The 57671-nt window shown below is 70.8% G+C and carries 44 protein-coding genes and 3 pseudogenes (1 of these 47 only partly in view); 16 read left to right on the top strand and 31 right to left on the bottom strand.

What is annotated here, in order from left to right; all coding sequences use genetic code 11:
- Positions 1 to 731: pseudogene (gene mgt / locus ACFY0U_RS06980) on the top strand (macrolide-inactivating glycosyltransferase); it begins 509 nt to the left of the window's first position.
- A gap of 79 nt (positions 732 to 810) precedes the next feature.
- Here the strand turns inward: mgt and ACFY0U_RS06975 are convergent.
- On the bottom strand, positions 811 to 3075 hold the full coding sequence (locus ACFY0U_RS06975; RefSeq protein ID WP_388631389.1) for an MMPL family transporter: 2265 nt from the start codon (positions 3073 to 3075) through the stop codon (positions 811 to 813).
- Positions 3076 to 3293: 218 nt separating this feature from the next.
- On the opposite strand from ACFY0U_RS06975, the gene ACFY0U_RS06970 reads away from it, so the two are divergent.
- Positions 3294 to 3845, top strand: a complete 552-nt coding sequence (locus ACFY0U_RS06970; protein ID WP_388631386.1) for a DUF1697 domain-containing protein — start codon at positions 3294 to 3296, stop codon at positions 3843 to 3845.
- Here ACFY0U_RS06970 and ACFY0U_RS06965 read toward each other — a convergent pair.
- Entirely contained in the window at positions 3814 to 4659 is an 846-nt protein-coding gene (locus ACFY0U_RS06965; protein WP_388631384.1) for a transglutaminase-like domain-containing protein, read from the bottom strand. The two genes, ACFY0U_RS06970 and ACFY0U_RS06965, sit on opposite strands and share 32 nt — an antisense overlap.
- Positions 4660 to 4716: 57 nt before the next feature.
- On the opposite strand from ACFY0U_RS06965, the gene ACFY0U_RS06960 reads away from it, so the two are divergent.
- Positions 4717 to 5724: a ketopantoate reductase family protein gene (locus ACFY0U_RS06960; RefSeq protein ID WP_388631381.1), complete on the top strand. Its 1008-nt coding sequence runs from the start codon at positions 4717 to 4719 to the stop codon at positions 5722 to 5724.
- 19 nt (positions 5725 to 5743) lie between these two features.
- Here ACFY0U_RS06960 and ACFY0U_RS06955 read toward each other — a convergent pair whose 3' ends face one another.
- Complete coding sequence (locus ACFY0U_RS06955; RefSeq protein WP_388631379.1) at positions 5744 to 7027, bottom strand: MFS transporter; 1284 nt, start codon at positions 7025 to 7027, stop codon at positions 5744 to 5746.
- 56 nt (positions 7028 to 7083) lie between these two features.
- On the opposite strand from ACFY0U_RS06955, the gene ACFY0U_RS06950 reads away from it, so the two are divergent.
- Positions 7084 to 8067, top strand: coding sequence for a DUF5937 family protein (locus ACFY0U_RS06950; protein WP_388631376.1), 984 nt, complete (start codon positions 7084 to 7086; stop codon positions 8065 to 8067).
- 95 nt (positions 8068 to 8162) lie between these two features.
- Here the strand turns inward: ACFY0U_RS06950 and ACFY0U_RS06945 are convergent, their stop codons facing one another.
- The 17 genes and pseudogenes from ACFY0U_RS06945 to ACFY0U_RS06865 all read right to left on the bottom strand — a co-directional run bounded on the left by ACFY0U_RS06945 (position 8163) and on the right by ACFY0U_RS06865 (position 24906).
- Positions 8163 to 8903: a sirohydrochlorin chelatase gene (locus ACFY0U_RS06945; protein WP_388631373.1), complete on the bottom strand. Its 741-nt coding sequence runs from the start codon at positions 8901 to 8903 to the stop codon at positions 8163 to 8165.
- 6 nt (positions 8904 to 8909) lie between these two features.
- The gene (locus ACFY0U_RS06940) at positions 8910 to 9794 is read right to left on the bottom strand and encodes an ABC transporter permease (protein WP_388631371.1); all 885 of its coding nucleotides are present in this window, start codon (positions 9792 to 9794) and stop codon (positions 8910 to 8912) included.
- Positions 9781 to 10566, bottom strand: coding sequence for an ABC transporter ATP-binding protein (locus tag ACFY0U_RS06935; protein WP_388631368.1), 786 nt, complete (start codon positions 10564 to 10566; stop codon positions 9781 to 9783). The genes ACFY0U_RS06940 and ACFY0U_RS06935 overlap by 14 nt, the downstream gene beginning before the upstream one ends.
- 38 nt (positions 10567 to 10604) lie before the next feature.
- The gene (locus tag ACFY0U_RS06930) at positions 10605 to 11717 is read right to left on the bottom strand and encodes an aliphatic sulfonate ABC transporter substrate-binding protein (RefSeq protein WP_388631365.1); all 1113 of its coding nucleotides are present in this window, start codon (positions 11715 to 11717) and stop codon (positions 10605 to 10607) included.
- A 231-nt stretch (positions 11718 to 11948) separates the two neighbouring features.
- On the bottom strand, positions 11949 to 13277 hold the full coding sequence (locus ACFY0U_RS06925) for a sulfate adenylyltransferase subunit 1 (protein ID WP_388631362.1): 1329 nt from the start codon (positions 13275 to 13277) through the stop codon (positions 11949 to 11951).
- Between the two features lie 2 nt (positions 13278 to 13279).
- Positions 13280 to 14218, bottom strand: coding sequence for a sulfate adenylyltransferase subunit CysD (gene cysD, locus ACFY0U_RS06920; protein WP_388631359.1), 939 nt, complete (start codon positions 14216 to 14218; stop codon positions 13280 to 13282).
- Positions 14215 to 14778, bottom strand: coding sequence for an adenylyl-sulfate kinase (gene cysC, locus ACFY0U_RS06915; RefSeq protein WP_388631356.1), 564 nt, complete (start codon positions 14776 to 14778; stop codon positions 14215 to 14217). The genes cysD and cysC overlap by 4 nt, the downstream gene beginning before the upstream one ends.
- The gene (locus ACFY0U_RS06910; protein ID WP_388631353.1) at positions 14775 to 15485 is read right to left on the bottom strand and encodes a phosphoadenylyl-sulfate reductase; all 711 of its coding nucleotides are present in this window, start codon (positions 15483 to 15485) and stop codon (positions 14775 to 14777) included. Before ACFY0U_RS06910 ends, cysC begins: the two co-directional genes overlap by 4 nt.
- Positions 15482 to 15661: a hypothetical protein gene (locus ACFY0U_RS06905; RefSeq protein WP_388631351.1), complete on the bottom strand. Its 180-nt coding sequence runs from the start codon at positions 15659 to 15661 to the stop codon at positions 15482 to 15484. Before ACFY0U_RS06905 ends, ACFY0U_RS06910 begins: the two co-directional genes overlap by 4 nt.
- Positions 15658 to 17355 (bottom strand): nitrite/sulfite reductase, encoded by a 1698-nt coding sequence (locus tag ACFY0U_RS06900; protein ID WP_388631348.1) that lies wholly within the window; start codon positions 17353 to 17355, stop codon positions 15658 to 15660. The genes ACFY0U_RS06905 and ACFY0U_RS06900 overlap by 4 nt, the downstream gene beginning before the upstream one ends.
- 128 nt (positions 17356 to 17483) lie before the next feature.
- Complete coding sequence (locus ACFY0U_RS06895) at positions 17484 to 17567, bottom strand: putative leader peptide (protein WP_310591794.1); 84 nt, start codon at positions 17565 to 17567, stop codon at positions 17484 to 17486.
- Between the two features lie 127 nt (positions 17568 to 17694).
- Positions 17695 to 18267, bottom strand: coding sequence for a GNAT family N-acetyltransferase (locus tag ACFY0U_RS06890; RefSeq protein WP_388631345.1), 573 nt, complete (start codon positions 18265 to 18267; stop codon positions 17695 to 17697).
- A 62-nt stretch (positions 18268 to 18329) separates the two neighbouring features.
- Complete coding sequence (locus ACFY0U_RS06885; protein ID WP_388631343.1) at positions 18330 to 19595, bottom strand: hypothetical protein; 1266 nt, start codon at positions 19593 to 19595, stop codon at positions 18330 to 18332.
- Positions 19596 to 19747: 152 nt separating this feature from the next.
- On the bottom strand, positions 19748 to 21037 hold the full coding sequence (locus ACFY0U_RS06880) for a GAF domain-containing protein (RefSeq protein WP_388631340.1): 1290 nt from the start codon (positions 21035 to 21037) through the stop codon (positions 19748 to 19750).
- Between the two features lie 304 nt (positions 21038 to 21341).
- The gene (locus tag ACFY0U_RS06875) at positions 21342 to 22976 is read right to left on the bottom strand and encodes an acyl-CoA dehydrogenase family protein (RefSeq protein ID WP_388631337.1); all 1635 of its coding nucleotides are present in this window, start codon (positions 22974 to 22976) and stop codon (positions 21342 to 21344) included.
- A gap of 216 nt (positions 22977 to 23192) precedes the next feature.
- A pseudogene (locus ACFY0U_RS06870) lies at positions 23193 to 24724 on the bottom strand (amino acid adenylation domain-containing protein); the annotation flags it as partial.
- Positions 24721 to 24906: a hypothetical protein gene (locus tag ACFY0U_RS06865; protein ID WP_388631335.1), complete on the bottom strand. Its 186-nt coding sequence runs from the start codon at positions 24904 to 24906 to the stop codon at positions 24721 to 24723. The pseudogene ACFY0U_RS06870 and the gene ACFY0U_RS06865, both read right to left, overlap by 4 nt.
- Positions 24907 to 25326: 420 nt before the next feature.
- Between ACFY0U_RS06865 and ACFY0U_RS06860 the strand changes: the two genes are divergently transcribed.
- Positions 25327 to 26466, top strand: coding sequence for a YihY/virulence factor BrkB family protein (locus ACFY0U_RS06860; protein ID WP_388631332.1), 1140 nt, complete (start codon positions 25327 to 25329; stop codon positions 26464 to 26466).
- Between the two features lie 129 nt (positions 26467 to 26595).
- Here ACFY0U_RS06860 and ACFY0U_RS06855 read toward each other — a convergent pair whose 3' ends face one another.
- The gene (locus ACFY0U_RS06855; RefSeq protein WP_388631329.1) at positions 26596 to 27429 is read right to left on the bottom strand and encodes an NmrA family transcriptional regulator; all 834 of its coding nucleotides are present in this window, start codon (positions 27427 to 27429) and stop codon (positions 26596 to 26598) included.
- 80 nt (positions 27430 to 27509) lie between these two features.
- Between ACFY0U_RS06855 and ACFY0U_RS06850 the strand changes: the two genes are divergently transcribed.
- Together ACFY0U_RS06850 and ACFY0U_RS06845 are read left to right on the top strand one after the other, a co-directional pair.
- On the top strand, positions 27510 to 28484 hold the full coding sequence (locus tag ACFY0U_RS06850) for an AraC family transcriptional regulator (RefSeq protein WP_388631327.1): 975 nt from the start codon (positions 27510 to 27512) through the stop codon (positions 28482 to 28484).
- 70 nt (positions 28485 to 28554) lie between these two features.
- Positions 28555 to 29241, top strand: coding sequence for a helix-turn-helix domain-containing protein (locus ACFY0U_RS06845; protein WP_388631324.1), 687 nt, complete (start codon positions 28555 to 28557; stop codon positions 29239 to 29241).
- Here the strand turns inward: ACFY0U_RS06845 and ACFY0U_RS06840 are convergent.
- Together ACFY0U_RS06840 and ACFY0U_RS06835 are read right to left on the bottom strand one after the other, a co-directional pair.
- Entirely contained in the window at positions 29224 to 29676 is a 453-nt protein-coding gene (locus ACFY0U_RS06840) for a VOC family protein (RefSeq protein ID WP_388631322.1), read from the bottom strand. The two genes, ACFY0U_RS06845 and ACFY0U_RS06840, sit on opposite strands and share 18 nt — an antisense overlap.
- A 22-nt stretch (positions 29677 to 29698) precedes the next feature.
- The gene (locus tag ACFY0U_RS06835; RefSeq protein WP_388631319.1) at positions 29699 to 30331 is read right to left on the bottom strand and encodes a VOC family protein; all 633 of its coding nucleotides are present in this window, start codon (positions 30329 to 30331) and stop codon (positions 29699 to 29701) included.
- A gap of 148 nt (positions 30332 to 30479) precedes the next feature.
- On the opposite strand from ACFY0U_RS06835, the gene ACFY0U_RS06830 reads away from it, so the two are divergent.
- Together ACFY0U_RS06830 and ACFY0U_RS06825 are read left to right on the top strand one after the other, a co-directional pair.
- Positions 30480 to 31130, top strand: coding sequence for a ThuA domain-containing protein (locus ACFY0U_RS06830; protein ID WP_388631316.1), 651 nt, complete (start codon positions 30480 to 30482; stop codon positions 31128 to 31130).
- A gap of 94 nt (positions 31131 to 31224) precedes the next feature.
- Complete coding sequence (locus tag ACFY0U_RS06825) at positions 31225 to 32883, top strand: serine/threonine-protein kinase (protein ID WP_388631313.1); 1659 nt, start codon at positions 31225 to 31227, stop codon at positions 32881 to 32883.
- A 29-nt stretch (positions 32884 to 32912) separates the two neighbouring features.
- Here ACFY0U_RS06825 and ACFY0U_RS06820 read toward each other — a convergent pair whose 3' ends face one another.
- Positions 32913 to 33956, bottom strand: a complete 1044-nt coding sequence (locus ACFY0U_RS06820; protein ID WP_388631311.1) for a LacI family DNA-binding transcriptional regulator — start codon at positions 33954 to 33956, stop codon at positions 32913 to 32915.
- A 363-nt stretch (positions 33957 to 34319) separates the two neighbouring features.
- Here ACFY0U_RS06820 and ACFY0U_RS06815 point away from each other — a divergent pair, with 363 nt between their 5' ends.
- Positions 34320 to 35981 (top strand): carboxylesterase/lipase family protein, encoded by a 1662-nt coding sequence (locus tag ACFY0U_RS06815; RefSeq protein WP_388631308.1) that lies wholly within the window; start codon positions 34320 to 34322, stop codon positions 35979 to 35981.
- Here ACFY0U_RS06815 and ACFY0U_RS06810 read toward each other — a convergent pair.
- The 6 genes and pseudogenes from ACFY0U_RS06810 to ACFY0U_RS06785 all read right to left on the bottom strand — a co-directional run bounded on the left by ACFY0U_RS06810 (position 35863) and on the right by ACFY0U_RS06785 (position 43892).
- Entirely contained in the window at positions 35863 to 37716 is a 1854-nt protein-coding gene (locus ACFY0U_RS06810; protein ID WP_388631305.1) for a glycoside hydrolase family 127 protein, read from the bottom strand. The genes ACFY0U_RS06815 and ACFY0U_RS06810 overlap by 119 nt on opposite strands.
- Positions 37717 to 37779: 63 nt before the next feature.
- Positions 37780 to 38490: pseudogene (locus ACFY0U_RS06805) on the bottom strand (LacI family DNA-binding transcriptional regulator); the annotation flags it as partial.
- Between the two features lie 10 nt (positions 38491 to 38500).
- Positions 38501 to 39934 carry a rifampin monooxygenase gene (gene rox / locus ACFY0U_RS06800; protein WP_388631303.1) on the bottom strand — a complete coding sequence of 478 codons (1434 nt, stop codon included), beginning with the start codon at positions 39932 to 39934 and terminating at the stop codon, positions 38501 to 38503.
- Positions 39935 to 40109: 175 nt separating this feature from the next.
- Entirely contained in the window at positions 40110 to 41030 is a 921-nt protein-coding gene (mmuM, locus tag ACFY0U_RS06795; protein ID WP_388631301.1) for a homocysteine S-methyltransferase, read from the bottom strand.
- Positions 41027 to 41761 carry a hypothetical protein gene (locus tag ACFY0U_RS06790; protein ID WP_388631298.1) on the bottom strand — a complete coding sequence of 245 codons (735 nt, stop codon included), beginning with the start codon at positions 41759 to 41761 and terminating at the stop codon, positions 41027 to 41029. Before ACFY0U_RS06790 ends, mmuM begins: the two co-directional genes overlap by 4 nt.
- A gap of 37 nt (positions 41762 to 41798) precedes the next feature.
- Entirely contained in the window at positions 41799 to 43892 is a 2094-nt protein-coding gene (locus ACFY0U_RS06785; protein WP_388631295.1) for an autotransporter, read from the bottom strand.
- A gap of 204 nt (positions 43893 to 44096) precedes the next feature.
- On the opposite strand from ACFY0U_RS06785, the gene ACFY0U_RS06780 reads away from it, so the two are divergent.
- Both ACFY0U_RS06780 and ACFY0U_RS06775 read left to right on the top strand, forming a co-directional pair.
- Positions 44097 to 45176, top strand: coding sequence for a family 43 glycosylhydrolase (locus tag ACFY0U_RS06780; RefSeq protein WP_388631292.1), 1080 nt, complete (start codon positions 44097 to 44099; stop codon positions 45174 to 45176).
- A gap of 1 nt (position 45177) precedes the next feature.
- Complete coding sequence (locus ACFY0U_RS06775; RefSeq protein WP_388631290.1) at positions 45178 to 46587, top strand: RICIN domain-containing protein; 1410 nt, start codon at positions 45178 to 45180, stop codon at positions 46585 to 46587.
- Between the two features lie 7 nt (positions 46588 to 46594).
- Here the strand turns inward: ACFY0U_RS06775 and ACFY0U_RS06770 are convergent, their stop codons facing one another.
- Positions 46595 to 48277: a rhamnogalacturonan lyase B N-terminal domain-containing protein gene (locus ACFY0U_RS06770; protein WP_388631287.1), complete on the bottom strand. Its 1683-nt coding sequence runs from the start codon at positions 48275 to 48277 to the stop codon at positions 46595 to 46597.
- A 194-nt stretch (positions 48278 to 48471) separates the two neighbouring features.
- Here ACFY0U_RS06770 and ACFY0U_RS06765 point away from each other — a divergent pair, with 194 nt between their 5' ends.
- From ACFY0U_RS06765 to ACFY0U_RS06750, 4 genes are all read left to right on the top strand, one after another.
- On the top strand, positions 48472 to 49518 hold the full coding sequence (locus ACFY0U_RS06765; RefSeq protein ID WP_388631284.1) for a rhamnogalacturonan acetylesterase: 1047 nt from the start codon (positions 48472 to 48474) through the stop codon (positions 49516 to 49518).
- Positions 49519 to 49724: 206 nt separating this feature from the next.
- Complete coding sequence (locus ACFY0U_RS06760; RefSeq protein ID WP_388631281.1) at positions 49725 to 51440, top strand: DUF2264 domain-containing protein; 1716 nt, start codon at positions 49725 to 49727, stop codon at positions 51438 to 51440.
- Between the two features lie 99 nt (positions 51441 to 51539).
- A complete protein-coding gene (locus ACFY0U_RS06755) occupies positions 51540 to 56789 on the top strand; it encodes a caspase family protein (protein ID WP_388631278.1) in 5250 nt (1749 codons plus the stop codon).
- Entirely contained in the window at positions 56786 to 57646 is an 861-nt protein-coding gene (locus tag ACFY0U_RS06750; RefSeq protein WP_388631276.1) for a hypothetical protein, read from the top strand. Before ACFY0U_RS06755 ends, ACFY0U_RS06750 begins: the two co-directional genes overlap by 4 nt.
- Positions 57647 to 57671: the final 25 nt, after the last annotated feature.

The following is a 57671-nucleotide window of genomic DNA, read 5'->3' as shown; positions in this document are numbered from 1 at the left end:
CCTACTACGCCCGTTTCCAGGCCTGGTTGGAGGAGAACGGGATCACCGAGCACCCCGACCCCTTCGTCGGGCGGCCCGCCCGGTCGATCGTCCTCATCCCCAAGGCGTTGCAACCGAACGCCGACCGCGTCGACGAGACCGTGCACAGCTTCGTCGGCGCCTGCCAGGGCGACCGCGGCGCGGAGGGCGACTGGCAGCGGCCCGCCGGCGCCGAGAAGGTGGCGCTCGTGTCGCTCGGGTCGTCCTTCACCAAGCAGCCCGGCTTCTACCGGGAGTGCCTGAAGGCCTTCGGTGACCTGCCGGGCTGGCATCTGGTGCTCCAGATCGGCAGGAGTGTGGACCCGGCCGAACTGGGCGACATCCCCGCAAACGTCGAAGTGCGCTCCTGGGTCCCGCAGTTGGCGATCCTGCGCCAGGCCGACCTGTTCGTCACCCACGCCGGCGCCGGCGGCAGCCAGGAGGGGTTGGCGACCGCCACGCCGATGATCGCCGTACCGCAGGCCGTGGACCAGTTCGGCAACGCCGACATGCTCCAGGCGCTCGGCGTCGCCCGGCACATCCCCACCGAGGAGGCCACGGCCGAGACCCTGAGGACCACCGCCCTGGCCCTCGTGGACGACCCCGAGGTGGCACGGAAGCTGAAGGGCATCCAGACCGAGATGGCCGGAGAAGGGGGTACGAAGCGGGCCGCCGACCTCATCGAGGCCGAACTGCCCGCACGCCAGGGATAGTTCGCCCGAGAGCCGCGGACATGGTGCAGGGCCCGTTGGCTCCCCTGTGGCCAACGGGCCCTGCGGTTCTCGGGCGGGATCAGACCGGGACGCGATCACCCTCGTCGTCCCGCGACGACTCCAGCACCGCCTCCGGCGCCTCGTCGTGCGTGAGGTCCGGCAGCCGGTTCAGCCACTTCGGCAGATACCAGTTGCGCTCACCGAGCAGTGCCATGACCGCCGGGAGCAGCACAGCCCGGATGATCGTCGCGTCGATGAGCACCGCCGCCGCCAGGCCCACACCCATCTGCTTCATGGACTGCATGGACAGGGTGCCGAAGATCCCGAACACGGCGACCATGATGACCGCGGCACTGGTGACGACACCGGCGGTGGTGACCACCCCGTGCTGGATCGCGTCCTTCGTCGTACGGCCCCGCAGCCGGGCCTCGCGGATCCGGGAGACCACGAACACGTGGTAGTCCATCGACAGGCCGAACAGGATCACGAAGAGGAACAGCGGCAGCCAGCTGATGATGGCGCCCACGCCCTCCGCGCCGACCAGACCCGCGCCCCAGCCGTGCTGGAAGACGGCGACGAGGATGCCGTACGCCGCACCCACCGACAGCAGGTTCAGCACGATCGAGGTGATCGCGATCGTCAGCGAGCGGAACGACAGCAGCATCAGCAGGAAGGCGAAGACCACGACGAACGCGAAGACCGGGACGACCGCGCCGGTCAGCTGGTCGTTGAAGTCGTTCGAACCGGCCACCTGCCCGGTGATCGGCGCCTCAAGGCCGTCCACCTTGCCGAGCGTGGCGGGCCGCACCTCGTCCCGCAGCTTCACCAGGCTCTCGCCCGCCTTGTCGAGATCGGAGCCGCCGACCAGCGGGACGTACACGAAGGCGAGGTTCTGCGCGTCGTGCAGCTTGATCTCCACCGGGCCGCGCGAGGCGCCCGAGGCGATCGCCTCCTGCTTGAAGGCGGCGAGCGCGTCGGTGACCTCCGGGGCGTTGATGTCGTCCGCCTTGACGATCACCTCGGCGGGCTCCGAGCCGCCGGGGAAGGCCTCGTTGACCCGGTCGTAGGTCTGCACGATCGGCAGCGAGTCGCCGAACTCCTGGTCCAGCGTGAGGTTCTGGGTCTTCATGCCGACCGCGGGTGCCGCGATCGCGAGCAGCACACCGGCCGCGACGACGACCGAGACCATGGGCCGCTTCAGCACGCCACCGAGGACGGTCGTCCAGAACCGACTCTCCCGGCTGGCGCGGCCACGGTTGCGGCGCAGCCGGCTCTCCGGGTGGAGGAAGGGGATCTTGCCCTTCTCGACCCGGTGGCCGAGGAGCGACAGCACCGCCGGCAGCACGGTCACCGAGCCGACCATGGCGACGGCCACGACGATCAGCGAGGCCAGGCCCATCGCCTCGAAGTCGGCGATCCCGGTGAACAGCATGCCCGCCATCGCCACACACACCGTGACACCGGAGACGATGATCGCGCGGCCACTGGTGGCGGCGGCGATCCGCAGGGCCGTCTGGGCGTCCCGGCCGGCCTCGCGCTCCTCACGCTCCCGGCGCAGATAGAACAGGCAGTAGTCGACGCCGACGGCCAGACCGACCAGCAGCATCACCGAGTTGGCGACATCGCCCATCGGCATCACATGGCTGACGATGCCCATCAGACCCATCGTCGCCATGATCGCGGTGATCGCCAGCAGCACCGGCACCAGGGCCGCCACCAGCGCGCCGAAGGCCACGAGCAGAATGCCGAGGGCCACCGGCAGGGCCGAGTACTCGGCCTTCTTGAAGTCGTCGCCGAACGCGTCGTCGAACGTCTTCTGCATGCTGGCGCTGCCGATCTCCTCGATCCGCACCGAGGAGTGTTCCTGCTGGACCTTCTCGACCGCGTTCAGCACCGGCTCGACCCGCTCGGCCGCGGTCTCCGCGTCGCCGCGCATGTCGAACTGCACCAGCGCGCTGCGGCCGTCCTTCGAGATCGTGTCGGCGGTGTACGGCGACTGGACGTCCGTGACCTTGCCGGTCGCTTCGACGGCCTTGACGACCGCGTCCACGGCGGCCCGGAAGTCGGCGTCCGTGGCCTTCAGACCGCTGTCCTTCGCCTGGACGAGGACCGTCTCACCGGCCGGCTCGTCGATGTCGGCGTCCTTGATGATCGTCGCGGCGGTGTGCGTCTCGCCCTTCAGGCCCTCGCTCTCGTCGACGTCGACCCGGCCCGCCGCCGAACCGAGTCCCATCGCCAGGACCACGAACAGCACCCAGATGCCGACCGCTGCCCAGCGATGCCGGGCGCTCCAGCCGCCGGCCCGGGCCGCGAGGCCCCGCACGCGTGTTTCTCCGTTCCCCATGACGGGCTTGCCCCCTTGAGTGCGATGGCGACCCCCTGCCGCCACCTTTCGTTTCGAAGGTATGGGGCGGATAAAGGCATCTCGTCGTGCTGCCCGGTGAGGTCCCGGTGAGCAGCTCCTTCTCTCGGACCAACGGCGCCTCCCCACTGGGGAGGAGGGTGACCCTTACATCTATCGGCGGTGCCGCGATGTCAGTAGGCCGTCCTAGGGTGGGGCGCATGACGACGACGTATGCGGCACTGCTGCGCGGGATCAACGTGGGCGGAGCCAAGAAGGTCCCGATGGCGGAGCTGCGCACACTGATGGAGGGGCTGGGTCACGACAGCGTGCGCACCTACCTCCAGAGCGGCCAGGCCGTCTTCACCGCCGACCACGGCGACGAGGAGTCCCTCGCAGCCGAGCTCGCCGGGACGATCGAGAAACACTTCGGCTTCTCCGTCGACGTGCTCGTCCGCGACCACGCCTACCTCGCCGCCATCGCCGACAACTGCCCCTACCCGGCGGCCGAGTTGGAGGCCAAGCAGCTCCACGTCACCTACTTCTCCGAACCGGTCGACACGGACCGCTTCGCCGCCATCGACCAACCCGCTTTCCTCCCGGAGGAGTTCAAGCTCGGCGACCGCGCCCTGTACCTCTACGCACCCAACGGCCTCGGCCGCTCCAAGCTGGCCGAGCAGCTCGCCAAGCCGCGCGTGAACAAGGGCCTGATCGCCACCACCCGCAACTGGAACACCGTCGTCAAGCTGGTGGAGATGACCGCCGCAGAGTGACCTGCCGTACGCCGCCGTAGGTGGTGTACGAGGTGATCGTGTCCGGCACGGTCGACATCCCGTCGGGCACCTCGCCCGCGGCGACCGAGTCCATCAGGGCGAGGTCCTCCGCGGTGAGGCTCGCGTCGTCCATGATCTGCCGGGGGCCCCAGCCGTCCCAGGGGAGCGGCTCCACTCCGTTCAGCGCGGCGAGATCCTGAAGCAACCGGGCCCGGACGAGCCACAGCCCCCTCAGCCCCGCGACGCTCCAGAACCCGAACGTCGCCGGATCGGCCGTCCCACCGCGGCAGGCCCGCCAGGCGTCCGCCGCCGGCAGGAAGCGGTCACGCGGCACGTCGAGAGGGTCGAAGGGGATGTCGTACGACGGATGCGCGACCTGCGGGTCGACGAGGCGCCAACTCCCCTCCGGCAGCCGGTACTCGGTGACCCAGTGGTCCTCGTGGAACCCCTCCACGAAGTACGTCGCGAAGCCGCCGCGGATCCGCGCGGGCGTCCCGGTCGCCCGCAGCAGGGAGCACAGCAGCAGCGAGAAGTCCCGGCACGTGCCCACGAACCGCTCCTGCGGCGCCCGCGCCTCGGTGAGCGGCGCGTCCCGGCGTGCGCGCAGGATCCGCAGGATCTCGGTGACGTACCGCGACTCGGCGTCCTCGTGCAGCCGTTCTGCCGGAACGGTGTACCCGAAGCGCGGTCCCTCCAGCCGATGGATGATCAGATCCCGTACCAGGAAGGCGAGTTCACCCGGATCGCGCGGCAGGCCGCCCAAGTCCAGGTCTCCCGGGTCGCTGTACGGCGTCTGGTGCAGATAGCTGTCCATGGGCGATGACACTCGGCCTTTACCCAAGGGCAAGGTCAAGCGTGCGAGGCTCGTCCCATGCGCTACATCATCATCGGAGCAGGGGCGGTCGGCGGCACGATCGGTGGGCGGCTCGCGGGGGCGGGGCACGAGGTCGTCCTGGTCGCGCGCGGCGCCCATCGTGCGGCGTTGGAGGACGGCGGGCTGCGGCTCAGGGTGCCGGAGGGGGAGTTGACGTACCGGCTGCCGGTCGTCGAGGGGCCCGCCGGGCTCGGCGAGCTGCGCGCCGACGACGTGCTCGTCCTCGCCGTGAAGACCCAGGACAGCGCGGCCGCCCTCCAGGCGTGGGGTCCGGCACCGGTCGCGGGCGGCGGCACGGCGGCCGAGCGGCTCCCGCTGTTCTGCGCCCAGAACGGGGTGGAGAGCCAGCGGCTCGCCCTGCGGGTCTTCCGGCACGTGTACGGCGTCTGCGTGTGGCTGCCCTGCACCTATATCGAACCGGGCGTCGTCAGCGCCGCCGGCAGCCCGCTCACCGGCATCCTCCACCTCGGCCGGTACCCGCACGGCACCGACGAGACCGCCCGGCTGGTCGCCGCCGACCTGGAGAAGTCGCACTTCGAGGCGCCGGTCACCCCGGACGTGGCGCGCTGGCAGTACGCCAAGCTGCTGGCCAACCTCGGCAACGCGCTGGAGGCCGTCACCGGGCCCGTGGAGAGCCCCGAGGCGGTGGCGCTCTTCGAACGGGTGAAGAGCGAGGGCGCGGCCGTCCTCGACGCGGCCGGTATCCCGTACGCGGGCGTAGAGGAGCAGAAGGCGGTGCGCGGCGACAAGGTCTTCCAGGTCCCCCTCCACGGCATGCCCCGCGGCGGCGGCTCCTCCTGGCAGTCCCTCACCCGCGCCACCGGCACCATCGAGGCCGACTACCTCAACGGCGAGATCGCCCTCCTCGGCCGCCTCCACGGCGTACCCACCCCGCTCAACGACCTGCTCCAGCGCCTCGCCAACACCTTCGCTCGGGAGCGCCGGGCGGCGGGGTCGATGCCGGTGGACGAGCTGGTGCGGCTGGCCGACGAGACGGAGCACTGAGGACCGGAACAGCGGTACGTCAGCTCTTGTCGCCGCGCCACTCGCCGTTGCGCCGCGCCCAGCGCACGGCGGGTGCCACCGCCAGCCCCGCGGCGGCGAACAGGACGCCGAGCACGGCCCAGCCCGCCGAACCGTGCTGGATCGCGGTCACCGTGACCAGCGCGGGGCCGGCCATCATGCCCGCCGACATGCCCGCCCCGAACACCCCCTGGTACACGCCGTGCGCACGGGAGTCGGCGAGCTCGTAGCCGAGCGTCCAGCCACCCGCCGCCGACAGCACCTCGGCGAAGACCTGCACCACCGCGCCGACGCTCAGCGCGAGCACCGCCCACACCGGGGAGAGGCCCGCGGACAGCGCGTACACCGCGCACGCCGCCGCGAGCAGCAGACCCGAGAAGCCCATCGCCCGTACCGCGCTGGGGACTTGGGCGGCGCTCCGGGCCACCCGCACCTGGAGCAGGGCCACCAGCACACAGTTGAGGATCATCAGCAGGGCCGCCGTCCAGCGCGGTGCCTCGGTCCGCTCGACGATCCACAGCGGCAACCCGACCTCGCTGAGCGTGTACTGCGCGACCAGGATCGCGTTCAGCACGGTCACCGCGAGGAAGGGCAGGTCACGCACCGCCCGCCAGCGGTCGGCGGCCGGAGCGTCGGGCGCGTGGGCCGTCCGCGCCAGGGCGTGCGGCGCCAGCGGCAGCCGGGGGAGCAGCAGGGCGGGGCCCGCGAACGACAGGGCGTTGACCACGATCACCGTCATATAGGCGCCGCGGGTGTCGAGTTGGAGGGCGATCGCGCCGAACACGCCGCCCACGCCCATGAAGACGTTCGTCACCATCCGCAGATAGGCCCGCGCCTCCACCCGGGTCGCCGCGGGCAGCACATCGGCGTAGATCGCGCCCTGCACCCCGCGGCTCGCCATCTGGAGCCCCGTCGCGCAGACCACCGCGACGAGGAACCCGACGTACGACTGCACCAGGACGTACGCGGCCGTCGCCACCCCCGTCCCGGCCCACAGCCACGCCCCCACCTGCCGGGCACCCCACCGGTCCGCGGCCCGCCCCGCCGGCACCCCGGCCGCCACACCGACCAGGCCCGCGCCCGTCATCCCGAGCCCCACCGAGGTCGCGTCGAGGCCGACGACACGGGTGAAGTACAGGACGCCGAGCGGGAAGTAGAGGCCGTTGCCGAGGGAGTTGACGGCGGTGAGCAGGGCTGCGCGGCGCAGCGTCGGGTCGGTGGGGAGCCGGGAGGGACGCAGCTCCTGGTCGGCGGAGGCCGGCACGGCGGCGGGTGTCGTGGTCATGCGGACATCCCACCCGGCGGCCGGGGCGCGCCGACAATGATTTAGCGTGGCGCTCAATGATCGAGTTCCGCTTCGCCGTCGGCGACCTCGCCACCACCTCCTTCGCGTACTCCCCGCTCCAGGAGGCGGTGTTCTCGCTGCGCTGTCTGCACGACCCGGCCCGCTTTCCGCACCACCGGCCGTGGCTGCGCCGTATGCGCCCCCGCCTCGAAGCCCTCGATCACGAACTCCTCACCGCCCTCACCACCCCCTGGCTGTGGGTACCGGACTTCCTCACCCCGCGCCCCGACCGGGCCCGCCCCGCCTTCGCCGACGAACTGGACCGGATCCGCCGTACCCCCTCGGACGTCCTGGAGACCGACTTCCGTGCCGCCTACCGGACCGAGGACGCGCTGCCGCCCATCGTCGCCCGGGGGCTCGCCGAACCCGAGGCCTTCCGCACCCGGATCGCGGACGCACTCGCCGCCTACTGGCACACCTGCCTGGTCGCCGACTGGTGGCCCCGCGTGCAGAGCATCCTGGAGGCCGATCTGGCCCACTACGGGCGGGTGTTGGCGGAGCACGGGGCCGGCGCGATGTTCGAGGACCTCGACCGGCGGCTCTCCTGGACCGACGGCCGACTGACGCTGTCCACCCAGGACTTCATGCAGCAGGCCCCGTGGGGCGACACCAGCATCGCCGGGCGCGGCCTGGTACTGCTCCCGACGATGTTCGCCCGAGGCGCCCAGCCCCTGATCGACCCCGACCGCCCACCCACGCTGGTCTACCCGGCCCGAGGCCGAGCCACCCTCTCCGAGGAACCACCCCCGGTCACGGACGACGCCTTGGCACGCCTGCTGGGCCGCCCGAGAGCCAGACTCCTGTTGCTTCTGGCGGAACCCGCCTCGACGACGGAGCTGGCCCATCGCCTGAACGTCACTCCGGGCGCGGTGAGTCAGCATCTGGCGGTGCTGTACGACGCGGGACTGCTGAGCAAGACGCGCAGCGGGAGGGTCGTACGGTATGCGCGAACGCGGCTCGGAGACGACCTGTGCCGTTGAAGGGGCCTGGAGGACACCTACCCAGGGGCGCGGGGCTGTATCGATTTGCGGCTCCGCCGCGTGGGCGCGACCAGCCCCCACCGGCCCGCAGCCGACTACGCGCCGACGACCGCCAGTGTCGGAACCCGCGCCTCGTCGTACCGCTCCAACAACACCCGCGCCACCTCCGGCGACGGCCCGAGCACATCGGCAAGCACATCCGCCTCGGCCGCGCCCCGCGCGATCCGGTCCGGCAGGAAGCCGGGAGCGAGGACGTACGGCGCGACGGCGACCCTTTCGCAGCCCAGGGAACGAAGCTCCCGCACCGCATCCCCCGTACGGGGCAACGCGGCGGAGGCGAACGCAGGCCGCACGGCACACCAACCGGTGCGCCGCCACTCCCGCGCGATTTCTGCGATCACTGCGATCGCCTCCGGGTCCGTGGACCCCGCCGAGGCCAGTACGACCCCGGTCGAGGACTTGTCGGCGGGCGTCAACCCCGCCTCGTACAACCGCCGTTCGAGAGCCGACAGCAGGAGCGGAGACGGACCCAGCACCTCCGCCTGACGGATCCGCAGCTGCGGCGGCGCGTCCCTGAGGACCGCCGGGATGTCCGCCTTCGCGTGGAACGCGCGCGTGAGCAGCAGCGGCAGGGCGACCACGTCACGGACGCCCTCCGCCGCGAGCGACTCCAACACCCCCTGGACCGAGGGGATGTTGAAGTCCAGGAAGCCGGTCTCCACCCGTACGTCGGGGCGCAGGGAGCGCACCCGGCGGACGAGGGCGTGCACCGTCGCGGCGTGCCGTGGATCACGGCTGCCGTGAGCGATGACGAGGAGAACCGGCTTCTTGTACATGTGACCTCAGCTCTTCACCAGCAGACCGCGGCTGCGCAGCACCCGCCGCTCCAGCGGGCTGAAGACCAGCAGGTCGACGGCGATACCGACGAACAGGATCAGGAAGATGGCCTCGAAGATCATCGGCATGGAGCTGGCGTTGCGGCCGTTCTCCAGCAGCGCACCCAGACCGATACCCAGGTCGGGCGAGGAGGCGATGATCTCCGCCGCCATCAGCGAGCGCCAGGAGAACGCCCAGCCCTGCTTCAGACCCGCCAGATAGCCCGGCAGCGAGGCCGGCAGGACGATGTGCCAGGCACCCTTCCAGCCGGTGGCGCCCATCGTGCGGCCGGCCCGCAGGAACAGCGGAGGCACCTGGTCGATGCCGGAGACGAGACCGTTGGCGATGGACGGGACCGCGCCGAGCAGGATCACCGCGTACATCATCGAGTTGTTCAGACCCAGCCACAGCACGGCCGGCGGCACCCACGCCACCGACGGCAGCGACTGGAGGCCCGACAGGATCGGTCCGATGGCCGCGCGCACGAACTTGACCCGGGCCACGATCAGACCCAGCGGGGTACCGATCGCCAGCGCCAGCAGGAAGCCGAGCAGACCGCGCTCGACGCTGGTCCAGATGTAGCCGAGAAGCTTGCCCTCCAGCCACGCGTCCTTGAACTCGGTCGCCACATCGCCGGGCGAGGGCAGCTTGGTCGGGTCGGTGACGATGTCGAAGGAGATCAGCGCCTGCCAGATCACCAGGACCACGGCGGTCGCGACGAGCGGCGGAAAGATCTTCTCGCGGAAGGTCTGCCGAAACGGTGGCCGACCGGTGACCTGGGTGTCCAGCGCGTCGAGGCCCGCCTCTACGCTCCCGGTGTCCTGGACCGGTGTCGTGTCAGTGCTGGCCATGTCGGCGGATCTCCCCACGCAGTACATCGGTGATCTCAAGGGACAGTTCGGCCACGGGCGCGTCCTCGATGCGGCGCGGCTGCGGGATGCCGACCGTCCACTCGCGCGCGATCCGGCCCGGGCGCGACGACAGCAGGATCACGCGCTGCGCGAGCCGCACCGCCTCGCGCACGTTGTGCGTGACGAACAGGACGGAGACCCCGGTCTCCTGCCAGATGCGGGTGAGCTCGTCGTGCAACACGTCCCGCGTGATGGCGTCGAGCGCCGAGAACGGCTCGTCCATCAGCAGCAGGTTGCTCTCCTGGGCGAGCGCCCGGGCCAGCGCCGCACGCTGGCGCATACCACCTGACAGCTCGTGCACCCGCTTGCCGTGCGCTCCCGTCAGCCGCACGAGTTCGAGCAGCGACTCGGCCTTCTCGCGCCGCTCGCTCTTCGGAACTCCCCTGAGCTTCAGGGCGAGTTCGATGTTCTTGCCCGCCGTCAGCCACGGCAGCAGAGCGTGTTCCTGGAACATCAGGGCAGGACGCCCGTCGGTCTTGATGCTGCCCGCGCTGGGGTCGTCGAGACCGGCGACCAGGTTGAGCAGTGTGGACTTGCCACAGCCCGAGGCCCCCAGGAGGGTGACGAACTCGCCCGGCGCGACATCGAGGGTGATGTCGTCGAGGACGAGCTGCTGCCCGGCGGGCCCGGCGAAGGACTTCGAGACGTGCTCGATGCGGGCGGCGTACTCGACTGACTCGGCCGGTTCGGCCTTGGCGATCGTGGTGGCCATGGTCGTCACCTCCTGGGGACTCTCGGGATCAGGGGTTGCTACGCGCCGAGACCGGCGTCGTCGACCGCGCTCTCACCCTCGGCCTTGAGGACCTTGTTGAGGATCGTCAGGTCGTAGATGCCCTTCAGCAGCGGGTCCTCCAGCAGACCGGCCTTGACCGCGTGCTCCGCCTCGGTGTTGAGGGTGGAGGCCAGCGGGTCGTTGGTGAACTGGATGGACTTCCACGCCGGGTCCAGGACGTCCGCGGGGAGCGCCTTGCCGGAGTCCGCCTCCAGCTGCTTGTTCGCCGCGGCCTTGGCCTCGTCCGGGTTGGCGTTGATCCACTTGTTGGCCTCGACCGACGCCTTCAGGACCGCCTCGACGGCCTTCGGGTGCTCCTTGAGGAAGTCCTGCCGAACGATGATGTTCGTGATCACGAACTCCTTGTTCGGCCACAGGTCGGCCTCGTCGAGCAGCACCTTCGCGCCCTCGGCGACCAGCTTGGACGCGGTCGGCTCCGGCACCCAGGCGCCGTCGATGGAGCCGGACTTGTAGGCGTCCGGGGTGACCTTGTTGTCGGTGCGGACGACCGAGACATCGCCCTTGCCGCTCTCCGCGTCGACCTTCCAGCCCTGGTCCGCGATCCAGTTGAGGAACGCCACGTCCTGGGTGTTGCCCAACTGCGGGGTGGCGATCTTCTTGCCCTTGACGTCCTTCAGGGACTTGATCTTGTCCGGGTTGACCACGAGCTTCACACCGCCGGACGCCGAACCGCCGATGATGCGCAGGTTGGTGCCCTTGGACTTGGTGTAGCCGTTGATCGCCGGGGACGGGCCGATCCAGCCGATGTCGATGGAGCCCGAGTTGAGGGCCTCGATCTCGGAGGGACCGGCGTTGAACACCTGGTACTTCGCTTCCGTGGCGCCCAGCGCCTTCTGGAAGTAGCCCTGCTGGTTGCCGACCAGCGCGGTGGCGTGGGTCAGGTTCCCGAAGTAGCCGATCTTGACGGAGTCGAGCCCGTCGATCTTCTCGGCCCCGGCGGCGACCTTCGCCTTGGAGCTGTCGTCGTCCTTGGAGTCCGACCCGTACCCGCAGGCGCCGAGCGCCAGCAGCGGAAGAGCGGCGACCACGGCTACGCCGCGGCGAAGGAAGGTTGAGCGGTTGACAGGCACGGGAGGTGTTCCTCTCGGAGGCCCGGCGGTCACGGTCTCTCAGGTCGTGGCCGGGAGGTCGGCAGGTCTTCGTCGCTTCCGGGACGTCGGGTGGGGGGACAGGGCGCGCAGGCAGTGCGCGTACGTCATCGCGCACATCGCGCGACTCCGCCCTGTCCGCTGCCGAGGTCACCGCTTCCGACGCGGCCGCCCTCCTTCGCGAACGTGGAGAAGTAGTCGGTGGAGTTCATGTCAGAAGTCCCACCCGTCGTCCTCGGCCGCGTCCTTGACGGGCTCCGGGGACGCGAACGACTCGCCGACCATGCCCGCGGTGAGCGTGGTGCCGTCGTTCGGGTCGATGAGGATGAACGAGCCGGTGCGCCGGGAGTCGGCGTAGGAGTCCACCGGCAGCGGCTCCGCGGTGCGGACCTTCACGCGGCCGATGTCGTTGGCGACGAGCTGTCCCGGGTGCGGGTGCAGGGACAGGTCGTCGAGCGTGAGACGGGAGGGGATGTCCTTGACGATCGCCTTCACCGTGCGGGTGCCGTGCTTGAGCAGCACCCGGTGACCCACCGTCAGCGGCGCGTCGGCCACGTGGCAGACGGTTGCCTCGATGTCCTGGGTGGTCGGCGGGGCGTCCTTGCTGGGCACGATCAGGTCGCCGCGCGAGATGTCGATGTCGTCCTCCAGCAGGACCGTCACCGACTGGGTCGTCCAGGCGACGTCGACCGGCTCGCCCAGCAGGTCGATGCCGGCGATCCGCGAACCGCGGCCCGAGGGCAGCACGGTCACGGCCTCGCCGACCCGGAACGAACCGGCGGCGATCTGGCCGGCGTAGCCCCGGTAGTCCGGGTGCTCGGCGGTCTGCGGACGGATCACGAACTGCACGGGAAGACGCGCGTGGCAGTGGCTGAGGTCGTGGGTGACCGGGACCGTCTCCAGGTGCTCCAGAACGGTCGGGCCGCCGTACCAGTCCATGTTCGCGGACGGCTCCACCACGTTGTCACCGGCGAGCGCCGAGATCGGGATCGCGGTGACCTCCGGGACGCCCAGTTCGAGCGCGTACGCCGTGAACTCCTCGGCGATCGCGGCGAACACGGACTCCTGGTAGTCGACCAGGTCCATCTTGTTCACCGCGAGGACCACGTGCGGCACCCGCAGCAGCGCCGCGAGCGCGGCGTGCCGGCGGGTCTGCTCGACGACCCCGTTGCGGGCGTCGATCAGGATCACCGTCAGCTCGGCCGTGGAGGCACCCGTCACCATGTTGCGGGTGTACTGCACATGCCCCGGGGTGTCCGCGAGGATGAACCGGCGCTTGGCGGTGGCGAAGTAGCGGTACGCCACGTCGATGGTGATGCCCTGCTCCCGCTCGGCCCGCAGACCGTCGGTGAGCAGCGCGAGGTCGGGACCTTCCTGCCCGCGCGCGGTCGAGGCGCGCTCCACGGCCTCCAGCTGGTCGGTGAGGACCGACTTGGAGTCGTGCAGCAGCCGGCCCACCAGCGTGGACTTGCCGTCGTCGACGGAGCCGGCGGTGGCGAACCGCAGGAGCGTGGTCTCGGAGAGTTCCGTGGTCGTGCTCATGCTTAGAAGTACCCCTCGCGCTTACGGTCTTCCATCGCGGCCTCGGACATCTTGTCGTCGGCGCGGGTCGCGCCCCGCTCGGTGAGCCGGGAGGCGGCGATCTCGACGATGACGTCGTCCAGCGTCACCGCGTCCGAGTCGACGGCACCGGTGCAGGACATGTCACCGACGGTCCGGTAGCGCACGAGGCGCTTCTCGACGCTCTCGCCGTCCTTGGGGCCGCCCCACTCGCCGGCGGTCAGCCACATGCCGGCCCGCTGGAAGACCTCACGCTCGTGCGCGAAGTAGATCTCCGGCAGCTCGATGCCCTCGCGGGCGATGTACTGCCAGACGTCCAGCTCGGTCCAGTTGGACAGCGGGAAGACACGGACGTGCTCGCCGGGGGCGTGCCGGCCGTTGTACAGGTTCCACAGTTCGGGGCGCTGGCGGCGCGGGTCCCACTGCGAGAACTCGTCCCGCAGGGAGAACACGCGCTCCTTGGCCCGCGCCTTCTCCTCGTCGCGCCGGCCACCGCCGAAGACCGCGTCGAACTTCTCCGCCTGGATCTTCTCCGTCAGCGGCAGCGTCTGGAGCGGGTTGCGGGTCCCGTCCGGACGCTCCTTGAGGACACCGCGGTCGATGTAGTCCTGCACGGAGGCGACATGCAGCCGCAGCCCGTGCTTGGCGACCGTACGGTCCCGGTACTCGAGGACCTCGGGGAAGTTGTGCCCCGTGTCGACGTGCAGCAGCGAGAACGGAATGGCGGCCGGCGCGAAGGCCTTCAGCGCCAGATGCAGCATGACGATGGAGTCCTTGCCGCCGGAGAAGAGGATCACCGGCCGCTCGAACTCGCCCGCCACCTCGCGGAAGATGTGGACCGCCTCGGATTCGAGGGCGTCCAGGTGGGAGAGGGCGTACGGAGCGTCCGTGCCCTCCTCCACCGCCGCAACGGTCGTCGTCATGCCAGTCCCCTCTCGGTGAGCAGCGCGTGCACAGCCGCCGCGGACTCCTGGACGGTCTGGTCCTGCGACTCGATCCGCAGGTCGGGCGAGTCGGGCTCCTCGTACGGGTCGTCGACGCCGGTCAGCCCGATCAGCTCGCCCGCGGCCTGCTTGGCGTACAGACCCTTCACATCGCGTACGGAGCACACCTCGACCGGAGTCGCGACGTGGATCTCCAGGTACGGCGCCCCGCCCTCCTGGTGGCGCTTGCGCACGGCCTCACGGCTGTCCGCGTAGGGCGCGATCACCGGGACGAGCGCCTTGACGCCGTTGCGGGCGAGCAGTTCGGCGAGGAAGCCGATGCGCTGCACGTTCGTGTGCCGGTCCTCGCGGCTGAAGCCGAGGCCCGCCGAGATGAACTCGCGGATCTCGTCGCCGTCGAGCACCTCGACGAGGTGGCCCTCCTCGCGCAGCCGGCCGGCCAGCTCGTACGCGATGGTGGTCTTGCCGGCACTCGGCAGACCCGTGAGCCAGACGGTGGCTCCGGTCGTCACGTGCAACTCCTTCTCGGTGATGGTCATTCGTGCAGCCCGCACTCGGTCTTCCCGCGGCCCGCCCAGCGCCCGGCGCGCGCGTCCTCGCCCTCCAGGACCCGGCGGGTGCAGGGGGCGCAGCCGACGGAGGCGTAGCCGTCCATCAGCAACGGGTTGGTGAGGACGCCGTGTTCGGCGACGTAGGCGTCCACGTCGTCCTGGGTCCAGCGGGCGATCGGGGAGATCTTGACCTTCTGGCGCTTCTCGTCCCAGCCGACCACCGGGGTGTTCGCCCGGGTCGGGGACTCGTCGCGGCGCAGCCCGGTCGCCCAGGCCAGGTAGTCCTTCAGGCCCCGCTCCAGCGGCTCGACCTTGCGCATCTTGCAGCACAGGTCGGGGTCGCGGTCGTGCAGCTTCGGGCCGAACTCGGCGTCCTGTTCGGCGACCGTCCGCGTCGGCGACAGCGTGATGACGTTGACGTCCATCACGGCCTCGACGGCGTCGCGGGTGCCGATGGTCTCCTCGAAGTGGTAGCCGGTGTCGAGGAAGACGACGTCCACGCCCTTGCGGACCCGGGACGCCAGATGGGAGACGACCGCGTCCTCCATCGAGGAGGTCACGCAGAAGCGTGCCCCGAAGGTGTCGACGGCCCACTGGAGGATCTCCAGCGCGGAGGCGTCCTCCAGGTCACGGCCCGCCTGCTCGGCGAGCGCCTTGAGATCGTCGGTCGTACGTTCTTCCTGAACGGCGGTCATATCTGTTCTCCCCCTGCTTCGGGCTGCTGAAGACCCCGGGCGAGAAGCCCGAGGAACTTCAACTGGAAAGCGCGGTTGCACGCCGCGCATTCCCACGCGCCGTGGCCCTGCTCGGACGGACGCAGGTCCTCGTCTCCGCAGTAGGGGCAGTAGAAGGGGGCGGCCCGCTCGCTCATGAGAGGGCCTCCTCGGACGCCCGCGAGGCCCAGGCGGCGAACCGCTCGCCCTCCTCGCGCTCCTCCTGGAAGCGCTTCAGGACCCGCTCGACGTAGTCGGGGAGTTCGTCGGAAGTGACCTTCAGACCACGGACCTTGCGGCCGAAACCGGCCTCCAGACCGAGGGCGCCGCCCAGGTGCACCTGGTAGCCCTCGACCTGCTCGCCCTTGTCGTTGAGCACGAGCTGGCCCTTGAGACCGATGTCCGCCACCTGGATACGGGCGCAGGCGTTCGGGCAGCCGTTGATGTTGATGGTGAGCGGCTCGTCGAACTCCGGGATCCGGCGCTCCAGTTCGTCGATCAGCGAGGAGCCGCGCTGCTTGGTCTCGACGATGGCGAGCTTGCAGTACTCGATACCGGTGCAGGCCATGGTGCCGCGCCGGAACGGGGACGGCTTGGCGGTCAGGTCCAGCGCCTCCAGGGCCTCGACCAGCGGCTCGACCTGCGCCTCCTCGACATCGAGGACGATCATCTTCTGCTCGACGGTGGTGCGCAGCCGGCCCGAGCCGTGCGCCTCGGCCACCTCGGCGATCTTCGTCAGCGTGGCGCCGTCGACGCGGCCGACGCGCGGGGCGAAGCCCACGTAGTAGCGGCCGTCCTTCTGCCGGTGCACACCGACGTGGTCGCGCCAGCGGCCCGTGGGCTCGGCGGGTGCGGGACCGTCGACCAGCTTGCGCTTCAGGTAGTCGTCCTCCAGGACCTGGCGGAACTTCTCCGCGCCCCAGTCGGCGACGAGGAACTTCAGACGGGCACGGGTCCGCAGCCGGCGGTAGCCCCAGTCACGGAAGATGCCGATCACTCCGGCCCAGACGTCCGGGACCTCCTCCAGCGGCACCCAGGCGCCGAGCCGGACACCGAGCTTCGGGTTGGTGGACAGGCCGCCGCCCACCCACACGTCGAAGCCGGGGCCGTGCTCGGGGTGCTCGACACCGACGAAGGCCACGTCGTTGATCTCGTGGACGACATCGAGGAGCGGGGAGCCGGAGATCGCCGTCTTGAACTTGCGCGGCAGGTTGGAGAACTCCTTGCTGCCGATGTAGCGCTCGTGGATCTCGTCGATGGCCCAGGTGCCGTCGATGATCTCGTCCTCGGCGATACCGGCGACCGGCGAGCCGATGACGACACGCGGGCAGTCGCCGCAGGCCTCGGTCGTGGACAGACCGACCGCTTCGAGCCGGTTCCAGATCTCCGGGACGTCCTCGATGCGGATCCAGTGCAGCTGGATGTTCTGCCGGTCGGTGATGTCCGCGCTGCCGCGCGCGAACTCCTGCGAGATCTCGCCGATCACGCGCAGCTGCTGGGTGGTGAGGCGTCCGCCGTCGATCCGCACCCGCAGCATGAAGTACTTGTCGTCCAGCTCCTCCGGCTCCAGGATCGCGGTCTTGCCGCCGTCGATCCCGGGCTTGCGCTGGGTGTAGAGGCCCCACCAGCGCATCCGGCCGCGCAGGTCGTTGGGGTCGATCGAGTCGAAGCCCCGCTTGGAGTAGATCGTCTCAATGCGTGTCCGCACATTGAGACCGTCGTCGTCCTTCTTGAACTGCTCGTTGCCGTTCAGCGGGGTGTGGTGTCCCGCGGCCCACTGACCCTCACCGCGGTGACGGCTCACCTTGCGGCGCGGAGTCGTGGCGGCAGGGTTCTGCGGGGTGGCGGCCATGGTTATTCGTCCTTCGGGACAGACGGGAAAGCGGCTCTGACCTGCGCGTACGGGCGCATACGTGTATGTGCGCACCATTGCGCGGGAATGAGACCAATGCGGGAGATGTCGGGCGACGCTGCGGCTCGCTAGCGCGCCGGACAGATGGCGCTGGACATGCGGCCGAGGTCGACGTGCCGCCGACTCACCAAGGCAATTCCAGTTCCAGACATGACGGAAGCGTGTCACGGCGATCTGGACACAGTCCAGCTTCGTCCATCATGCGGACACCCTTGTCCCGAAGGGTGAGACAAGGGTGGTCTCGATCACATACGGTGCGCGGAGTCTTGTCCGCGCAGGTCAGGCCGGGTAGGCGCCCGGCCAGGGCCCCGGTGCGGCCACGTCGGGCTCCTCCTCGACCTTGGTGTCGAAGAGCTTGAAGCCCCGGCGCAGATAGTTGTCCATGGCGTGCTCGCCGTCCAGGCTGCACGTATGCAGCCAGACCCGCTTCGTCGGCGCCAGCCCCGGCCAGCGGTCCGCGAGATCCCAGGCGCGGGCGGCCCCGTACGACAGCAGGTGCCCGCCGATCCGGCGGCCCCGGAAGGCCGGGATCAGCCCGAAGTAGACGATCTCCACGACCCCGTCGTCCTGCGGCTCCAGCTCCACGTACCCCGCGGGCGTGCCCCGGTCGTACGCCACCCACGTTTCCACACCGGGCCGGCCCAGGTGCTCCTCCCACCGCGCGTACGTCCAGCCGAGCCGGTCGATCCAGCGGATGTCGCCGCCGACGGAGGCGTACAGGAAGCGGCTGAACTCGGGGGAGGGGACCTCGGAGCGCACGATCCTCAGATCGCCGTCCGGCCCGGCGGCCGGGAGGACGTCGCTCGGGTCGGTCTGTTCCAGGGACCAGGTGGTCACGGGGATGTTGGCCATGTCTGCCAGGGAACCATCCGGCCCGATGATCTGTCGAACGCCCCGCGATCCGCCCGCGGGCGTCAGTCCAGCGCCCGGTCCACCGACGCCAGCGGCAGCGCGAACAGCACCCGGCCCGACTGGGACCAGAGCTCGCCGGTCGCCTCCCAGTAGGAGAAGGACTCCGCGTCGGTGCTCCAGCACTGGCGGCTCTCGTCCGTGCCGCAGCTGGCGGCCGCCGCGCCGGTCGCGCTCTGCCACCACAGCGTGCCGTGGTCGCCGTCGGTGTCCGCGGCACGGCCGAGGTACCAGTCGGCGCCGTACGACAGCACGGCACCGACGCCGGGCGCCTTCGTCTCGTAGGCCTCGTTCACGCGCGCGTACCCGGCGGGGTCCGTGGAGAGGAGGCCGGCGCGGTCGGAGGCGGCGCTGAAGTCGTAGCGCCACAGCCGGACGTCCCGGTCGTCGTCCGTGGAGACCCACTCGCTCGCGACCAGGCTGTCGGGGGAGGTGCTGCGGTCCAGGGAGAGATAGTCGGGCTGCGCGGCGGTCTTCCCGCCGGCCAGGCCGTAGGTGCCGACCGCGGGCAGGACCCAGCGGTTGCCGTGCGCCGCCCAGCCGCCGTCCACCCGGCCGACGGCGGGGCTGTCCACCGTGGCGCGCTGGACGCGGTCCATGTCGTACACGTACAGGCCCTCGGCGGCGGTCACCAGCAGCTTGTCCTGGTACCAGACCATGCCGGAGACCTGGGAGTCGAGGGCGCGGTAGTCGCGGCCGCCGTCGACCGGGACGGTGAGCAGGACCCAGGAGTAGGCGGGGCGGTCCAGGTCGTTGGCGTCGATGAACGCCACCCGGGCCAGATCATGGGCGCCCTGCGACCAGGCGGAGAGGATCACCCGGTTCTGTCCCCACAGGCCGTCGTCGTCCGCGTCGCCCGAGGTGGTGACCGCGCCGGCCTGCCAGGAGCGGGTGTCGGCGGCGTCCCAGCAGTACGCGCGGGTGGCGGCCGGCTCGACGGGCAGCGCCTGGCGCTCGGTGGCGGAGCAGTCGGCGGCGGTGCGCAGGGTGTGGTCGGCGCTGTCGAGGACGGCGCCGACGCCGACCGGTTCGCCCATCGCGGAGGCGAGCCGGTCGAGGGTGCGCTGCGGTTCCAGGTGCTCGCGCAGGCGCAGTACGTCCGTCTCGGCGGAGGTGGCGAGCGGCTTCAGCGCCCCGGGATCGTCGGCGACCGTGGCCTGCGAGGCACTGATCATCGTGGCGGCGGCGGTGAGGGCGAGGGCGGTCCCGGCCAGGAAGGCACGTGCCGCTCTGCCCCGCTTCTGCCTGCGGTGTCTGCCGCGCTGCGTCATGTCGTCCTCCCGAGGCGGGCCAACTGCGCCTGGTGATCCGTACGTTGACCAAGGAGCAGGTGGGGTGGCCCGTAGAGCGATGCTACGGCAGTCGGGCCCCGCCGGTGACGAAGAACCTGCAAATATGCGAAAGATGCCGCCTGTTGGGTGTCTCAGGGCAGGTGTGCGGACAACCGTTTGCCGGTCACCGCGGGCGCCGTCGAGTGCGGCAGCAGGTCGTGCGGGTCGTCGGGACGCAGGACCTCGACCTCCGCGCCCTCGCAGAAACGATAAGGCCGGTGTTCCAGAAGTCCCCCGAGATACCGGCGTACCCGGGACATCTCCGCGCGCACCGTCACCCTGCGCTCCGGGTCGCCGAACATGTCCTCGGCCAGGCCCGCCGCACTGCGCCCGCCCCGGTGCACGGCCAGCAGATACAGCAACTCGGCGTGCCGCGGACTCAGTTCATGGCTCCACGACCCGGCGATCCCGGACACCGTCACCGACCAGCGGCGCGGCTGCGACAGATCCAGCACGATCCGGGTGGCGCCCTCCGGCACCGGCTCCGCCACCGCCCGCACCAGCCAGCCCCCGGCGAGCGGCTCCACCGAGCACAGGCCCAGCGTCGGCAGCCACCGTCGGCCCGCCCTCAACGACTTGGGCAGCCCGATCCGGTTCTGGTACGGCATCCCGCTCACCGCGGCCGTCCAGCCGTCCCCGTCCACCACCAGGGCCCGGCCGCCGAGCCGCGCCAGCACCGGCGCCCCCACCGCACGCAGTTGCTCCAGGGAGGCCTGGTGCAGCTCCCGCAGCCGGGCCTCGGCGAGCTTGGCCACCGAGTCGACCCAGGCGAGCGTGGCCGGGTGCATCGTGTCCAGCGGCCCGCTCACGTCCACCACACCGATCAGCCGGCCGTCCCGCGGGTCCGTGATCGGCGCCCCGCTACAGGTCCAGGAGGTCTGCGACCGCACGAAGTGCTCGGAGGCGAAGACCTGCACCGGCCGGCGGGCCACCACCGGGGTGCCGATGCCGTTGGTGCCGATGACGTTCTCCCGCCAGTCCGCGCCGAGTTCGAAGCCGGTCCCGTCGGCCTTGCGCAGCACCGGGGAACTGCCCTCCCGCCACAGCACCCGGCCCTCCTCGTCGGCGACCACCATGATGTGGTGGGCGACGTCCGCGACCGACAGCAGCCCCTGCCGCAGCACCGGCAGCACATGCCGCAGCACCGAGGTCTCGCGCCGCCGCTGCACCTCCTCCAGGGACAGCAGCCCGGTCCGGAAGTCATGGTCGGGATCGACCCCGCTGCGCAGCATCCGGCCCCAGGACTGCTCGATCACCGGACGGGGTGCGAGCGGGGCGCGCTGCCCGGAGAGGGCGGCGGAGCGCATGTCGCTGAGCACCCGTGCCGCACGCGCCGCGTCCACGGCGGCGAGCTGGGTGACGTCCGTCGGCGAGTGCGCCACGGGATCCTCCCGGATGAGGGGCTGATGAAGGACTTCGGACAACCGGTTCCTCGTCGCCTTTCGGCCACATGCGCGACGCCCGTCCTGACTGTTCGTCTCATAGTGCCTTTCGGGCCTCGCGGAGGGACACAGTCCGGCCACAGTCAGCAGCAAGTTGCAACCCCCTGCAACCCTGGTGGACGGCCAGGGCTTGTTTGAAACTTGAGCGACGCCGTCCCGAGCGGCGTTCGCGGCCTCGAACGGGCCACGGTGGGGGTGGTGCCGTGTCGGCGCAGCACCACCCCCTCCCTACCGGGGGCAGGTCTCAGGCCTGCGGCCTGGACCTGTCCACCACCGACGCCAAGTCCAAGGTCGAAGGCAGGGTGCCGAACGCTGTGCCTGCGTCGCCGCCCAGGCGGGACGCGCAGAACGCGTCGGCCACCTCCGGTGGGGCGAAGCGGACCAGCAGTGAGCCCTGGAGCACGAGAGCGAGCCGCTCGGTGAGCCGGCGGGCCCTTGCCTCGATGCCCTCCAGATCGGCCAGTTCCGTCAGCAGGTCCTTGATCGCGCCGTCGAGGCGGTGGTCGGCGCCGCGGGCCTTGCCGACCTCCTGGAGGTAGGCGTTGAGGGCGAGGGGCTCGCGTTGCAGGGCGCGCAGGACGTCCAGGGCCTGGATGTTGCCCGCGCCCTCCCAGATCGAGTTCAGCGGGGATTCGCGTACCAGGCGCGGCATGCCGGAGTCCTCGACGTAGCCGTTTCCGCCCAGGCACTCCGAGGCCTCCAGGGCCACCGCGGGGCAGCGCTTGGTCACCCAGTACTTGGCGGCCGGCACCGCGATCCGCAGGAAGGCCCGCTCCTGTTCGCCGCCGTCGTCGTAGGCCGCCGCGAGCCGCAGCGCGAGGGTGGTCGCCGCCTCGGACTCCAGGGCGAGATCGGCGAGAACGTTGCGCATCAGCGGCTTGTCGACGAGCTTGCCGCCGAAGGCCTCGCGGTACGTGCAGTGGTGGACGGCCTGAGTGACGGCCTGCCGCATCAGACCCGCCGAACCGAGCACGCAGTCGAGCCGGGTCGCCGCGACCATCTCGATGATGGTCCGCACGCCCCGGTCCTCCTCGCCGACCCTGCGGGCCCAGGTGCCGTCGAACTCAACCTCGGCGGAGGCGTTGGAGCGGTTGCCGAGCTTGTCCTTGAGGCGCTGGATCTCGAACGGGTTGCGGGTGCCGTCGTCCAGGACGCGCGGGACGAGGAAGCAGGTCAGGCCGTCGGGAGCCTGGGCCAGGACGAGGAAGCCGTCGGACATGGGGGCCGAGCAGAACCACTTGTGGCCGGTCAGCTCGTAGGCGCCGTCCTCGGCCAGCGGGGTGGCCCGGGTGGTGCCCGCCCGTACGTCGCTGCCGCCCTGCTTCTCCGTCATCCCCATGCCGAACAGGGCGCCCGCCTTCTGGTGCGCGGGCCGCAGTTCACGGTCGTAGACCATCGAGGTCAGCCGGGGCTCCCACGCCTCGGCGAGGGCGGGGTCCGTGCGGAGCGCGGGGACGGCGGCGTGGGTCATCGACAGGGGGCAGAGGTTGCCGGCGTCGACCTGGGTCCAGATCAGGAACGCGGCGGCTCGGCGGACGTGGCCGGCGGGGCGGGTCCAGGCGGCGGTGAGGCCGGCGGAGACGCCCTTGCCGAGGAGGCGGTGCCAGGCGGGGTGGAAGTCGACCTCGTCGACGCGGTGGCCGTAGCGGTCGTGGGTCCTCAGACGGGGTGGGTTCTCGTTGGCCTGTGCGCCCCATTCCTGGACCTGGGCGGAGCCGGACGTTTTGCCCAGCGCGGCCAGCTCGCCGCGCACCTCGTCCAGGAGGGCGGGATCCGTGTGGCGTTCCACGGCCGCCACCAGGGCTTTGTCGGCTGTGTAGACGTCGTGGCCGATCAGGGGTGGGGGCTGGTTGGTCACGGTGTGCGTGGTGCCTGCCATGTTTGCGAACCTACCCGGTGGCGGGGGAGCGATGTACTTCTCCGGGTGCGGGTCCGTCGTGGTCGATCGCGCTGGCGCGGCGGCAGCCGCACATCGATACAGCGCCTCGCCCCCTTACCGGGCGCTGTCATCAGGCCTGCCGATTCAGACTCCGGAAGGCCGAGCGCGGATCGCAGGTCAACGGACGTGCTCCCCCGCGTCGACCGGCGCCGACCCGCGGAAGCCCCGGATCTTCACCTGGGTGTCCGGCGGCCGAGGAACTCCAGCTTCCCGTCGGGCAGCCAGCGCCCGTGGACCCCGCTGCGGTACAGCCGCTCCCCGGGCCGGTACGGGTCCTCGGTGAACGCCGCCTTCGTGCGCTCGGGATCGTTGACGTACCCGCGGCCCACGCACACCCCGGAGAAGACGATCTCGCCGGGCGCGCCCAGCGGCACCGGCACCAGCTGCTCGTCGACGACGTAGATCCGCACGTTCGCGATCGGCCGTCCGAGTGGCACCCGGGCCTCGTCCGGCACCCGGTCCATGACCTCGTGGTTGGTGTCGTCCGAGGTCTCCGTCAGACCGTAGGTGCTGACGAGCGGGATCCCGGTCCGGGCCGCGAACCAGCGCTCCACCAGCTCCTTCCTCACCGCCTCCCCGGTCACCGACACCCGGCGCAGATGGGGCAGTTCACGCGGCCGCCGCTCCCACTCGGCCAGTACCGCCTCCAGATACGACGGCACCACCTGGAGCACATTGACCCGGCCGCGCTCGATCGTGTCCACGAACCGCGGCACGTCCAGGATCGTGTCCTGTCCGACCAGCAGCGTCCGTCCGCCCACCAGCAGCGCGGCCAGCAGCTGCCACAGGGAGGTGTCGAAGCGCTGCGGCGCGGTCTGTGCGACCACCTGCCCGGGGCCGATGTCCAGGTCCTCCAGTTTGGCGAGGACGTGGTTGAGGAAACCGGCGTGCTCGCACATGGCGCCCTTGGGTTCGTCCGTGGAGCCCGACGTGAAGCAGATGTAGGCCAGTCGGTCCGCCGCGACGGGGACACCGAGGTCGGTGTCGGCGTGGCCCTCCTCGTAGGCGGCCGCCACCGAGTCCTTGGTGAGGACGAGGTCGTAGTCCGCCCGGGACAGGATCGCCCTGACGCGCCCGGCAGGGAAGTGCGGCTCGATCGGCAGATACACACCGCCCGCCTTGAGGACGCCGAGCACGGCGGCCGGCCAGTCGAGGTTGCGCTCCATGATCACGGCGACGACGCCCTCGGGCCGCAGTCCGTGCTCCAGCAGGGCCCGGCCGATGCGGTTCGCCCGGGAGTTGAGTTCGCCGTACGTCCACTGCCTGCCCTCTGCCACGACGGCCACGGTGTCGGGGTGGGCCGCCGCCCGCTCCTCGAACAGCTCGTGCACCCGCCGGTCCGGCAGCGCGCGTCGCGGCCCCGCCAACTCCTCCAGCTGGAAGTGGAGTTCGGCCTCGGACAGCAGGCTCCGCCGGACCGGTGCGGTGAGCGCGGCCAGGTGGTAGCCGGCGATCCGGGCGGCGGCCTCGCGGTCGAGGACGTCGGTGCGGTAGCGCAGGCGCAGCACGCCGCCGGTCACGGCGACGTGGAGCACGCTGTCGTCGTGGTCGGCACAGAAGCCGGCGAGCACCTTGTCATGGGCGGCCCGTACGGCCGTCGCGTCCACCGACAGGCCTTCGGGCAGCGGGAGTTCGTACACCGCCGTGCCGGGCCTCGGGTCGCGGGTCCAGTGCGGGATCGTGTTCACGGCCTTACCTCCCCGCCGCCGATCGAGGCACCGTCGTCGAGGCCGTAGGAGCCGAGCCGGCGGCCGAGTCCGGCGCGCTCGCGCAGACGGTCGACGAAGAAGTGGCTGTCGGGCGGTGCATGGTCCACATGGACGACACCGGCCTGGACTTCTGCGAGAACATGTTCAGTGCCGTTCGGCACGAGAGCTCCTCGGTGATTGGTGCAGTTCCCCGGGGGCGGTGAGAAATGCGGTGCGACATGTTCTGGAAGTGCGGGGAGTGGCCGCGGAAAAGGGCGTGTCACACGCAACGCGGCTGGAAAGGGCCATGGTCAGTGACCCGTGAATTCCCCCGTGTGTGTGCGCCCGAGTGATCCTCGGCATGCGCGACGAATGCAGTCAGGATTGTTTCGGCGGATTCATGAACACTTCAAGAGATTTCCGGTCATTGGCCCATTTCCGGACCCTGGGAATTCCCGGATCAGGGTGTTCACATCGGTGACCGAACATTTCGGCCAACGAGGACATGACAGGAAAACGGTTCGAATCGCCTAGGTGCTCACACAGGCCCGGTGGCCACCCGGGGGATGAGCGCAGCCTCCCGCGACGGATACCTTTAGGGCGTGCAGCCAGCAAGTGAATCCCCCCAGCGGCCCCCCTCCGGCCGCCTCCACCGGGCGCGTGCCCTCTATCGGGACGTCTCCAAGCGCAGGACCGCCTGGCTGCTGATCAAGGACACCGTCAATTCGTGCATGGAGTACCGCATCCTGGGCCTCGCGGCCGAGGCCGCGTTCTTCACGCTGCTGTCCGTGCCGCCGCTGCTGCTCAGCATGATCGGCCTGCTCGGCTACGTCGACGACTGGACCGGCACCGACAGCATCAGCAGCCTTGAGGCCAACCTCCTGGAGGCCTCGCGCACCGTCCTGTCCGACAAGGGCGTACGGCAGATCGCGCAGCCGATCCTCGACGACGTGATGAACGGCGGCCGTCCCGACGTCATCTCCATAGGCTTCCTCTTCGCCCTGTGGTCCGGCTCCCGCGCGGTCAACGTCTTCATCGACACCATCACCGTCATGTACGGCCTCGACGGCGTCCGGGGGATCGTCAAGACCCGCCTGGTGGCGTTCCTGCTCTTCCTCGCGGCCCTGCTGATCGGCTCCATCGCGCTGCCGCTGATGGTCGCGGGACCGGACGCGGTGGTACGGATCGTGCCGTGGTCGGAGACCCTCGTGCAGATCCTGTACTGGCCGGTGGTGATCGTCCTGTCGATCGCCTTCCTGACCACGCTGTACCACGTGTCCGTCCCCGTCCGCTCCCCCTGGATCGAGGACGTGCCCGGCGCGCTGGTCGCCCTCGCCATGTGGGTGCTCGGCAGCTTCCTGCTGCGCATCTACCTCACGAACACCATCGAGGGCGCGTCGATCTACGGCTCCCTCGCCGCCGCCGTCGCCGTCATGCTGTGGATCGGCGTCTCCGCCTTCGCCGTCCTCGTAGGCGCCGCGGTCAACGCCGCGATCGACCGTGTCTGGCCGGCCGCCGCGACGGCGGCGGCCCGCGCCGCGAACGAGAGGGTCCGCGAGGCGCAGGTCGCCGAGTACGTCGCCCGTGCCGCGGCCCACCGCGACATCGACCCGGAGGACCCCGACATGCCCTCGGAGTTCCCGGAGCGGTGGTCGCGGTTCCTGCCACCGGAGGACGTGACGTCGAGACTGCGGACGCACGTGAAGAGCACGCATCCGCCGCACAAGGAGGACGGTTCCTAGAGGTCTAGAGGTGTGGGGTGGCCGGGGGAACCTCAGGGGCGCGGGACTGTATCGGTGCGCGGCTCCGCCGCGGGGCGCGACCGGCCACGAACGACCGGCACCCGGCAGCGCTCCCGCACCCGCGTGGCGCTACCCCTTCCACACCCCCGCCGCCGCGGCCTCCCGTACGAAGTCCCCGAACTCCCGAGGCGCACGCCCCAGCACCTCCCGGACCCCGTCCGTGAGACGCGCGTTCCGCCCGTCGAGCAACCCCTCGAACACCTCCACCAGGAACTCCGCCTCCTCGGGCGGCACCCCGAACCCCACCAGCGCCTCCCCGTACTCCCGCGCCGCAACCGGGATGTACACCAGTTCCCTCCCGGCGGCCTCGGCGATCTCCGCCACCGCCTCCCGGAACGACAGCAACCGGGGCCCGGTGAGCTCCAGCGTCCGCCCCACATAGGCGTCCCCGGACGTCAACGCCACCGCCACCACATCCGCGATGTCCCGCACGTCGAGGAACGGCTCCGGCACCTCACCCGCAGGAAACGCCAGCTCCCCCCGCCGCAACTCCTCCACCAGCGGCCCCTCACTGAAGTTCTGCGAGAACCACGACGCCCGTACGACCGTCCAGTCCGCCCCCGACGACCTCAGCGCCTCCTCCGTCGCCAGCGCCTGCGTCTCACCCCGCGCCGACAGCAGCACCAGCCGCCGTACGCCGAGTCCGACCGCCTCCCGGGCGAGCGCCCCGATTGCCTCGGCCGCCGCCGGGGAACCGACGTCGGACGGGTACATCAGATACGCCGCGTCCGCGTCCCGCAGGACCTCCGCCCAGGTCGTCGGGTCCTCCCAGTCGAAGCCCTGGGCCCGGGACGCCGCCCGCACCTCGAACCCCGCCGCCCCTACCGCCTGAGCCACCCGGCTGCCCGTACGACCCGAGGCGCCGGTCACCACCACTGTCTGCTTCGCCGTGTTGTCTGCCATGCCTCCAGTCAACGGCCGCACGCCCCAAGACCCCATCGCTGAACGGCTCATTCCCATACGCGGCCGTCTACGCTGGCCGCATGGACGCTCTCGCAGGCCTCTTGGAGGGCCCCCGCGCGCGGGGCGCCTTCATGATCCGAGCGTGTTTCGAACCCCCCTGGTGCGTACGCATCGAGGACCGTGCCCCCCTCACCGTCATGCTCATGATCCGCGGCGAGGCGTGGATCATGCCGGACGCCGGAGAGCGAAGCGAGATGGGGATCCCCCCGGCCGAAGGCCGGGGGAGGGTCCGGCTGCGCGCCGGCGACCTCGCCATCGCCCGCGGCCCCGACCCCTACACCTGCGCCGACGACCCCGGCACGGCACCGCAGGCGGTGATCCTGCCGGGCGCCGAGTGCCACTACCCCGACGGGCGCGCCCTGAACGGCTCCATGGACCTGGGCGTACGCACCTGGGGCGACCGGCTCGACGGGTCGGCCGTGATGCTCATCGGCACGTACCTGTGGCAGGGCGAGGTCAGCGGAAGGCTCCTCGACGCGCTGCCGCCCCTGCTCACGCTCACCTCCGACGTGTGGGACTGCCCGCTCACGCCGTTCCTCATGGAGGAGATCGTGCGCGACGAACCCGGCCAGGAGGTCGTCCTCGACCGGCTGCTCGACCTGCTGGTCATCGCGGCACTGCGGGCGTGGTTCTCCCGTCCCGAGGCGGCGGCACCGGCCTGGTACCGGGCGATGGCGGACCCGGTCGTCGGGCGGGTGCTGCGACTCGTCCAGGACGATCCGGCACACCCCTGGACGGTGGCGTCCCTCGCGGCGAAAGCCGGGGTGTCCCGGGCCGCGCTCGCCCGGCGGTTCACGGAGCTGGTGGGGGAGCCGCCGATGACGTATCTGACGGGGTGGCGGCTGGCGTTGGCGGCGGACCGGCTGCGGGACAGCGACGCGACGCTCGATGCGATCGCCCGGCAGGTGGGGTACGGGAGTGCGTTCGCGTTGTCGAGTGCGTTCAAGCGGGTGTACGGGGTGAGTCCGCAGGAGCATCGGGGGAGGCCGGCGTAGGAGCGTCGGCGGGTGCGGGGCCTGGGTGGTGGCTCGCGCCCGTGGGTGGGTGCCGCCTAGCCTGGTTCTCATGTACGCGGAGTGGGCCTCCCGGCTCGACGGTGCCGTCGTCTGGACCAATACCCCGTCCGGATCCGGCCCCGGGCGCGTTCTGCCCGACGGGTGCATGGATCTGCTGTGGCACGAAGGGCGGCTGCTTGTCGCCGGGCCCGACACGCGCGCGTACGTCACCGAAGGCGCGCCGAGCGCATGGGCGGGAGTTCGCTTCTTTCCCGGTACCGCGCCCGCGCTCCTCGGCGTTCCCGCCCGCGAGCTGCTCGACCGGCGCGTCGACCTCGCCGACCTCTGGCCCGCCGCCGAGGTACGGCGGCTCACCGCGCGCGTGAACGCGGCCGCTGATCCGGCGAGCGGGCTCGAAGAGGTCGCGTTGGGACGGGCGGCCGATGCCGAACCCGGCGATCCTCTGCTACGACATGTCGTGGAGGCCCTCGACGCGGGCCGGCCGGTCGCCGCCACCGCCGACGAACTCGCCCTCGGCGCCCGCCAGTTGCACCGCAGATGCCTCACCGCGTTCGGGTACGGCCCCAAGACCCTGGCCCGGGTGCTGCGGCTCCAGCGGGCGCTCGGCCTGGCTCGGCGCGGAGTGCCGTACGCGGACACGGCGGTGCGCGCAGGCTTCGCCGACCAGGCTCATCTGGCGCGGGACGTCAAGGAGTTGGCCGGTGTGCCGCTGACCGAACTACTGGGCCGGGGGTAGCGGCGCGAACAGGTCGACGCCGTTGCCGTCCGGGTCGAGCAGGCTCGCGTACCGCTGGCCCCAGACCGCGTCCCACGGCTTCAGCTCACCGTGGTGACCGGCGCCCACCAGCTCCTCGTAGACCGCATCCACCTCGGCGGGACTGTCACAGCGCAGGGCAAGCCCCGTGCGACCGCCGCCGGTCGGCGGCCGCCAGCCCGCGTGGAAGGAGCGCACCACCTCCTCGGTGTCCAGCAACATCCGCAGCCCGCCCGGCAGTTGAGCCTCGACATGCCCCTCCTGCTCGGCGCCCTCGGGGAACTCGAACCCCAGGCGGCGGTAGAAGGCGACGGAGGCGGCCATGTCGGAGACGATCAGACCGATGGCATCGAAACGTGGAGTCATGCGGCCACCGTAGGCAGCACGGGGGCGGCCGGTCTTGAAGGAATCGGACATGTCGTCGCGATGCTGCCCGCCGTCAGTCGAAGCGGACCGGCCCCAGCGGACTGTCCACCGTGAAGGAGAGCCCCACCGGCCCCTCGGTGACGGTGAGTTCGGTGTCCAGCGCCGCAAGCAGCACGCGGATCTCGTCCGGGTCGGGCGCGGTCGCGGACAGCTCCAGCAGGGGAGTGGCGGGCAGGCCGGAGGCGGAGGGGTGGACCGCGGTGCCCCAGTCGATGAGGAACGGCACCAGACCGGAGGGGTGCTGGGTCTCGCCGTCCGTCAGCCGCCACTCCAGCAGGGTGCCGTCCGGTCTGCGACGGCTCATCGGATGCACCGCGCCCGGGTCGTACCCCCGGGCCCGGGCGGCCGCGACCGCCGCGTCCAGGTCCGGCGGACTGATCGCCCAGGTCACCGTGCGGGGCGTGGCCAGGGTGTCCACGTCGAAGGGGCGCGGCCCCTGCGGCTCGGGCTGCTCCGGGTCCGGGCCGACGATCTCCAGATAGCCGGTGCCGCCCAGCGACACCAGGTGGTTGCGGGTGCCGAACCCGATGTGCACCCCGCCGGGAGCGGGCGCCACACCGGTCCGCCGGGTGAAGTCGGCGACCGTCGCCGCCAGATCGGGAGTTGCGAGGACAAGGTGGTCAAGTCGTGCGGGAATGGTGTTCATCGTGCAGTCGAGGCTACGCAGACCGGCCTCCGGGATGGAACACCTGAGCGGCGGCCGGTCGCCGCTCGGGGTGTCGAGTGGCTGAGCGAAATTCTCGGCTCGATCACTTCAGCGGGACCTGGACCGCCCGCGGCATAGGGTCGCCGACATGGCACCTCGACTCCTCGTCTACACCCGCACCACCGACTACCGCCACGACTCCATCCCGGCCGGCATCGCCGCCGTACGCACCCTCGGCGGCTTCGAGGTCGACGCGAGCGAGGACCCGACGGCACTGGAGTCACCCCTGGAGCGGTACGCCGCGATCGTCTTCCTCTCCACCAGCGGCGAGGTCCTCACCCCGACAGGCCGCGAACGCCTCGCCAGGTATGTCGAGTCGGGCGGCGGCTTCGTGGGCGTGCACGCGGCGGCCTGCACCGAGTACGACTGGCCTTACTACGGCGAACTGTTGGGCGCCCGCTTCGACCGGCACCCCGACTACCAGCCCGGCAAGGCCGTCGTCGAGGACCACGAGCACCCGGCCACCCGACACCTGCCCGCCGTATGGGACTTCACCGACGAGTGGTACGACTTCCGCACCAACCCCCGTGGCACGGTACGGGTGTTGGCCCGCGCCGACGAGTCGTCCTACGACGGCGGTGGCATGGGCGCCGACCATCCGCTGGTGTGGTGCCGCGAACAGGGCGCGGGCCGGGTCTTCTACACGGCGCTGGGCCATGCCGCCGAGGCGTATGAGGACCCCGACTTCCGGGCGCATCTACGGGGCGGGATCGGGTGGGCGGCCCGGTTGGAGGGTTGAGGTCCCGACCCTGGTCAGCAGTCACAGAAAACCCTTTAGGCTGCTGTCGTCGCACGGGTGATCGGATCGGCGCGACAGGGGAGCAGGGGGACAGGTGAACAACGCGGCTGACGTGTTCCAGCCACTTCAGGTGGAGGATCCGCCCGTGGTGGCCGGTTACCGTCTCGCCGCCCGGCTCGGCGCGGGTGGCATGGGTCGGGTCTATCTGTCGCACACGGCGGGCGGCCGACCGGTGGCGATCAAGGTGGTACGTCCGGAGCTGGCCGACGACCCGGACTTCCGGCGGCGCTTCGGCCGGGAGATCAAGGCGGCCCGGCGGGTGCGGGGCGCCTACACCGCCGAGCTCATCGACGCCGACGCGGACGCCCGTCCGCCCTGGCTGGCCACGCTCTACGTCCCCGGACCTTCCCTCGCGGAAGCCGTCCACCGACGCGGCCCGCTGCCGGTGCCGGCGGTGCTGTGGCTGATGGCGGGCGTGGCCGAGGCGCTCCAGGCGATCCACGGCGAGGGGATCGTCCACCGGGACCTGAAGCCCTCCAACGTGCTGTTGGCCGCCGACGGCCCCCGGGTCATCGACTTCGGTATCTCCCTGGCCGCCGACACCACGGCGTACACGGCCACGGGAGCCGCCGTCGGCACACCGCAGTTCATGGCCCCCGAGCAGGCGGTCGCCGGCGAGATCACACCGGCGACGGACGTCTTCGCGCTGGGCCAGACCGCGGCCTTCGCGGCCCTGGGCTCACCGCTCTACGGCGACGGCCCCTCGGCCACGATCCTCTACCGCATCGTCCACTCCGACCCCGACCTGTCCCGGCTGCCGGAGTCGCTCCGGCCGCTGATCGAGCGGTGCCTCGCCAAGGCCCCCCAGGACCGGGCCACCCTCGCCGAGGTCGTCGAGTGGTGCCAGCAGCGGCTCGGCCGGGACGCGGATGCTGGCGGCGGACCGGCGGTGTGGCAGGAGATCACAGGGCCCGAGGTGGCCGTCCCGGCCCCGGTCCCCGACCCGACGCCGGTCCACACGATGCCGCTGATCGCCCCGGCGCGGGCGACGGTACCGGTGGTGCCGGAACAGCGGCGGGGGCGTCGTCGTACGGCGCTGATCGCGGGCGGGGTTGTGGCCGCGGGCGCGTTGCTGGTGACGGGGCTTGTGTGGAAGGCCGGGGGAGGGGCGGACGGGGCCGGGGGGCTGGGTCCGACCACGTCTTCCTCGACGCCGGGTGCGACGGCTTCGGGGCGGACGGCGGGGGCGTCGGCGTCGGCCGGGGCGGACACGGAGGTCGAGGATGCGGCGGAAGAGGCGCCGAGTTCCTCCTCGGCCTCGACGTCCGCCGGGCAGCCTCGGGCGATATCGGCGGACGTGCCCCAGATGCTGACCGAGAAGAACTCCCTGTACCTCCATGACGGCAAACGCCCGGCGACCCGCGAGGACCGCAAGGGCGACGTCCGCTTCACCTGCAAATCCGTCGGTTGCACGCTGCAGAGCGACGACAGCTTGATCGTCCAGTACATGGCCGAGGAACCGGGTACCACCTTGGGGGACTGCCGTTGGATCCTCGGTGGCGCCGAGGACGAGGGCGGCGAGATCTACCAAGACTTCCCGCTGGCCGCCGCTGCCGCCGGCAGCGAGTTCTGCGTCAGGCACCCCTCCGGAGACATCGCGTTGCTCGTGGTCCAGGTGAAGAACACCGCGCTGTGGGACACACCCGGAATCAGCTCCCTGACGGCGGACGTGACGGTCTGGCGGGCCACGTAGATCCCCGTCAGGGACCCGCCGACCCACCCCTACCCCCGAGGCCGCCCCGTACTGGCCCGCTCCACCAACCGCGTCGACAGTTCCGTCCGCGTCCCCTCCGGCCGCTTCCCCTCCATCATCCGCACCAGCAGCCGCGTAGCCGTCGCCGCCATCTCCGACAGCGGCTGGCGGACGGTGGTGAGGGCGGGGCTGGCCCAGCGGGACTCGGGGAGGTCGTCGAAGCCGACGACGCTCAGGTCGTCCGGGATGCTCAACCCCCGTTCCGCCAGGGCCTCGTAGACGCCGAGGGCCATTCGGTCGGAGCAGACGAAGACGGCGGTGGGCGGCTCGGGAAGGTCGAGGAGTTCCCGCATGCGGTCGCGGGCGACGGACTCGTCGAACCCGGCGTGGCGTACGTACTCCGGCCGCTGCCGCACCCCCGCCGACGCGAGCGCCGAACGGTAGCCGGCCACCCGCGCGGTGCTGCACATCTTGCGCCGGCTCACGGCGATCACCGCGATCCGCTCATGGCCCAGTGCCAGCAGATGCTCGGTCGCGGCCATCCCGCCCTGCCAGTTCGCCGCACCCACCGACACCACGCCCGCGGGCGGTTCCAGCACGGGGTCGATCATCACGAACGGGATGCGGTGCTGCTCCAGCCACGCGTACTGGGATGCCGTCAGCTCGGCCAGATTGAACAACACCCCTGACGAACCACGGGCGATGAGCTTGTCCAGCCACCCCCGCTCCGGCCGCCCGCACCGTCGGCGGGTCAGCCCGGCCGACACCACCACCTCCAGGCCCGCGTCGTGCGCGGCCTCCTCCACACCGTGCAGCACCGCCCCCGACCAGGAGCTGTTGAGCGAGTGCACGACGAGGTCGACCAGCGCCGGCGGCTTCGCCGCGTCGAAGCGGGGTCTGCGGACATAGCCGAGCCGGTCCAGGGCCTCGGTGACCCGGCGGCGGGTCTCGGGAGCGACGTCCTCCCGCCCGTTGACGACCTTGGAGGCGGTGGGCACGGACACCCCGGCCTCCCGTGCCACGACCGCCAGCGTCGGCCCGGCCGCCACGCTCGCACTCCCCGTACGGACCATCGGGAACCACCTCTCCGGCCCGCCCGAGGGCCATGGAAAGTATTCGACCAAGGCGGATAGTAAGCGCTTCCTACCCTAGGTTCGCCGCGGAAAGTCGGGAAGAGGCCGAGGGGTACCGGCAGGTCAGCCGAAACCCTGTGAAATCGGCGCTGAACGACGCGTCGACCACGTCCACGGCATGGACTCCACCGCAGCCGGCGCGCGTCGATCACTGCGCACCGCACACCGTGTACAGGCGGTAGCGGACTGTATGCGATGTACCTCGAACAGCCTCCAGTTCGCCCCGTGCACCGGAATAGCGCGCCGTGATGTGGTGCTCTGTTGTTACCGGTGCATGAGCGCGGCGAGGAGGCTGGTGGTCGAATGACGGCAGCAGTCCAGAAGGATCCCGTGGTGAACACGCCGTACGGAGCCGTCCGCGGCCGTCATGAGAACGGGATCGTGGTGTTCCGGGGCATTCCCTACGCGGCGCCCCCCTTCGGCCCCCGAAGGTTCCGGCCGCCCCTCCCGCCCGAGCCGTGGGACGGGGTGCGGGACGCGGGGGCCTTCGGGCCGACGGCGCCGAAACCGCCGTACTCGGAAGCCTTCGCGCAGTACCTGTCCGACCCGATCGTGCCCGGCGACGACTGTCTCAACCTCAACGTATGGACACCGGAGCCGGGCAGCGGGGCCCGCCTCCCGGTCCTCGTCTGGCTGCACGGCGGCGCCCTGACCAGGGGATCCTCCGCCGTGCCGGTGTACGACGGGCGTGCCTTCGCCCGTGACGGCGTCGTCTTCGTCTCCGTGAACTACCGGCTGGGAGTCGAGGGCTACGGCCTGTTCCCGGACGCCCCCGCCAACCCGGGCCTGCGCGACCAGCTCGCCGCACTGGAGTGGGTGCACCGGTCGATCGAGGCCTTCGGCGGCGACCCCGCCCGCATCACCCTCGCGGGCCAGTCCGCGGGCGCCATCAGCACCGGCGCCCTGCTCGCCGCACCGCAGGCCCAGGGCCTGGTGCGGCGCGCGATCCTCCAGAGCGGTCCGCCCGAGGCCGCCGACCGCGACAAGGTACGGCGGATGGTGCGCCGGATGGCCACCCGGCTGAGGATCCCCGCCACCGCGGCCGCCTTCGCCGAGGTCGACCGCGACCTGCTGCTGCGCACCCAGGGCGAGGTCGGCCGGCTCAGCAGCCCGGTGCTCGGCGGCCCCGCCTTCGGCATCGTCGTCGACGGCGACCTCGTCCCCCGCGACCCCCTGGAGGCCCTCGTCGAGGGCGGCGCGGCCCGTGACGTCGACCTGATGGCCGGCTGGACCCGCGACGAGTACCGGCTCTGGCTGGTCCCCGGCGGCCTCCTGGAACGCGTCGACCGCCTCGGCGCCGTCGCCCTGGCCGGCGCCATGGCCCGCTGTCACACCGGCCACGAGGTACCGCGCGGATACCGCATGCTGCACCCCGACGCCGGTACCGCCGAGATCGTCGGCCAGATGGTCACCGACCATCTGCTGCGGATACCCCTGCACCGCCTGGCCGACGCCCGCCCCGGCAGCGCGTACGTCTACGAGTTCGCCTGGCCCTCCAACCTTCCCGACCTCGGCTCCTGCCACGCCCTGGAACTGGGCTTCGTCTTCGACACGGGCGACAGCCCCGAGTCGGCCAAGCTCGCCGGGGAGGGAGCGCCGCACGAGCTGGCCGAGGCCATGCACGGGGCGTGGGTGCGGTTCGCGGTCGACGGGGATCCGGGCTGGGAGGCGTGGGACGAGACGCACCCGGTGCGGATCTTCGGCGACATCGGTGACGGTCGGTCGGACTACGCGATCGACGGCCGGCAGCAGTGGACAGCCGACGGTCGCCCGGATTTCGCATACAGTCCGCCGTACACGGCACACGGTCCCCGCGATGCCGGTTTCGCCCTCTGGACCGCCGACGTCACCCCTCCGGAATCCACACCCGCATCGGCCCCTCCTGACGGTTCGCCCACGCGTAGTACGGAACTGCGGTCAGTGGTACGACGTCTCCGCCTCCCCGGCGCCGTCCGTCGGCAGTGACGACAGCGACCCCGCCCAGCAGCTCGGGATCGTGCCGGACCGAGAGGCGGGATCCGTAGGGGAGGGTCAGGTCCTCGAAGCGGATGCCGGGCTGCTGGTCCACTCCCTCCAGGCAGTGGACCAGGGGGCCGCGTTCGATGGCCACGCAGCCGCGTACGGCGTCCACGTGCGGGTCGGGGCGGGTGAGCCGGGCGTCCAGTTCGAGGTCGAGGGTGAAGGTGTCACCCGGCGACCAGCGGCGACGCACCCGCAGCCAGCCGGGGAGGGTCTCGGCGGGCGGTTCGCCGTCGGGGGCCGTCGCCGTGAAGTCCGTGCACCAGGACGGGACCCGCAGCGACAGCGTCCAGTCGGCGTCCGGCGCCTCCTCGACGGTCACCGCGATCCGCCCGTCCCAGGGGTAGCCGGTCTCCACCCGGACCCGGCCGCCTCCGGCCTCGTACACGCCCGTCGCGTACTGATGGAGCTGCAACCCCTCGGCGTCGCCGCTCGCCATGTAGTGGGGGAGCGAGGCGAGCAGCCGCATGACGTTCGGCGGGCAGCAGGCGCAGCGGAACCAGGGGGTGCGGCGGGCCGTCTTGTCCGGTTCGTACGCGCCCTCGTACTCCTCGCGCACCTGGAGCGGATTGACGTACAGCCAGCTGTCGCCGTCGAGGCCGACGCCGGCCAGGAAGCCGTTGTAGAGGGTGCGTTCGACGAGGTCGGAGTACTTCGCGTCGCCGGTCAGCAGCGCCATCCGCCATGACCACTGGATCGAGGCGATGGCCGCGCAGGTCTCCGCGTAGGCCCGGTCCGGCGGGAGTTCGTACGGCTCCCCGAAGGACTCGCCCTCGTGACGGGCGCCGACCCCGCCCGTCAGATACGTCTTGGTCGCCACCATCGCGTTCCACAGTCGCTCGGCGACCGCATACAGTTCACGGTCGCCCGTCTCCGCGGCCAGGTCCGCCACACCCGCGAACAGATACAGCTGCCGTACGGCGTGACCGGAGACGGTCGTGGCCTCGCGTACCGGTATGTGGTCCTGCCAATAGGCTCGGCCCAGATGGGGGTTGACGTCGGCGTCGAGCAGCCCGTGCCCGCGCCGGTCCACGAAGTGCCCGGCCAGCTCCAGCCAGCGCCGCTCCCCGGTCTCCCGGTACAGCTCTACCAGGGCGGTCTCGATCTCGGGGTGGCCGCACACGCTGTCGATGCGCTTGCCCGGGCCGAAGACCGAGTCGATGTGGGCGGCGAACCGCTCGGCGACGTCGAGGAGTTCACGGCGTCCCGTCGCCCGGTGGTGGGCCACCGCGGCCTGGAGCAGATGGCCCGCGCAGTACAACTCGTGGCCCCAGCCCAGCTCTTGCCAGCGCCGGTCCGGGTGGGCGACCTGGTAGTACGTCTGCAGATAGCCGTCCGTGTCCTGCGCGGCGGCCAGCAGCGCGGTCAACTCGTCCACATGAGCGGCCAGTTCGGGGTCACCTGGGCGGTCCGCGAGCTGCCAGGACGCCGCCTCCAGCCACTTGTGCACGTCCGAGTCCTGGAACGGGAAGTCGCCCGCGTAGGCGCCCTTGCCGTCGGCGGCGGCGCGGAGGTTGCCGAGGTTTCCGGCCGCCTCCAGCCGGGCGGGGCCCTGGGGAATGCTGACGTCGGCGTTGGTGGTGCGGCGGGCCGCCCAGAATCCGTCGGTGATGCGGGCGGCTGTCGCGGGACGCAGGGCGGTGCGCGCGCCCGGGGTGAGACGGACGGGGCCGGTGCTCATGCGGGAGGCTCCAGGATAGAAAGCGTTTGCCGAGGTCGTGAGCATAAGAAGCAACCGGTTCCGCTACAAGAGGCCCACGGTGCCCGCGGCCGCCGCCTGCTCCTTCAGCGGCGCCACGGAGTCCCGTACCACCACATGCGTGCCCAGCAGCAGATGCTCGTCCGGGGTGTTCGGTTCGCGCCCCAGCGCGGTCCTCACGGCGAGCCTGCCCAGTTCCTCGTAGGGAACATGCACGGTCGTCAGCGCGGGATGCAGATCCCGGGCGAACGGGATGTCGTCGTACCCGGCCGGCGACACAGCGCCCGGCACACGGAGACCCGCCTCGTGCAGCGCGGTCAGCGCGCCCGTCGCGACCATGGCGGTGGCGGCGACCACGGTCGTGAAGTCCGAGCGCCTCGCGCATCAGCCGGTGACCCGAGTCGCGGGTGAAGTCGCCGTGCAGCACGAGTTCCTCGGCGAGCTCGATGCCGCGCGCCCGGTGGGCGGCGAGATGACCGCGCTCGCGCCCCTGTTCCGCCGACCAGGATCACCGCGGCCGCCCGCTGCGCGCGCATCATCTCCACGAACTCCAGCTCGTGCCGCGCGTCGCCCTCCGTGCTGCACACCAGGCACGGATGGCCCAGCCGCGTCGCCTCACGCTCCACGCCGTGCGCCATCAGCGCGAACGACGGGCCGGTGATGTCCTCGAGCACGAACGCCAGCGCGGGCGTGCCGACGCCCGCGATCGCCTTGGCGCGCGTCGGCGACGTAGTCCATCTCGCGGACCGCCCGCATGGCCGCGCGCTCAGCCGGTGGCGGCGCCGAACCAGCGGGGCAGCCGGTCGAGCAGCTCCTTCTGGTCGTCACCGACCCACGCCACATGGCCGTCCGGCCGCAACAGCAGCGCGGGCACGTCCAGTTCCTCGCTCGCGTCGACGACATGGTCGACCCGGTCCGCCCAGCCCGCGACCGAGAGCCGGCCGCCGCCGGTCCGGTCGAGGAGCAGCCCGCGGCCGCCGTGCATCAGCTCGTAGAGGCGCCCCTGTTTCAGCTTGACGTCCCGCAGCCGCCGGCCGAGCAGTTCGTGGCCCTCGCCGACGTCGTAGCGGATGTCGAGCGCGGTGACCTTCTCGATCAGGTGCCGGGTGACGCCGTCGAAGTCCATCAGCTCCGACATCAGCCGCCGCACGGCCTGGGCGGTCGGGTCGTCGGAGATCAGCAGGTTCTGCACGCGGGTGTTGTCCAGTACGGCGGCGGCCACCGGACGCCGTTCGGCCTCGTAGCTGTCCAGCAGCCCCTCGGGAGCCCGGCCGGTGATCTCGGCGGCCAGCTTCCAGCCCAGGTTGAACGCGTCCTGGATACCGAGGTTGAGCCCCTGACCGCCCAACGGCGGGTGGACGTGCGCCGCGTCGCCGGCCAGCAGCACCCGGCCGGCCCGGTAGCGCTCGGCCAGCCGGGTGGCGTCCCCGAACCGGGAGAGCCAACGGGGCGAGTGCACCCCGAAGTCGGTGCCGGAATAGGCCCGCAACTGCTTCTTGAACTCCTCCAGGGTCGGCGGCACCGAGCGGTCCTCGGCCACCCCCTCGGCGGGTACGACGACGCGGTACCGCCCCTCCCCGACGGGCCCGAGACCGAACCGCTTCTCGGTCTGCCGGATCTCCGCCACCACAGCGGCGATCCGCTCCTGGCTCTCGGTCACCTCCATCTCGCCCAACAGCGTCTCGGTCTGGGCGGGTTCACCGGGAAAGCCGATGCCGAGCAGTTTGCGCACCGTGCTGCGCCCGCCGTCGCAGCCGACGAGATAGCGCGAGCGCAGCCGTGTGCCGTCGGCCAGTTCGACGTTCACCCCGTCCTCGTCCTGGCTCACCCCCACCACCTCGCAGCCGCGCCGGATCTCGGCACCGAGCTCGGTGGCGTGTTCGGCCAGCAGGCGGTCGGTGACGGGCTGCGGGATGCCGAGGATGTAGCCGTGTGCGGTGTCCAGTTCGGGCACCGGCTTGTCGATGGCGGCGAAGTAGCCACCGCCGACGGGGAATTGACGGCCGTGTGCGAGGAACCGCTCCAGCAGGCCGCGCTGGTCCATCACCTCGATACTGCGGACGTGGAGGCCGAGCGAGCGGACGTACGCGGCGGGCTCGGCGTCCTTCTCCAGCACGAGCACCCGCACACCGTGCAGCCGCAGCTCACCGGCCAGCATCGAGCCGGTAGGACCGCCACCGGCGATGATCACGTCGATCATGAGACCCCCATAAGCGCATGCAGTGCGCGAATCGCTGATTTCGCCAGCTTCTGGCTTCGACCGGAGATTCTGCGGCACGAGGGGGGTCTTGCCGCAAGGCCCATAGTGCGCTATAGGTTGAGAGTGGCAAGGGGCAGCAGACTCCTTGCCTTTCTCTTTGTCGCCCGGCGTCGCCCTACGCCTCGGCCAGCGTCCCCGCGATCGACGTGATCGCCTGCGGCCCCACGCGGCAGCATCCGCCGATCAGCCGGGCCCCGGACTCCCGCCAGGCGCGCACCTGGCCGGGGGCGAAGGAGGAGCGTCCGTTCCAGGTACGGGCCTCGGCGTCCCAGGCCTCGCCGCTGTTGGGATAGACGACGACCGGCTTGCCGGTGACCCGGGCGGCGATCTCGACCGCGGCGTCCACGTCCTCGGGCGCGCAGCAGTTCACACCGACCGCGATCACCTCGTCCGCGTCGGCGGCCAGGGCGAAGGCCTCCTCCAGTGGCTGGCCGGCGCGGGTGTGCCGACCGTCGATCGAATACGAAAGCCAGGCGGGTGTACGCAGTCCACGCACCGCCCGCACCAACGCCTGCGCCTCGTCCGCGTCCGGCACCGTCTCCAGAGCCAGTACGTCGGGCCCGGCGGCGGCGAGCACCTCAAGGCGGGGCCGGTGGAAACGCTCGAGCTCGTCGACGCTCAGGCCGTACCGCCCCCGGTACTCGGAGCCGTCCGCCAGCATCGCCCCGTACGGGCCGACCGACGCCGCCACCCACAGCGGCCGCGTGACGCCCTTCGCCTTCGCCTGCGAGGCCGCCTCGCGGGCCAACTCGACGCTCGCCGTGAGCAGTTCGGCCGCGCGCTCGTGCGAGATCCCGCGCTTGGCGAAGCCCTCGAAGGTGGCCTGGTAGCTGGAGGTGATCGCCACGTCCGCGCCCGCCTCGAAGTAGGCGAGATGCGCCTCGGTGATCGCCTCGGGCCGCTCGGCGAGCAGCCGCGCCGACCACAGCTCGTCGCTGAGGTCGTGTCCGGCGGACTCGAGCTGGTTGGACATGCCGCCGTCGAGCACGACGGTCCCGGCGGCGAGGGCCTCGGCGAGGGAGGAGTTGCTGGTCATGCCGTCGACGGTACTCCGGGGACGGGTCTGGGGCCGCGCTTGTCCACCTCGCGAACAGGCTCGGTGTGGCCGAACGTGATCGTGTCGCCCGCCGCCCGGCCTAGCCTTGGCGGATGCCCGCTGACACCGATGTCGTACACGCCGAGGCCGGTGACGTCCTCGGCCCCTTCTCCGGCCCGGCCCGTCTGGAACCGCTCACCCACAACCCCAGGAACGGCGTCACCGGCGGCGTCTGGGCCGTCCACGCGGGCGACCGTTCCGCCGTACTGAAGGTGCTCACCCGTACCAAGGAGGCCAGCGGTCGCTGGGCCGCCTCCGACGACCCCCGGCACTGGAACTACTGGCGGCGCGAGGCCGATGTGTACGCGTCCGGACTGGCCCAGGTCTGGGCGCCGTACGGCATCCGCGCGCCCCGGCTGCTGGCCTGCGTGGAACGGGCCGACGGGGATGTGGCGCTGTGGCTGGAACGGGTGCGGGGTGAGCCGGGCACCGGGTGGAGTGTGGCCCGGCATGTCGAGCACGCCCGTCGACTGGGTACGGCACAGGGGAGTCTGTATACCGGACAGGGGAGACTGCATACAGTCGACGAGCCATGGCTTTCGCATCGCTTCCTGCGGCAGTACGTCGGCAGCAACACCCTCGGCCAGGAACTCCTCGACGACGACGAGGCCTGGCACCAGCCCCTGGTCCGGGACCACTTCCCCGATCGCCCGGGCGTGCACCCGCCCCATGCGCCCTCGTCCCGGTCCGGCGATGCGTCTCCCGGCGTTACGCCGCGTGCCGCCCGCCCCGGCGACGGTTCCCGCGTCGGTGCCTGGCTGCCGGGACCGCCAGTCCGCTCAACAGGCCGAGCGCCAGCGCGTACGGCCACCAGCCCATGCGGTCGTCCTCCGCGGCGCCCACGGTGCGGGTCGCCACGGCGCCGGAGGATGAAGCACCGGAAGGCCAAGGGGACTTGCTCGTCGCCGTGGCCGCGCTGAGCACGACGTCGTTCCCGTCGCCCCCCTTGTAGCTGATCCGGTAGTCGGTGTCGGCGAGCCTGACCTTCGCCCCCTCCTTCAGCCCGGTGAACGTGCCACCGGTCTTCGAGTCGCCCGTGTGGTTCAGCACGGTGATCCTGCGTGCGGGCTCGGTCCCGGCGGCCGCGAGGTCCAGGCCCCCGGCCAGCCGCACCGCACCGGTCACCTTCAACGGCTTGTCGCGCAGGACGAGTTCGCCCTTCGCGCTCTGTGTGTAGTTCCCGGAGACCGTGAGCCCGCCGGCGACGACCCCGTCGTTGGTCACCGAGCCCTTCACCGTGCCCTTGCCGCTCAGCGTGGTCGCCACCCGCAGCCCCGTCGTGCCCACGTCCAGCCGGGAGCCCGCGGTGGTCAGCCGGATCGCCTTGCTGCGCCCCAGGGTCGCCCCCTGCCGCAGCGCCAGCGTGCCCTTCTTCACCGTCGTCGTCCCCGTGTACGCCACCCCGCTGCCCGTCAGGGTCGTCGTCGCGGTGCCCGCCTGGGTGACCGACCCGCTGCCGGCGATCCGGGACAGGGTCAGCGCCTTGCCGACGTTGTTCAGCACGAGCGAGCCGTTGTTCACGACCTTGTACAGACTGCCTGCGGTATACAGTCCACCGTCGCCCCCCGACCGACCGCTGCCCAGCCGCAGCACCGCGCCCTTCTCGACGGTCGTCGAGCCGTCGTAGTACTGCACGGCCGCGAACGTGACGTCGTTCCCGCGCGTCCCGGCGATCACGACGTCCCCGGCACCGGGTGCGGACAGGGTGTCGTGGAACCTGCCGCCGCCGATGGGGGCGCCCAGCGTCACCGGCCCGTTGTAGTCGAACGTGAGCAGCGAACGGGACCGCGCCGCCAGCAGGTTGATGTAGACCGTCTCCGCCGTGCCCGGCATGAAGATCTTGTTCGTCGTGCCGTCGCCCCACTGGACGTTCGCACCCTTGATGTTGGTGCCGCGCTTGTTGACGTTCTTGCGCGCGGGCGTCCAGTTCAGGGTCGGGTCGCTGAGCGAGGGGTCGGTGTCGCCGCCCTGGTTCGACCAGCTGTACTGGCCGGTCAGGATGACCTTGCTGCCCGGCCGGGACTGGACGTTGATGTCGCTGCCGTACTCGCGCTGGTAGAAGTCCATGCCCTGGGTGACGGTCTGGCCCAGCGGGGTGTCGACGGTCCAGGTGCCCTGGTTGAGGATCTTGCGGACGTTCGGCAGCGAGGTCGCGAACTCCGGTCGCCCGGCGTTGACCTGCGTGCCGTTGTCGATCACTCCGGAGAAGGTGTGGATGCCCGACAGGTCCCACGTGCCCCAGAGGAAGCGCGGCTGGGTGATCAGTCCGGAGCCGCTGATGGTGCCCAGGTTGTAGGCGGCGTTCTTGAGGGAGAGCCTCAGGGTGCCGTCGACCCGGATGTTGTCCTGGTTGAGCGCGAACTGCGGAGTGCCGTAGGGGAAATGGCCGATCAGGCCGGTCGAGCCGCCGTTGCCGTACTGGAGCGTCGCCCCGCGTGCGACCGTGATCGCGGGCGGGTCGGGGGTGGTCGTGGTGACGTAGGGATGGTTGCCGCCCTGGATCGACACCTTCTGCCGCTGCCGGGACTTCGGCAGGGTGAAGTCGCTGTCCCGGGTGAGGATCAGCGTTCCGTTGCCGCGCACGGTGAGCGTGCCCTCGCCGCGGAGGACGCCGTCGTACGTCGTCGTCCCGGAGGGGACGGTCACGACCGTGTCGCCGGCGAGCGTCACATCACGGCCCGCGAGCACGTCGGCGGTGATGTCGCGGGTGCCGGCGGCCTGCGCCGGGGGAACGGCGATCAGGAAGGCGACCGTCGCGAGGGCGCCGGCTGCGGCTGCTGTCTTGTAGGTATGGCTGCGCACGGAACGGAGACGGGTCGGACCGCTCGGGGATAACAGAAAAGTTCCCGCCCGGACGCCGCCCCGTAGAAAGCGCCTTCTTTAGTCGCGTCCGACCCGTTGACCTCCCTGTTCCCCAGCCTTACCTTTCGGCTGTTCGCAATAACAACAGATGTTCTCAATATCGAACATCGCTCTCAGGACACCCCCACCCGAGAGGCAGTCCGTATGAGCCGCACTCCCGACGTCCCCGACAGGCGACTGCTGCTGAAAGGCGCCCTGGCCGCGGGCGCCCTGGCCGCGACCCCCACCGCAGCCGCAGCCGCGCCGACCACGAAGAAGACACCCCCGTTCGTGAACCCGCTCGTCCGCAACCGCGCCGACCCCCACATCCACCGTCACTCCGACGGCCACTACTACTTCACCGCCACCGCCCCCGAGTACGACCGGATCATCCTGCGCCGCTCCCGCACCCTGAACGGGCTGACGACCGCACCCGAGTCCGTGATCTGGACCAAGCACGCGACCGGCCCCATGGGCGCCCACATCTGGGCGCCGGAGATCCACCGCATCGGCGGCAAGTGGTACATCTATTTCGCCTCCGCACCCGCCGAGAGCGTCTGGGACATCCGCATCTGGGTCCTGGAGAACGCCAACCCCAACCCGTTCAAGGGGACTTGGGTCGAGCGCGGCCAGCTGAAGACCGCCTGGGAGACCTTCTCCCTCGACGCCACCACCTTCACCCACCGCGGCAGCCGCTACCTCGCCTGGGCCCAGCACGAGCCCGGCATGGGCAACAACACCGCGCTGTGGCTGTCGAAGATGGCGAACCCCTGGACCCTGACAGGGCCTCAAGTCCGGCTCTCCACCCCCGAGTACGACTGGGAGTGCATCGGCTACAAGGTCAACGAGGGGCCGTCGGTCATCGCCCGCAACGGCCGTCTGTTCATGTCCTACTCGGCCAGCGCCACCGACTTCAACTACTGCATGGGCCTGCTGACCGTCGACGCGGACGCCGACCTCATGGACCCCGCCAACTGGTCCAAGTCGCCCACCCCGGTCTTCACCAGCAACGACACCACCAAGCAGTACGGCCCCGGCCACAACAGCTTCACGGTCGCCGAGGACGGCCGCAGCGACGTCCTCGTCTACCACGCCCGCCAGTACAAGGACATCGTCGGAGACCCGCTGAACGACCCCAACCGGCACACCCGCGTCCAGAAGCTGGGCTGGCACGCGGACGGCACCCCGGACTTCGGCATACCGGTGGCGGACACCGCCACCGACTCGGTGAAGGAGAGTGCGTGAGATGAGACGTGCGTACGCGGTACTGCTCGCCCTCTGTCTGGCGCTGGCCGGCGCCCTGGTCACCGCGGGACCTGCCCGGGCCGCCGCTCTGACGATCCCCAACGGCGTCCAGTTCACGGACAGTTCCGGCAACGCCCTGCACGCCCACGGCGGCGGGGTCATCAAGGTCGGGTCGTACTACTACTGGTTCGGAGAGAACCGCAACTCCGACAACACCTTCCGGTACGTGTCCGCCTACCGCTCCACCGACCTGAAGAACTGGGAGTTCAGGAACAACGTCCTGACCCAGTCCTCCGCCGCCGAGCTGGGCACCGCCTACATCGAGCGGCCCAAGGTCATGTACAACGCCTCCACCGGCAAGTTCGTGATGTGGATGCACAAGGAGAACGGCACCGACTACAGCGAGGCCCGCGCCGCCGTCGCCGTCTCCGACACCGTCGACGGGAACTACACCTACCAGGGCAGCTTCCGTCCGCTGGGCACCCACATGTCCCGTGACATCACGACGTTCGTCGACACGGACGGCACCGGCTACATGGTGTCCGCCGCCAACGAGAACTACGACCTGCACATCTACAGGCTCAACTCCGCCTACACGGCCATCGACAGCCTGGTCGCCAACCCCTGGGCGGGCGGCCACCGCGAGGCCCCGGCCCTCTTCAAGCGGGGCGGCGTCTACTTCATGCTGACGTCCGGCGCGACCGGCTGGAACGCCAACCAGCAGCAGTACGCCACCGCGACCTCGCTGGCCGGACCGTGGACGTCGATGGCGAACATCGGCGACTCCACGACGTACAACTCGCAGACCGCGTACGTCCTTCCCGTGCAGGGCACTTCGGGCACCTCGTACCTCTACATGGGCGACCGCTGGGGCAACTCCTTCGGCGGCACCGTCAACGACTCCCGTTATGTGTGGCTGCCGTTGACCTTCCCGAGCTCCACGACCATGTCGATGTCCTGGTACCCCGAGGTCACCGTCGACGCGGCCGCCGGGACGGTCTCCGGGACGAGCGCGACGTACAACACCCTGATCGCCCGCAACAGCTCCAAGTGCGCGGACGTGCCCAACCAGTCGCTGTGGCAGGGCATCGCGATCAATCAGTACACCTGCAACAGCGGCGGCAACCAGAAGTGGTGGTTCAAGGACCTCGGCACCGGCTACTACCAGCTCGTCGGCCGCGGCAGCTCCCTGTGCCTCCAGGAGAACTCCACCAACGTGACCCAGGAGAACTGCGGCACCGCCACCACCCAGCAGTGGAGCCTCACCGCCTCCGGCAGCTACTGGCAGGTCAAGGCCCGCGCCACCGGGGAGTGCCTGGACGTGAACGGCGCGTCCACCGCCAACTCCGCCGCGATCATCACGTACACCTGCAACGGAGCGACCAACCAGCAGTGGACGCGCGGAACATGACGTCAGGTCAGGCGAGCAGATCGATCGCGTCGATCGCCGTGCCCGCACTGAGGTAAGCCGTCGACCCCGACCCGCTCACCACGTTGATCTTCAGCACGTTGTACTGGCTGGTGTCCGTGAGCCAGGCACTGGCCGGAACGCTGTAGGTGAACGTGTAGTTGTTCCCCCGGTAGGAGCCGTTGGTCAGCGACCGGGTGTTCGGCTGGGTGGGCGGGGAGGGGATCGCGGAGGTCCAGGTGTCGTTGATGACGACCTGCGGGCGGCCGTTGGCGTAGGCCGTCGTCACGCCGATGCGCAATGTGTGCGCGGCGGCGGCCTGGGCCGCGGTCAGCCTGAAGTACACCAGGAGACCGCTGTTGACGTCCTTCCAGATGTAGCAGGGGAAGGCCGAGGTCTCGGTGCCGCTGCCGACGACCACGTTGCCGGTCCAGGCGGAGGCGCGGACGTCGGAGGGGTGGGCGTACGTCATCAGGTCGGCGTTCTTGAAGCCGCTCGGCGTGCCGTTCCAGTCGTTGATCCGCCAGATCGCGCTCGCGTTGCTCGGGTCGTTCGAGGACGGGATCGCGATGGTGTTGAGCGTGGTCGTCCCACCGGCGGATACGGTTACCGATGTACTGTATACAGCCAACTCGCTCTTGTAGACGGTCAGCGTGTACGTGCCCGGCAGTACCCCGCCGATCGAGAACCAGCCGTCCGACGACCTGGCCGAACCCCAGTACTGCGCGGCCGAGTTGGCGAGCCCGACCGTGTACGCGTACGACGTGTTCCGCCCGGTGATCCCGACGCCGGCGACCCGGCCCCGGCCGCTCGCCGCCACATACCCGGACAGGCCAAGCGAGTCCGCCCACGAGGTGGTGAGGGTGCCCGGGTACAGCGACGAGGAGGGGGCGCCGCCGTCCGTGAAGGCGATGACGTAGGGGCCCTGGAGGCCGAAGCGCTGGTCCTCGGTCTGGTTCTGGCCGTAGTAGAGGATCTCGTACAGACCGCCGCCGTCGGCGCTCTGGTGGCGCAGGAGGGAGCGGTAGAAGGGGCCGCCGGAGGCCTTCTCGTGGTTGGAGCGGACGACGTAGAGGCCGACGCTGCCGGTGGTCCAGCCGACGTAGTTGTAGTCGATCACCCGCAGCTTCGAGAAGTGCTTGGAGCGGGTCTGGCCGTCGGACTTCGCGAAGACGTCCGAGGCCTCGATGGTGGTGGGCGCGTAGGTGTAGGAGTCGGGCTCGTCGTTGAGGAACAGGCCCGCCTTGACGCGCACGATGAAGCGGGTCGCGGAGACGGAGGTGTCGGCCTTGTTGGTCCACAGGTAGACGTTGTTCTCGCCGCTGCGGGCCGCGTAGTAGTGCTTCAGCGTGCCGTACGTGACCGAGATCAGGATCGTCGAGCCCGACTGGCCGATGGTCACGGTGGAGGTGCCGAGGCCGGACTCGATGTGGGAGTTCTTGCCGCCGTAGCCCTGGTACTCGGTGCCGCGGTAGACCAGCGAGGTGAGGTCGCCGTTGGTCTTGCTGACCTTGAAGACGAGGTTGGCGCCGGTGTCGACGACGTAGTTCGAGCCGTCGTCGGTGTAGCCGAAGGCCGCGGCCGAGGCCGTGTCGGCGAGCGGTCCGGCGAGCGCGGCCGATCCGGCGGCGGCCGCCGTGCCGAGGACGAAGGTGCGGCGTCGGACCGGGCTGTTCGCTGCGGATCCGGACATGGGGGTGCCTCCTTCGAGGACATGTGGGGGTGATGCGGGTGAGAGCGAGAGTGACAGTTGAATCGACTTCGCGAAAGGGCTTTCGCTTGCTGGAGGTTGGCAATCATGTGAAATCGACTCAGAGTCTAGAAAGCGCTTGCCGATACGGGTACGGTCCAGCCGCCAGGCCTTGTCGTGTGTCGTAGGAGCCTCGAATGAGACGTTTCAACCTCGCCCTGCTGGCGACGGTCGCCCTGAGCACCGCGCTGACCGCCGTTCCGGCCCACGCCGCAGCCGAGGGGCACCGCCCCCTCGGGCTCGAGAACTGCACCGCCACCGCCTGTCATTTCGACGTCCCGGCCGGCACGTACGACGTGAAGGTCCTCCTCGGCGGCGACGCCGCGTCCAGCACGAGCGTCAGCGGTGAGACCCGGCGCTCCCTGCTCCCCGAGACCGCCGTCGCGGCCGGCGAGCGGACCGCCCGCAGCTTCACCGTGAACGTCCGTACCCCCGAGGGCGAACCCACCGGCCCCGAGGGCACCCCCGGCCTGGATCTCGTGTTCGGCGGCTCGGCCCCCGCGCTCGCCGACATCAGGGTCACCCCAGCCCGGCACACCCGCCAGATCTTCCTCGTCGGCGACTCCACGGTCTGCGACCAGCCCGGCGACCCCTACTCCGGCTGGGGCCAGCAACTGCCCCAGTACCTCCGCAAGGGCGTCTCCGTCGCCAACTACGCCGACTCCGGCGAGAGCACGGTGACCTATCTGTCCAATCCTCAACTGTTCGGCACCGTCCAGCCGTTGATCCGCCCCGGTGACCTCGTCCTGGTGCAGCTCGCCCACAACGACAAGACCACCGACGAGGTGACCTACCGGACGAACCTGGAGACACTGGTCGCCGGTATCCGGGAAAAGGGCGGTGAGCCTGTCCTCGTGACGCCGATCGTGCGACGCTGGTTCAACTCCGACGGCACCCTGAACAACAACACCGCACTCCTGGTCAACGGCCTCGGCGTCGACCACCCCGCAGTCATCCGCTCGGTCGCCGCCGCGCAGGACGTCCCGCTGATCGACTTGACGGCGAGGACGAAGTCGCTCGTGGAGTCCTTGGGAGTCGAGGGGTCCAAGGCGATTTACCTCTACAACGAGAAGCGGGACAACACGCACACCTCCGTGCACGGGGCCACGGTGTACGCCGGCCTCGTCCGCGACGAACTCGTCGCCCAGCACCTGGTGCCGAGAGGCCTGGTGCGGGCGGGATGAGCCCCTGGGGCGCCTCGACCGGAACCGGGGCGCCCCAGGCCTGTACGTTCCACTGGGTGAGCCGTGGAATGGCGGTGATGTGGCTGCGGGCCGGTGGGGGCTGGTCGAGCCCGCGCGGCGGAGCCGCACATCGATACAGCCCCGCGCCCCTGAAAGACGAGGCGCGTTGCCGTGCCGGACGTTGTTGAGATCTGAAAGAGAGCTCCATGCACCTTCCTCCCGACGACCGCATCCGTAGTCCGTATACCGGATACACCCGCGCCCACTGGGAGGCTGCGGCCGACGGCCTGCTTGCCGCTACGGAGCCGTACGCCGCCGAGAGGGGGGCCCTTTACTATTTCCCCGGCGACCGCACCAGCTGGTCCGGGCGGCTCTCTGACGGGCTTGAGGGATACGCCCGTACGATCCTGCTCGCCGCCTTCCGGCAGGACGAGACCGCGCTCCAGCGGTACGCGGAAGGCCTCGCGGCCGGTGTGTCCGGTGTCTGGCCACGTATCGAGGACCGCAGTCAGCCGCTCGTGGAGGCGGCGTCGATCGCCGTGGCGCTGCGGCTGACGCGCCCGCTGCTGTGGGACCGGCTGGACGAGGGGGTACGCCAGCGGGCCGCCGCCTGGCTCGGTGACGCGCTGACCGCCGAGGCCTGGCCCTGCAACTGGGAGTTGTTCCCTGTCACGGTCGGCGGCTTCTTGCAGGAGATCGGGTACGAGGTCGAGGCGTCCCGGAAGGCGATCGACCGCGGTCTCGGTCGGATCGAGGAGTGGTATGTCGGCGGTGGCTGGTACACCGACGGCGAGGGCCGGAAGTTCGACTACTACAACGGCTGGGCGATGCACCTGTATCCGGTGTTGCACGCCTGGTTCGCCGGCGACAGTCGGCTGTCGACTGTATACGGTGAACGGTTGGAGGCCCACCTCGCCGACTACGCCCGTCTGTTCGGCGGCGACGGCGCCCCCATGCACCAGGGTCGCTCGCTGACCTACCGTTTCGCCACGACGGCCCCGCTGTGGCTCGGCGCCCTGACCGGCCGCACCCCGCTCACGCCGGGCCAGACGCGGCGGCTGGCCTCCGGGGCGCTGAAGTACTTCCTCGACCGCGGCGCGGTGAACTCCGACGGCCTGCTGACCCTCGGCTGGCACGGTCCCGACCCGGCGGTCCTCCAAGGCTACTCGGGCCCGGCCTCCCCGTACTGGGCGAGCAAGGCCTTCCTCGGCCTGCTCCTTCCGCCGGACCACGAGGTGTGGACCGCCGAGGAGGAACCGTCCCCCGTCGAGCACGCGGACGAGGTCCGACCGATCGCCGCCCCCAACTGGATGATCCAGTCGACCAGTTCCGACGGTCTGGTCCGCCTCCACAACCACGGCAGCGAGGACGTCCGCTACGACCCGTACTACACGCGCCTCGCGTACTCCACGGTGACGGCGCCCTCACCGTCGTACGACAACAGCGTGATCGTCGACGACGATCCGAGCCGTACCGGGATCGAGCCGCTCGGGGTGGGGGACGGGTGGGTGGCGTCGCGGCATCGTATGGGATCCGGCGGCCGGGTGACCAGTGTCGTCCTGGCCCGCGGAGCGGTGGAAGTGAGGGCGTTCCACGTGACGGGTGTGCCCGAGGGAACGGCGATCCGGGTCACGGGGTGGGAAGCGGGCGACGACGTGCGCTCCGAACTGGTCCCGGTCGCAGGCCTGTCGGGGCCGGGAGCGACAGCGGGCACCGCGCGGCCCGAGCTGACCGGCGTCGTCGGCTCCGAGGCGAGTCTCTTCGTGGTCCTGACACAGCTCACCGCCGAGGCCGATCCGGTGCCGTCGGCGGAGGCGGTCACCGTCGATGTCACCGGCCCGGACGAGTTCGTTGTGCGATGGGCGCAAGGACCGGCGCGCCGGGTGCGGCTGGACGCGGAGGCGGTTGCGGTGTCCGGCTGAACAAGCCCGGCGGGCAAGGCCGTTCGGCATTTTCCAAGGGAGGTACCGCAGCGTGACCGTCCCGCTACAGTGGACGGAAGTGCTGCGGGGGGACGAACGATGGCGCTGCGGATCGGTCGGCGGTTCTTTGTCGCGCTGGGTGTCGGTCGTTACTGCCATCTCCCGGCGGACGAACAACTCGCGCTGGTCCCCGCGGACGTGCGTGCCGTGCGCGAGCTGTTCACCGGGCTCGGCTATCAGGTCGTGCTGCCCGGTCTGGGGGAGTACGACACCGCCGACCAGGTCCGCCAGAAGCTGCGTCACTGGTCCGCCGACACCGGCCTCACCGCCGACGACGTGGTGGTCCTCTATTTCGCCGGACACGGCCTGGTCCAGCACCGAGACCGGCACTACCTGCTGTGCTGGGACTCCCGGCCCGACGAGGACGCCGCGACCACGGCTCTGGCCACCGAGGACCTCGTCCGCATCCTGTGCCGGGGGAAGTTGCGGCATCTGCTGCTCGTCCTGGACACATGCGCCGGCGGTGCGGGCAGCGCGGAGGCCACCGCGCTGGCGCTCCAGTCGATCGCCTACCGGCACGGCGGCGAGGGGACCTCCAGCGGGCTGTGGTTCCTGGCTTCCGCCCGCCGTAAGGACCTCGCCGAGGAGGGGCGGTTCGTCGCCGCGCTGGGGTCCGCCGTGGAGGTCACCACCGGGCGGACCGGTCAGCGCCAGCAATTCCTCGACCTCACCGAGCTGGTGAAGGCCGTCAACGAACACTTCGAGGCGGACGGTCTCGGACAGCGCGCCGAACTGGCCAGCGGACTGGTGACCGGGTTGGCCCCGTTCCTGCCCAACTCCGGCTACCGCGAGGCGCTTCCGCCCATCGGGACCGACCTGGAGATCCAACGTCGGGTGGCCGCGCAGGACCTCGCCGACCACTTCGGTCCGCGCTCGCGAGGAGTGGAGTTCGAGTCCGAGCACGGCCTGTACTTCAGTGGGCGGGGCCGCGTCCTGACCGAACTCACCGAGTGGCTGACCGCCGAGGAGGGCGACGGCCGGGGCCGGGTCGTCACCGGCCGCCCGGGGTGCGGCAAGTCCGCCGTCCTGGGCCGGGTCGTCGCCCTGTCCGATCCCGGCTACCGCGCCCGCTTCGACCTCGACGCCCTCGATCCCGCGACGGTCGTGCCCAAGGGGTGTGTGACCGCCGCGGTGCACGCCCGCCACAAGCGGCTCGACGAGATCGTCGAACGCATCGCGGACTGCCTCGGTGTGGCCGTCGACGGCTCGGCCGCCCTCCTGCAGGAACTCACCCGGCGCGGCCGCAAGGGCCCGCCGGTCGTCATCGTCGTCGACGCCGTGGACGAGGCCGGTTCCGACACCGCCGCCGATGCCGGGGGCCATGGGGAGCCCCGTCGCATCACCCGCGAGTTGCTGCGGCCCATGTCCGAGATCCAGGGCGTACGCCTGCTCGTCGGTACCCGCCACGAACTGGTCACGCCCCTCGGTCCGACCTTCCACTGCATCGACCTCGACCGCCCCGGCTATCGGGCGGAGCGGGACGATGTCGCCGGATACGTCACCAAGATGCTCCTCGCCACCGAGGAGCCGGAGGTGCACAGCCCCTACCGCGACCGGATCGAGCTCGCCGCGGCCGTCGCCGAGGGGGTCGCCGCCAGGGCCGCGGGTGTGTACCTCTATGCCCGGACCACCGCGCGCACCCTGCGTTCGGACCGGGCCGCCGTGGACATCCACCGCCCCGGCTGGGCGGATGACCTGCCCAGCGAGATCGGCGAGGCCTTCGACGACTACCTCGCCCGCTTCGGCCCCGACGAACCCCGTGTCCGTCGCATGCTCCTCGCGCTCGCCTTCTCCGAGGGCACCGGTCTGCCGCGCGGCCGTATCTGGACGAGGCTCAGCAGCGTGCTCTCCGGGATCGAGTGCACGGAGGCGGACGTCTCCTGGGCCCTCGACGTGGCCGAGGCGTATGTGGCGGAGGTGGTCGACGACGACCGGCGCTCGGTGTACCGGCTCTATCACAAGGCATTGGCGGAACATCTGCGCAGGACCGCCGGGCGAGCGACGGCCGACATCCAGCGGGCAGTCGTCGACGCCCTCGTGTCGGTCGTCCCGCCGACGGCCGACGGCAGACGGGACTGGCTTGCCGCGGCACCCTATGTCCGCCAGCACCTGGCCACCCATGCGGCGGCCGCCGGTCGGCTCGCAGGGCTCATCGAGGACCCGGGCTTCCTGCTCGCCTGCGAACCCCTGGGCCTGCTGCGGGCGTTGGCGTCGGTCGACGGCGAGGCCTCGCGCCGGGTCCGCACGGCGTACGAGCAGGTGGCGCACCGTCTGACCCCCGACCGCACCCTCGGTGCCCGCGCCGCGGACCTCCAGCTGTCGGCGCGGCGCTGCGAGGCCGACCGCCTCGCCGACCGTGTCGAGCAACTGGGCGTGGCTCTGCCCTGGACCGCCCGTTGGGCGTGGTGGTCGGCCAGCGGCGCGCACCGGCTGCTCAGCGGCCACACGAGACATGTCGCCTGCGTCGCCGTCGGCCACCTCGACGAACGCCCCGTCACCGTGACCGGCAGCAGGGACGGCACCGTGCGCGTGTGGGACCTCACCACGCAGCGGCAGATCGGTGATCCGCTGGTGATGGGGGTCGCCGTCAGCGCGGTGGCCATCGGTGAACTCGGCGACTACACCGTGGCCCTGGCCGGCGGAGTCGACGGCACTGTCCGGATCTGGGACCTTTCGGCCGGTCAGCAGTACGGCCCACCCCTGACCGGACACACCAACGTGATCAGGGTCATCCGCGTCTGCGCCCTGGCCGGCCGGACGGTGGCCCTGACGGCCGGGGGTGACGGAACGGCGCGCCTGTGGGACCTGGCCGAGCGCAGACAGCTCGGAGCACCGCTGTCCGGGCACCGGCGCACGGTCTGGGACGCGGTCCTCGCGACGGTGGACGGACGCCCGTTGGCGGTCACCGGCGGAGACGACAAAGCCGTACGGATCTGGGACCTCAGCGATGCGTTGGAGGGCGGCGACGCGTGTATCGACGGCAGCCCGCTGATCGGGCCCGCGGGCGGGATCAAGTCCCTGGGCACAGGGGAAGCGGACGGTCGCACTGTCCTGGTGGTCGGGGACACCACTGGAATGCTCGGTCTGTGGGACCTGGCCGAGCGACGGCAGATCGGCGAGCAGGTCGTCGCGCACCGCTACTACGAGCGCAGTGGGGTGCTGTCCGCCGCGATGGGCAGCTTCGGCGGCCGCCCCGTCGTGCTGACCTGCGGTCGCGAGGAGACCCGACTGTGGGAACTGCCGAGCCTGCGCCAACTCGTGCCCCCACTGCGCGGGCACATGGACGACATCACCGCGGCGGCCCTGACCAGCCGCGGGGACACCTCCCTCGCGGTCACCGTCAGTTCCGACCGGACGGCGCGGGTCTGGGACCTGTCGGCCGACCAGCCGAACGAGGGCCACAGCGGACAGGTGGACGCCGTGGCCGCCCAGGAGATCCGGGGCCGTCCCCTGGCAATCACAGGCGGAGCCGACGGCACGGCCCGGCTGTGGGATCTGCGGACCCGTGAGCAGGTCGGCCGCTCGATGGCGGGACATCAGGGGCGGGTTCTCGCCGTGGCTCTGGGCACCGTGTGCGGTCGGCCGGTCGCCGTCACGGGAGGTGAGGACACCCAGGTCAGATGTTGGGATCCGGTCACGGGCCGGGCCGCGGGACCGCCGCTGACCGGTCACACCAACGTGGTGCGTTGCGTCGCGTTCGGCATGCTGGACGGTGCCGCCGTCGTAGTGAGCGGCAGCGAGGACGGCACGGTCCGGATCTGGCAGCACGCCTCCGGCAGACTTCTGGTCCCGCCCCTGGACACCCACATCGGCGGTGTCGAGTACGTGGCCGTCCGCAGCTTGGGCCGCGCGCTCCAGATCGCCGTCGCCACCGACCTCGACCATGCATACGTCTGGCACGTGGACGCTCTGGCCACGCGCACCCTGGAGGCCCACCTCGATCTGGAGGAACTCTCGCTGTACACCAGCGCCCTGGGCGTGTCGTTCCTCGGCGATCGTCCTGTGGTCCTGTCCACGCGCGAGGGAAACGGTGTGCACGTGCACGACATCGTGACGAGGGCGCCGACGGGCGGGCCACTGGTCGGACACACCAACGGGGTGCAGCGCGCCGCACTCGCGCGGACAGGAAGCCGTACGCTGGTGGCTTCCCTGGCTTTCGACGACACGGTCCGGGTGTGGGACCTGGACACGGCCGCAGCCCTGGGCCCACCGTTGGAAGGCATGACACGGCTGAGCGACGTGACACAGCGGTGCCCGCCGCCTGCGCTCGGCACCGTCGACGGGGCACCGGTCGTGCTGACCGCCTTCACTCGTGAGGTACGGGTGTGGGACGTCGACACCATGAGCCCCCTCGGGGAGCCGTTGTGCGGGGTGGACCGCAGCCTGCTCTCCGCGGATGTCGTCGACGCACCCGACGGCAGGGCGATGGTCGTGACCGGAAGCAACTACGGAGGCGTCCGCTTCCACGATCTCGACACCGGAACACAGGTGGCCCCTCACATCACCTCGGGCAACTTCCAGTTGTTCCATGCCGTCGGCGCCCGGGTACACGACGAGACGCTGATCGTGACGAGCAGCTGGTCGGAGACGGACGCCTGGACCCTGACCCCGCGCCGCCGCCTCGGCAAACGATTCGGCACATCCTGGCGTGCCTCCCTGCACGCCGACAACGGCACGGCGTTCGTGGTGTCCGTGGCGGGTGACTTCACCCTGCACGCCTGGGACCCGCGTACCCAGGCCCCCGTCTGCCCGCCGATGCCCGGCCATACCGCCCAGGTCACGGATCTGCGTGACCTGCGAGTGGGAGACGGGCACGTCCTGGCCAGTGCCTCTCTGGACGGCACGGTTCGGCTGTGGGACCTGCGCACCGGCGAACCGGTCGGCGAGCCGCTGACGGGGCATGAACGGGGTGCGTTCAGCGTGGACTTCGTACGACACGGAGGCGATCGACTTGTCGTCGGATGCGGTGACGGCCGACTGGTCTTCCGGGACCTGGCCACCCGCGCCGTCACAGGACCGGAGCTGGAGCCGTTTCCGTCCCGGACCCGGGCACTCAGAGCGGCCGACATCCAGGGTGTTCCGCTGCTCATCGCCGGTGACGACTTCGGTCTGGTCCGTATCTGGGACACCCGCCACCCGGGCTGGAGCGCCGAACTCGACGTGGGCGGCGGCATCAACGCCGTGGCCCCGGCCGAGTCCGGCCATCTCTGTCTGGCGACGGACATGGGCGTGGTGGTTCTCGGTCTCAATGTCGGCGCGCGCACTGACCCCGGGGGTACGGCCCGATGACCCGCCTCGTCCTCGTCCACGGGATAGCCCAGCAGCACAAGGGCCCCCACTCACTCCTCGCCGACTGGTACCCCGCCTTCGCCGACGGCCTCACCCTCGCAGGTGCGGTGCCGGAACGAGGGGACGTGACGATGGCCTTCTACGGCGACCTGTTCCGGGCCTCGGGCCATCGCGGCCTAGGCGAGCCGGAACTGGACGCCTTTGACGTCGAGGACGGGATCGAACGGGAGTTGCTGCTGGCCTGGTGGGAGGAGGCGGCCAGGGCGGAGCGCCAGGTGCCCGGACCCGACATGGCGGCACGAGTCCGCACCCCCTCCGTGGTGCAGCGGGCCCTGGACGCCCTGAGCCACTCCGCCTTCTTCGCCGGCCTCGCGGAACGGATGCTCATCTCCGACGCGAGGCAGGTTCGGCGCTACTTCACCGAACCCGGCCTGCGCGCGGCGGTCCGGGCACGCTTTCTCGACGCACTCACCGATCGGACGGAGGTGGTCGTCGCTCACTCCCTCGGCAGCGTCGTCGCCTACGAAGCGCTGTGTGCCCACGTGGAGGCGGCGGACCTGACACTGATCACTCTCGGCTCCCCGCTCGGCGTGCGCGGGGTCGTCCTCGACCGGCTCGTTCCCGCACCGCACCATGGACGTGCCCGATGGCCGGCCCCTGTCAAGCAGTGGACCAACATCGCCGACCGGGGCGATGTCGTGGCTCTGGCGAAGGACCTGGCGCCGGTGTTCGGTGACCGTGTCACCGACGTCCTCGTACACAACGGGGCCAAGGCCCATGACGTCAGGCCGTATCTCACAGCACGTGAGACCGGCCGGGCGATCGCTTCGGCGCTGTCGGGGTCAGGCCCGAGATAGGGAGCCGGCTCGGGCAGTATGAGGA

Source organism: Streptomyces sp. NPDC001536 (genome assembly GCF_042894505.1).
Classification (GTDB): Bacteria; Actinomycetota; Actinomycetes; order Streptomycetales; family Streptomycetaceae; genus Streptomyces.
Note: the sequence above shows the minus strand (reverse complement) of the source record. Positions and strands in the feature narration are given on the sequence as shown.

Bases quoted from the DNA above. Each gene is read 5' to 3' on its own strand.
- ACFY0U_RS06925 (WP_388631362.1), bottom strand. From the start codon at position 13,277: ATGAGCACGACCACGGAACTCTCCGAGACCACGCTCCTGCGGTTCGCC.
- ACFY0U_RS06960 (WP_388631381.1), top strand. From the start codon at position 4,717: ATGCGCTACATCATCATCGGAGCAGGGGCGGTCGGCGGCACGATCGGT.
- ACFY0U_RS06790 (WP_388631298.1), bottom strand. From the start codon at position 41,761: ATGGGGCGGGTGCACGCCCGGGCGATCGGGGAAGTGGTCCCGGACCAG.
- ACFY0U_RS06905 (WP_388631351.1), bottom strand. From the start codon at position 15,661: ATGAGCGAGCGGGCCGCCCCCTTCTACTGCCCCTACTGCGGAGACGAG.
- ACFY0U_RS06840 (WP_388631322.1), bottom strand. From the start codon at position 29,676: ATGTCCGATTCCTTCAAGACCGGCCGCCCCCGTGCTGCCTACGGTGGC.
- rox (WP_388631303.1), bottom strand. From the start codon at position 39,934: ATGATCGACGTGATCATCGCCGGTGGCGGTCCTACCGGCTCGATGCTG.
- ACFY0U_RS06935 (WP_388631368.1), bottom strand. From the start codon at position 10,566: ATGGCCACCACGATCGCCAAGGCCGAACCGGCCGAGTCAGTCGAGTAC.
- ACFY0U_RS06855 (WP_388631329.1), bottom strand. From the start codon at position 27,429: ATGGCAGACAACACGGCGAAGCAGACAGTGGTGGTGACCGGCGCCTCG.
- ACFY0U_RS06765 (WP_388631284.1), top strand. From the start codon at position 48,472: ATGAGACGTTTCAACCTCGCCCTGCTGGCGACGGTCGCCCTGAGCACC.
- ACFY0U_RS06760 (WP_388631281.1), top strand. From the start codon at position 49,725: ATGCACCTTCCTCCCGACGACCGCATCCGTAGTCCGTATACCGGATAC.
- ACFY0U_RS06955 (WP_388631379.1), bottom strand. From the start codon at position 7,027: ATGACCACGACACCCGCCGCCGTGCCGGCCTCCGCCGACCAGGAGCTG.
- ACFY0U_RS06950 (WP_388631376.1), top strand. From the start codon at position 7,084: ATGATCGAGTTCCGCTTCGCCGTCGGCGACCTCGCCACCACCTCCTTC.
- ACFY0U_RS06945 (WP_388631373.1), bottom strand. From the start codon at position 8,903: ATGTACAAGAAGCCGGTTCTCCTCGTCATCGCTCACGGCAGCCGTGAT.
- ACFY0U_RS06775 (WP_388631290.1), top strand. From the start codon at position 45,178: ATGAGACGTGCGTACGCGGTACTGCTCGCCCTCTGTCTGGCGCTGGCC.
- ACFY0U_RS06885 (WP_388631343.1), bottom strand. From the start codon at position 19,595: ATGACGCAGCGCGGCAGACACCGCAGGCAGAAGCGGGGCAGAGCGGCA.
- ACFY0U_RS06845 (WP_388631324.1), top strand. From the start codon at position 28,555: ATGTACGCGGAGTGGGCCTCCCGGCTCGACGGTGCCGTCGTCTGGACC.
- ACFY0U_RS06815 (WP_388631308.1), top strand. From the start codon at position 34,320: ATGACGGCAGCAGTCCAGAAGGATCCCGTGGTGAACACGCCGTACGGA.
- ACFY0U_RS06770 (WP_388631287.1), bottom strand. From the start codon at position 48,277: ATGTCCGGATCCGCAGCGAACAGCCCGGTCCGACGCCGCACCTTCGTC.
- ACFY0U_RS06895 (WP_310591794.1), bottom strand. From the start codon at position 17,567: ATGTCTGGAACTGGAATTGCCTTGGTGAGTCGGCGGCACGTCGACCTC.
- ACFY0U_RS06900 (WP_388631348.1), bottom strand. From the start codon at position 17,355: ATGGCCGCCACCCCGCAGAACCCTGCCGCCACGACTCCGCGCCGCAAG.
- ACFY0U_RS06850 (WP_388631327.1), top strand. From the start codon at position 27,510: ATGGACGCTCTCGCAGGCCTCTTGGAGGGCCCCCGCGCGCGGGGCGCC.
- ACFY0U_RS06910 (WP_388631353.1), bottom strand. From the start codon at position 15,485: ATGACCGCCGTTCAGGAAGAACGTACGACCGACGATCTCAAGGCGCTC.
- ACFY0U_RS06755 (WP_388631278.1), top strand. From the start codon at position 51,540: ATGGCGCTGCGGATCGGTCGGCGGTTCTTTGTCGCGCTGGGTGTCGGT.
- cysC (WP_388631356.1), bottom strand. From the start codon at position 14,778: ATGACCATCACCGAGAAGGAGTTGCACGTGACGACCGGAGCCACCGTC.
- ACFY0U_RS06780 (WP_388631292.1), top strand. From the start codon at position 44,097: ATGAGCCGCACTCCCGACGTCCCCGACAGGCGACTGCTGCTGAAAGGC.
- ACFY0U_RS06965 (WP_388631384.1), bottom strand. From the start codon at position 4,659: ATGGACAGCTATCTGCACCAGACGCCGTACAGCGACCCGGGAGACCTG.
- ACFY0U_RS06820 (WP_388631311.1), bottom strand. From the start codon at position 33,956: ATGGTCCGTACGGGGAGTGCGAGCGTGGCGGCCGGGCCGACGCTGGCG.
- ACFY0U_RS06830 (WP_388631316.1), top strand. From the start codon at position 30,480: ATGGCACCTCGACTCCTCGTCTACACCCGCACCACCGACTACCGCCAC.
- ACFY0U_RS06810 (WP_388631305.1), bottom strand. From the start codon at position 37,716: ATGAGCACCGGCCCCGTCCGTCTCACCCCGGGCGCGCGCACCGCCCTG.
- mmuM (WP_388631301.1), bottom strand. From the start codon at position 41,030: ATGACCAGCAACTCCTCCCTCGCCGAGGCCCTCGCCGCCGGGACCGTC.
- cysD (WP_388631359.1), bottom strand. From the start codon at position 14,218: ATGACGACGACCGTTGCGGCGGTGGAGGAGGGCACGGACGCTCCGTAC.
- ACFY0U_RS06890 (WP_388631345.1), bottom strand. From the start codon at position 18,267: ATGGCCAACATCCCCGTGACCACCTGGTCCCTGGAACAGACCGACCCG.
- ACFY0U_RS06940 (WP_388631371.1), bottom strand. From the start codon at position 9,794: ATGGCCAGCACTGACACGACACCGGTCCAGGACACCGGGAGCGTAGAG.
- ACFY0U_RS06970 (WP_388631386.1), top strand. From the start codon at position 3,294: ATGACGACGACGTATGCGGCACTGCTGCGCGGGATCAACGTGGGCGGA.
- ACFY0U_RS06835 (WP_388631319.1), bottom strand. From the start codon at position 30,331: ATGAACACCATTCCCGCACGACTTGACCACCTTGTCCTCGCAACTCCC.
- ACFY0U_RS06975 (WP_388631389.1), bottom strand. From the start codon at position 3,075: ATGGGGAACGGAGAAACACGCGTGCGGGGCCTCGCGGCCCGGGCCGGC.
- ACFY0U_RS06750 (WP_388631276.1), top strand. From the start codon at position 56,786: ATGACCCGCCTCGTCCTCGTCCACGGGATAGCCCAGCAGCACAAGGGC.
- ACFY0U_RS06875 (WP_388631337.1), bottom strand. From the start codon at position 22,976: ATGGCAGGCACCACGCACACCGTGACCAACCAGCCCCCACCCCTGATC.